Source organism: Levilactobacillus lanxiensis (assembly GCF_016861655.1).
GTDB classification, from domain to species: Bacteria; Bacillota; Bacilli; order Lactobacillales; family Lactobacillaceae; genus Levilactobacillus; species Levilactobacillus lanxiensis.
In genome coordinates this window covers 115,343-173,013 of the sequence record NZ_BOLN01000009.1, presented here as the reverse complement: position 1 = coordinate 173,013, position 57,671 = coordinate 115,343, and the positions used below count along the sequence as shown (strand labels likewise).

Annotated in this window: 44 protein-coding genes and 1 tRNA gene (2 of these 45 running past the window's edge); 14 read left to right on the top strand and 31 right to left on the bottom strand. The window is 51.6% G+C overall.

The features are described 5' to 3' along the window. The 8 genes from JUF22_RS11575 to ykzS all read right to left on the bottom strand — a co-directional run. On the bottom strand, window positions 1-652 hold the start of the coding sequence (locus tag JUF22_RS11575) for an LTA synthase family protein (protein WP_203646395.1). The gene continues 1,406 nt to the left of window position 1, outside the view; the window shows 652 of its 2,058 coding nt (coding positions 1-652); its start codon is at window positions 650-652; its stop codon lies beyond the left edge, outside the window. Window positions 653-880: 228 nt separating this feature from the next. Continuing rightward, window positions 881-1,117, bottom strand: a complete 237-nt coding sequence (locus JUF22_RS11570; RefSeq protein WP_125574787.1) for a YkuJ family protein — start codon at window positions 1,115-1,117, stop codon at window positions 881-883. A 92-nt stretch (window positions 1,118-1,209) separates the two neighbouring features. Further along, on the bottom strand, window positions 1,210-2,229 hold the full coding sequence (locus JUF22_RS11565) for a lysylphosphatidylglycerol synthase transmembrane domain-containing protein (RefSeq protein ID WP_203646394.1): 1,020 nt from the start codon (window positions 2,227-2,229) through the stop codon (window positions 1,210-1,212). 4 nt (window positions 2,230-2,233) lie between these two features. Beyond that, window positions 2,234-3,256 (bottom strand): glycosyltransferase family 4 protein, encoded by a 1,023-nt coding sequence (locus JUF22_RS11560; protein WP_203646388.1) that lies wholly within the window; start codon window positions 3,254-3,256, stop codon window positions 2,234-2,236. Between the two features lie 12 nt (window positions 3,257-3,268). Then, window positions 3,269-4,447 carry a glycosyltransferase family 4 protein gene (locus JUF22_RS11555; RefSeq protein WP_203646386.1) on the bottom strand — a complete coding sequence of 393 codons (1,179 nt, stop codon included), beginning with the start codon at window positions 4,445-4,447 and terminating at the stop codon, window positions 3,269-3,271. A 312-nt stretch (window positions 4,448-4,759) separates the two neighbouring features. Continuing rightward, complete coding sequence (ptsP, locus tag JUF22_RS11550; RefSeq protein WP_203646384.1) at window positions 4,760-6,490, bottom strand: phosphoenolpyruvate--protein phosphotransferase; 1,731 nt, start codon at window positions 6,488-6,490, stop codon at window positions 4,760-4,762. Beyond that, a complete protein-coding gene (locus tag JUF22_RS11545) occupies window positions 6,490-6,756 on the bottom strand; it encodes a phosphocarrier protein HPr (protein ID WP_125583687.1) in 267 nt (88 codons plus the stop codon). The genes ptsP and JUF22_RS11545 overlap by 1 nt, the downstream gene beginning before the upstream one ends. A gap of 167 nt (window positions 6,757-6,923) precedes the next feature. After that, window positions 6,924-7,124 carry a protein YkzS gene (gene ykzS / locus JUF22_RS11540; RefSeq protein ID WP_203646382.1) on the bottom strand — a complete coding sequence of 67 codons (201 nt, stop codon included), beginning with the start codon at window positions 7,122-7,124 and terminating at the stop codon, window positions 6,924-6,926. 1,288 nt (window positions 7,125-8,412) lie between these two features. On the opposite strand from ykzS, the gene JUF22_RS11535 reads away from it, so the two are divergent. Beyond that, complete coding sequence (locus JUF22_RS11535) at window positions 8,413-10,650, top strand: ATP-dependent Clp protease ATP-binding subunit (RefSeq protein WP_203646381.1); 2,238 nt, start codon at window positions 8,413-8,415, stop codon at window positions 10,648-10,650. Between the two features lie 163 nt (window positions 10,651-10,813). Continuing rightward, window positions 10,814-11,914: a MucBP domain-containing protein gene (locus JUF22_RS11530; RefSeq protein WP_203646379.1), complete on the top strand. Its 1,101-nt coding sequence runs from the start codon at window positions 10,814-10,816 to the stop codon at window positions 11,912-11,914. A 517-nt stretch (window positions 11,915-12,431) separates the two neighbouring features. Here JUF22_RS11530 and JUF22_RS11525 read toward each other — a convergent pair. Together JUF22_RS11525 and JUF22_RS11520 are read right to left on the bottom strand one after the other, a co-directional pair. Further along, window positions 12,432-15,038, bottom strand: coding sequence for a cation-translocating P-type ATPase (locus JUF22_RS11525; protein WP_203646371.1), 2,607 nt, complete (start codon window positions 15,036-15,038; stop codon window positions 12,432-12,434). A 532-nt stretch (window positions 15,039-15,570) separates the two neighbouring features. Further along, on the bottom strand, window positions 15,571-17,007 hold the full coding sequence (locus JUF22_RS11520; protein ID WP_203646369.1) for a C69 family dipeptidase: 1,437 nt from the start codon (window positions 17,005-17,007) through the stop codon (window positions 15,571-15,573). Between the two features lie 298 nt (window positions 17,008-17,305). Between JUF22_RS11520 and JUF22_RS11515 the strand changes: the two genes are divergently transcribed. Beyond that, complete coding sequence (locus JUF22_RS11515) at window positions 17,306-18,661, top strand: FAD-dependent oxidoreductase (RefSeq protein ID WP_203646367.1); 1,356 nt, start codon at window positions 17,306-17,308, stop codon at window positions 18,659-18,661. A gap of 85 nt (window positions 18,662-18,746) precedes the next feature. Here JUF22_RS11515 and JUF22_RS11510 read toward each other — a convergent pair whose 3' ends face one another. The 3 genes from JUF22_RS11510 to JUF22_RS11500 form a co-directional block, all read right to left on the bottom strand. Continuing rightward, window positions 18,747-19,868: a zinc-ribbon domain-containing protein gene (locus JUF22_RS11510; RefSeq protein WP_203646365.1), complete on the bottom strand. Its 1,122-nt coding sequence runs from the start codon at window positions 19,866-19,868 to the stop codon at window positions 18,747-18,749. A 176-nt stretch (window positions 19,869-20,044) separates the two neighbouring features. After that, window positions 20,045-22,174, bottom strand: coding sequence for a lectin-like domain-containing protein (locus JUF22_RS11505; RefSeq protein WP_203646363.1), 2,130 nt, complete (start codon window positions 22,172-22,174; stop codon window positions 20,045-20,047). An 823-nt stretch (window positions 22,175-22,997) separates the two neighbouring features. Then, window positions 22,998-24,575 (bottom strand): peptide chain release factor 3, encoded by a 1,578-nt coding sequence (locus tag JUF22_RS11500; protein ID WP_203646362.1) that lies wholly within the window; start codon window positions 24,573-24,575, stop codon window positions 22,998-23,000. A gap of 607 nt (window positions 24,576-25,182) precedes the next feature. Between JUF22_RS11500 and JUF22_RS11495 the strand changes: the two genes are divergently transcribed. Both JUF22_RS11495 and JUF22_RS11490 read left to right on the top strand, forming a co-directional pair. Next, complete coding sequence (locus tag JUF22_RS11495; protein WP_236000775.1) at window positions 25,183-25,716, top strand: hypothetical protein; 534 nt, start codon at window positions 25,183-25,185, stop codon at window positions 25,714-25,716. A 435-nt stretch (window positions 25,717-26,151) separates the two neighbouring features. Continuing rightward, window positions 26,152-26,988: an alpha/beta fold hydrolase gene (locus JUF22_RS11490; RefSeq protein ID WP_236000774.1), complete on the top strand. Its 837-nt coding sequence runs from the start codon at window positions 26,152-26,154 to the stop codon at window positions 26,986-26,988. A gap of 484 nt (window positions 26,989-27,472) precedes the next feature. On the opposite strand, the gene JUF22_RS11485 is transcribed toward JUF22_RS11490, so the two are convergent. From JUF22_RS11485 to ntdP, 5 genes are all read right to left on the bottom strand, one after another. Further along, on the bottom strand, window positions 27,473-29,497 hold the full coding sequence (locus JUF22_RS11485; RefSeq protein ID WP_203646359.1) for a CDP-glycerol glycerophosphotransferase family protein: 2,025 nt from the start codon (window positions 29,495-29,497) through the stop codon (window positions 27,473-27,475). A 14-nt stretch (window positions 29,498-29,511) separates the two neighbouring features. Next, on the bottom strand, window positions 29,512-30,396 hold the full coding sequence (locus JUF22_RS11480) for a hypothetical protein (protein WP_203646357.1): 885 nt from the start codon (window positions 30,394-30,396) through the stop codon (window positions 29,512-29,514). Between the two features lie 67 nt (window positions 30,397-30,463). After that, window positions 30,464-30,880, bottom strand: a complete 417-nt coding sequence (gene tagD, locus JUF22_RS11475; RefSeq protein WP_125765080.1) for a glycerol-3-phosphate cytidylyltransferase — start codon at window positions 30,878-30,880, stop codon at window positions 30,464-30,466. A 153-nt stretch (window positions 30,881-31,033) separates the two neighbouring features. Beyond that, window positions 31,034-32,146, bottom strand: a complete 1,113-nt coding sequence (locus JUF22_RS11470) for an AI-2E family transporter (protein WP_203646355.1) — start codon at window positions 32,144-32,146, stop codon at window positions 31,034-31,036. Between the two features lie 782 nt (window positions 32,147-32,928). Then, window positions 32,929-33,483, bottom strand: a complete 555-nt coding sequence (gene ntdP / locus JUF22_RS11465) for a nucleoside tri-diphosphate phosphatase (RefSeq protein WP_125765082.1) — start codon at window positions 33,481-33,483, stop codon at window positions 32,929-32,931. 638 nt (window positions 33,484-34,121) lie between these two features. On the opposite strand from ntdP, the gene JUF22_RS11460 reads away from it, so the two are divergent. Further along, window positions 34,122-34,367 (top strand): YdeI/OmpD-associated family protein, encoded by a 246-nt coding sequence (locus JUF22_RS11460; RefSeq protein WP_203646353.1) that lies wholly within the window; start codon window positions 34,122-34,124, stop codon window positions 34,365-34,367. 75 nt (window positions 34,368-34,442) lie between these two features. Here JUF22_RS11460 and JUF22_RS11455 read toward each other — a convergent pair whose 3' ends face one another. Both JUF22_RS11455 and recX read right to left on the bottom strand, forming a co-directional pair. Beyond that, window positions 34,443-35,624: a serine hydrolase domain-containing protein gene (locus JUF22_RS11455; protein WP_203646351.1), complete on the bottom strand. Its 1,182-nt coding sequence runs from the start codon at window positions 35,622-35,624 to the stop codon at window positions 34,443-34,445. 43 nt (window positions 35,625-35,667) lie between these two features. Further along, window positions 35,668-36,468: a recombination regulator RecX gene (gene recX / locus JUF22_RS11450; RefSeq protein WP_203646349.1), complete on the bottom strand. Its 801-nt coding sequence runs from the start codon at window positions 36,466-36,468 to the stop codon at window positions 35,668-35,670. Between the two features lie 243 nt (window positions 36,469-36,711). Between recX and JUF22_RS11445 the strand changes: the two genes are divergently transcribed. Next, window positions 36,712-37,170, top strand: coding sequence for a flavodoxin (locus JUF22_RS11445; RefSeq protein WP_203646347.1), 459 nt, complete (start codon window positions 36,712-36,714; stop codon window positions 37,168-37,170). A 334-nt stretch (window positions 37,171-37,504) separates the two neighbouring features. Here JUF22_RS11445 and JUF22_RS11440 read toward each other — a convergent pair whose 3' ends face one another. The 3 genes from JUF22_RS11440 to wecB all read right to left on the bottom strand — a co-directional run bounded on the left by JUF22_RS11440 (window position 37,505) and on the right by wecB (window position 40,850). Next, window positions 37,505-38,428 (bottom strand): YihY/virulence factor BrkB family protein, encoded by a 924-nt coding sequence (locus JUF22_RS11440; RefSeq protein WP_203646345.1) that lies wholly within the window; start codon window positions 38,426-38,428, stop codon window positions 37,505-37,507. Between the two features lie 438 nt (window positions 38,429-38,866). Continuing rightward, complete coding sequence (locus JUF22_RS11435) at window positions 38,867-39,724, bottom strand: nuclease-related domain-containing protein (protein ID WP_203646343.1); 858 nt, start codon at window positions 39,722-39,724, stop codon at window positions 38,867-38,869. Continuing rightward, on the bottom strand, window positions 39,717-40,850 hold the full coding sequence (gene wecB / locus JUF22_RS11430; protein WP_308439813.1) for a non-hydrolyzing UDP-N-acetylglucosamine 2-epimerase: 1,134 nt from the start codon (window positions 40,848-40,850) through the stop codon (window positions 39,717-39,719). Before wecB ends, JUF22_RS11435 begins: the two co-directional genes overlap by 8 nt. Window positions 40,851-41,455: 605 nt before the next feature. Here wecB and JUF22_RS11425 point away from each other — a divergent pair. Together JUF22_RS11425 and JUF22_RS11420 are read left to right on the top strand one after the other, a co-directional pair. Further along, window positions 41,456-42,397 carry a glycosyltransferase family 2 protein gene (locus tag JUF22_RS11425; RefSeq protein WP_203637406.1) on the top strand — a complete coding sequence of 314 codons (942 nt, stop codon included), beginning with the start codon at window positions 41,456-41,458 and terminating at the stop codon, window positions 42,395-42,397. Window positions 42,398-42,460: 63 nt separating this feature from the next. Next, window positions 42,461-42,925: a GNAT family N-acetyltransferase gene (locus JUF22_RS11420; protein ID WP_203646340.1), complete on the top strand. Its 465-nt coding sequence runs from the start codon at window positions 42,461-42,463 to the stop codon at window positions 42,923-42,925. Between the two features lie 74 nt (window positions 42,926-42,999). Here the strand turns inward: JUF22_RS11420 and JUF22_RS11415 are convergent, their stop codons facing one another. The 6 genes from JUF22_RS11415 to JUF22_RS11390 form a co-directional block, all read right to left on the bottom strand. Then, entirely contained in the window at window positions 43,000-44,355 is a 1,356-nt protein-coding gene (locus tag JUF22_RS11415) for a gluconate:H+ symporter (protein WP_125765092.1), read from the bottom strand. Window positions 44,356-44,515: 160 nt separating this feature from the next. Further along, window positions 44,516-44,968, bottom strand: a complete 453-nt coding sequence (locus JUF22_RS11410; protein WP_203646338.1) for a universal stress protein — start codon at window positions 44,966-44,968, stop codon at window positions 44,516-44,518. A 403-nt stretch (window positions 44,969-45,371) separates the two neighbouring features. Continuing rightward, window positions 45,372-45,644, bottom strand: a complete 273-nt coding sequence (locus JUF22_RS11405; RefSeq protein WP_203646336.1) for a hypothetical protein — start codon at window positions 45,642-45,644, stop codon at window positions 45,372-45,374. Between the two features lie 144 nt (window positions 45,645-45,788). Next, a tRNA-Arg gene (locus tag JUF22_RS11400) sits at window positions 45,789-45,861 on the bottom strand. A gap of 53 nt (window positions 45,862-45,914) precedes the next feature. After that, entirely contained in the window at window positions 45,915-47,264 is a 1,350-nt protein-coding gene (locus tag JUF22_RS11395) for a DEAD/DEAH box helicase (RefSeq protein WP_203646334.1), read from the bottom strand. Window positions 47,265-47,276: 12 nt separating this feature from the next. After that, window positions 47,277-48,281 carry a Gfo/Idh/MocA family protein gene (locus tag JUF22_RS11390; protein WP_203646332.1) on the bottom strand — a complete coding sequence of 335 codons (1,005 nt, stop codon included), beginning with the start codon at window positions 48,279-48,281 and terminating at the stop codon, window positions 47,277-47,279. A gap of 668 nt (window positions 48,282-48,949) precedes the next feature. Here JUF22_RS11390 and JUF22_RS11385 point away from each other — a divergent pair. Next, entirely contained in the window at window positions 48,950-49,327 is a 378-nt protein-coding gene (locus JUF22_RS11385) for a DUF4828 domain-containing protein (RefSeq protein WP_203646330.1), read from the top strand. A 54-nt stretch (window positions 49,328-49,381) separates the two neighbouring features. On the opposite strand, the gene JUF22_RS11380 is transcribed toward JUF22_RS11385, so the two are convergent. Beyond that, window positions 49,382-50,137, bottom strand: coding sequence for a GH25 family lysozyme (locus tag JUF22_RS11380; protein WP_203646329.1), 756 nt, complete (start codon window positions 50,135-50,137; stop codon window positions 49,382-49,384). Window positions 50,138-50,821: 684 nt separating this feature from the next. Further along, window positions 50,822-51,646 carry a MurR/RpiR family transcriptional regulator gene (locus JUF22_RS11375; protein ID WP_203637413.1) on the bottom strand — a complete coding sequence of 275 codons (825 nt, stop codon included), beginning with the start codon at window positions 51,644-51,646 and terminating at the stop codon, window positions 50,822-50,824. A 486-nt stretch (window positions 51,647-52,132) separates the two neighbouring features. Here JUF22_RS11375 and gnd point away from each other — a divergent pair, with 486 nt between their 5' ends. The 4 genes from gnd to JUF22_RS11355 form a co-directional block, all read left to right on the top strand. Beyond that, the gene (gene gnd, locus JUF22_RS11370; protein WP_203646327.1) at window positions 52,133-53,038 is read left to right on the top strand and encodes a phosphogluconate dehydrogenase (NAD(+)-dependent, decarboxylating); all 906 of its coding nucleotides are present in this window, start codon (window positions 52,133-52,135) and stop codon (window positions 53,036-53,038) included. 32 nt (window positions 53,039-53,070) lie between these two features. Next, window positions 53,071-54,627, top strand: a complete 1,557-nt coding sequence (gene gntK, locus JUF22_RS11365; protein ID WP_203646325.1) for a gluconokinase — start codon at window positions 53,071-53,073, stop codon at window positions 54,625-54,627. A 165-nt stretch (window positions 54,628-54,792) separates the two neighbouring features. Next, the gene (locus tag JUF22_RS11360; protein ID WP_203646322.1) at window positions 54,793-56,151 is read left to right on the top strand and encodes a gluconate:H+ symporter; all 1,359 of its coding nucleotides are present in this window, start codon (window positions 54,793-54,795) and stop codon (window positions 56,149-56,151) included. A 669-nt stretch (window positions 56,152-56,820) separates the two neighbouring features. Further along, window positions 56,821-57,671: the 5' portion of an APC family permease gene (locus tag JUF22_RS11355; RefSeq protein ID WP_203646321.1), read on the top strand. The gene runs 472 nt beyond the window's last position; 851 of the gene's 1,323 nt are visible here — the first part of the coding sequence; it begins with the start codon at window positions 56,821-56,823; the stop codon falls past the right edge of the window.

Here is a 57,671-nt window from a genome sequence, read left to right as displayed (position 1 = left end):
CACTTTCCTTCTGCGTCTGGTACCCGTTAAAGGCCGCATATTCATTCAGCCCCAGGTACTTGACGATGTAGTTGTTGTCAAATGTCCGCGTCAGCAGGCCAGAACGATCCGCATTGGCCATGCCAAATTCGGCAAACATCAGCCCAAACGACAGTACCGTGATTGATAACGCGTACCGCCGCTTGAATGGCCGCGGGTCGATCCGAATGACGTGGGTCACCAGCAGCACGATTAAAACGATAATATCGATATACACAAAGAAATCATACAGATGGGTAATCTGTGCCATACTCTTCCCCAAGTTGTTCCCAACATCGCTCGACCCCTTCATGATCCCGAAGGAGAGGAAGTCTGAGAATTCTCGGTAATACAGCACGTTCGCAAATATCCAGGTCGATTCCAGGACATTAATGATCATCATTAGCCAATAGGCTAACCGTCCCCGGAAATACAGGGCAATGCCGAAAATCAGTAGCGCCGCTGGCACCGGGTTAATGAACAGCAGAAACTGTTGGACACTCCCCTTTGCCCCCAGCGTGAACTCGGTTTGATAGGCAATGTAAGTCTTTACCCAAAATAGAACGATGGTCAACAGGAAAAAGCCCATGCGGGTGTTTATCCAGTTCATCTTTCGTTTAAAAAAATTCGCCATGAGACAGCCTCCACAAAATAGTTAACATCACTACAGTATAACGAATACTAGCGGGGTTTCAATCTGATTAAGGAACCTTTGAAAAAATTCAAGTTTTGCTCACGTTTCCGTCACAACTCGACGGCGTTCGCGCACCGTTCTGGGACCAACCAGTCGGTCGTCAGCCGTGTAACCGCCACCATATTTTTATTTAAAAAAAACAAAACTATGTTCACCATAGTTTTGTTATTAATTATCCGTCAATAAATCAAACAATTCGATAGCTACTAAATCAATGTTATCAAATTCAAAAGTCGTTTCCGGATTGTGTTCGGTTAACGTGTACGTGTGGGTCAATTGGTTAAATACGACCGTTGCTTGTTCCACGCCTTCTTTTTCAAAACGACGGGGTTGTGGCTCGTCGGTAGCATCCTCCTGCATCGCTTTTAAACGATTGATGATGCCAATCAGTTGAGATTCTTCCATGGTTGGTCCCCTTTCTAGCTTTCACTATGATTTTACCAAACTTAAGCCACTATGGCACGCCCTAATCGCGAAAAACTCAGAGTTTTCACAAATCAGTTCTCTTCGCGCACCTTATCTGGGCGAATCACCATCGCCACCAGACCGGCTAGCATCCCCAAGTAGTAGGTCAGGAGCCGCCATAGAATCATGGCTAGCACCAATTTACTATTCGATGAGATGTAACTACGGAAAATCATTTCAAAGCTGTATTCGGCACCGCCAGACCCTCCTGGAATGGGAAATAGGGAGATCACCATGACAATTAAAATGTGGAGACTCGTGACCATGACGATATTCGCCGTCGTGTAACCCAGCGCCAGCATGATGAAGTACGGAATTAAATAGTAGAACATCAGCTGGAAGAAGGTAATCACAAAGACGCGCAACATGAGCTTCCACTGACCACTGATGCGGACACTTTCGGCATAAAAGGAATCAATCTTCCCGTTCACGTTGGCTGACATCCGCTCGAAGCGTTCGGCCTTCATGAACCACCCCATGGGCTTCATAATCACACCGACCGCCTTCTTAGTGAACGCGTGCCAGAACATCACCATGAGGAGCCCCACGATGACGGCTAGGTGAATGGAAAAGCCAAACACGACCAGCCAAGCCAGCGCGTGAAGTTTGTCCTGAATGTCGTGAAACCCGATGACCAGGGCAAACAAAAAGTTGATGACAATCATGGACTGATAGACCACGAATTTCATCAGGAGGACCGAGCTGGCCTTCCCGGCATCGACCCCCGTTTGCATCAGGGCAATCAGTTGCGCCGGTTGACCACCGGATGAGAATGGCGTAATACCGTTAAACAGCTGTTCCACCATGGGAATCCGGAGCGCATCCTTAAAGGTAAAACCTTCGATGCGATCGGAGATAAACACCTTAACGATCCAGGCTTCCAGCCCCAGGTAGATCACCATGCATAGGATGGCGACCCCAAACCACCAGAAGTTGATATTTACAAAATCATTGATTAAAACTGAAAATTTAATGTCACGGAGAGAAAAAGCAAAAATAGCGATCCCCAGGAGTAACATCAAGGCTAAAACCCATTTATTTCGTCGTGACATTCAGTTACCCCTCTTTTGCTTGCTGCGTATAGAACTCCCGCCAAATTTGCGCCAGATGTTCCTCGGAGTAACGGTCAGCTGCCGCTAAGCTCCGTTGATGCCAGTGTTCCAGCGCTGCTGGGTCCTGAGGTAACTGGTGTAATTGGTCATTCATCGCGTCGTAATCGGCCGCTGGCTGATAGTCCCCCGCGATAATAGCCTGGTACAGGTCGAGATCCCGCAATAAGACCGGGGTCCCGGTACTAAAGGCCTCCAGCACAGACATGGGGAAGAGTTCGTTAAACGATGGCAGTAAGAAAAGGTCCGCCAGGTTATAGTAGTCAACCAGTTTATCCCGGTCAACGATACCTGGGAAGCTCAGATTAGCCGGTGGATCATCTACGACCTTCTTGAGCGCCGCATAGCCATCGGTCATCCGTCCAAAGGAAAAGCCCCCGGCCCAGATGAACTGCAGGTCCGGATTGTTCCGGGCTAATTTGATAAAGTCAAATAGACCCTTGCGCTCCTGAATCTGGCCAATCCCCAAAATTGTAAAGCGCTGCTCATCGTAGTGGTACTGCTGGCGCAAGGCGCGCTTCTTCTCGGCATCGACCGGGTAGAATTCCTTGCGGCTCACAAAGTTGGGAATATATGTGACTTTTTCGGCCGGAATCCCCGCTGCCACTAGCTTGGGGATGAACGTCGGGTTCACCACCACGATGTGATCCATCCGCTTGTAGAAGGCAATCACGTATTTATAAAAAATGGACCGGAATGGTTGGGGAATCTTCAAACTCCCCTCCAGAGTTTCCGGCAGAAAATGAACGTAGCCAATCTTCCGGCCACGATGCGGCATGAACGTTGATAAGTAATAGGAAAAATTAATCGTGTGGTAATGGGTCAGGTCGACCCGCCGATAACTGTTCACGGACACGTCAAACTCCTGGTCCAGCCGCGTCGCCAACAGATTCATGAGTTCGTTGTAAGCACTCCCCACACCCTGACCCTTTACAGAATCAGCCGCAGAAAACATGTTGATTTTTAACATCCAATAACTCCTCTAATCGCTAAAGTCCGGGGTATCCTCGTGAGATTGCTCGTAGCTTGCCTGAGCATCCTGATAGAATTCCAGGATGTGCTGCCCAAAAGTATCCGCAGAAATTTCCGCTAACTTCCGGGCCAGCAAGTCTGGGTCCTGCTCGTCATCCCCATGAAGCAGGTAATCAACCACGTTCTCAACTAATTCGTCTTCGGTGGTAAATGTCACCCCGAGCGTCCGACTCGACAATAGTTCATCGGTATACGGACTCGTCATGACCACAATCTTGGTGCCCGCCGCCAGCGCTTCAATATACGTCAGCCCCTGGGATTCAGAATCCGAGGAGGACAGGAAGACGTTCGCCATATGGTAGTAACGGAACACTTCATCATTGTTGATCTCACCGGTAAAGGTCACGTGATCGTCCAACCCAGCATCCTTGGCCTGGGCCTCGAGATCCTCTTTGGCTGGCCCATCACCCACAATCAGCAACTGGGCATTCGGCACCTGCGCTAAAACCCGTGGCAGGGCCGCAATGCTGGCCTTGATGTTCTTTTCATAGGCTAACCGACTCAGCGAGAGAATCACTGGGGTGTCGGGATCGTACCCCAAATGCCGCCGTAAATTAGCGGTATCCGGCTGTTCATACTGGTGCAGGTTGACCCCGGTCGGAATGACCCGAATCGGTGTCTTGACCCCATAATCGGTTAAGGTGGTCAACACCCGGTCGCTGGGAGCCACCACGCCAGTTAAGTGATAACAAAAGGCCAGCGTCCCCTGTTTGACGTGCACGGGCTTCAGGATCTTCCCGTTCGCCACGTAGTGTAAATAATCCTCATACATCGTGTGGTAGGTGTGCAGACACGGAATCTCTAGGTTCCGTGCCACAAACTTACCGATCCAGCCCATGGAAAATTCCGTCTGGGTATGGACCACGTCTAAATTTAACTCCTTGGCAATTTGGTAGGCCTGAAACAGCCCCCGCACTGCGATTCGGCGGTCAGTGAAGGAGACGAACGGAATGCTTTGGAAACGAAAGACATTGCGTTCATACACGTTCTTCTCAACGTGCGGGTCGGTCGTCGTGAAGATGTAGACCTGGTTACCCTGTTTTTCCAACTGATCCCGCAACGTCTTGATGGACGTCGCGACCCCACTCACTTGAGGGAAATAGGTATCCGTAAATATGCCGATGTTCATTGCCAATCCCCCTTGCGTCTTGTGTTTTGTCTTAAATAACCCCGGGTCCCGTTCACCAGTCCCAACCCATTCGTCACGAACGAATTCGACCGGTCCAGACCGACACCCAGTAGCCTTCATATTGTACAATCATCACAATTATATGGGTTTGCCTAGGTGATTGCAAACAACAACGGGGGTTGCTGAAAATTTATTGCGCGTTCACCACAACAACTCGCGACCACTAGCCGGTTTCTGCCGCAAGGGTCACATTAAAAAAGCACCCGTCAACCGACGACTGTCGGTCACGAGTGCTCATTGTTTACGTTCAGTTTAAGCCTGGGTCAGGTCCGGAACTGCGGCCTGCACCATGGTAATCACGTCCTGACTCGTGTCGGCCGAATTCACCGCGCTTTCCACCAGTCCTTGCAGGTCCTTCGCGTTGAGTTGACTAATCAGCTGACGTGTCTTTAGAATCGACCCGGCACCCATAGAGAACTCATCGAGGCCCATCCCCAATAGCAGGGGAACGGCAATCGGGTCACCCGCCATCTCGCCACACATGGCCACGGGAATCCCCGCAGTGTGGCCGGCCGTAATGATTCGTTGCACCAACCGCAAAATTGCGGGGTGGTAAGGCTGATACAGGTAGGACACATCCTGGTTGGTCCGATCGGCCGCCATCGTGTAGCCAATCAAATCGTTGGTCCCAATGCTCATGAAGTCCACTTCATGGGCAAAGCGGTCCGCCAACAGGGCAGCCGCTGGCACCTCGACCATCATGCCCACTTTGATTTTTCCCAGGGGCACCCGCGCCGTGGTGAGTTTCGACCGCTCGTCATCGTAAATGGCCTTGGCCTGACGAAATTCATCCAACGTCGCAATCATCGGGAACATGATCCGCAGGTTACCGTAGGCCGATGCCCGAAGCAACGCCCGCAGCTGACTGCGAAAAATGGCTTGATGAGCCAGGCTCTGGCGAATCGCCCGGGCCCCCAGGAATGGATTGGCTTCCTGCTTCTGATGCAGGTAAGGCAACGGCTTGTCGCCACCAATATCCAGGGTCCGAATGACCACGGGGCGTGGTGCTAACTTTTCTAACACCTGCCGGTACGTGGCAAACTGTTCGTCTTCCGTGGGGAGCTGTTCCGAATCCATATACAAGAATTCGGTCCGCATCAGTCCCACGGCCTCCGCGCCATTTTGCAAAACGTTCGGGATGTCACTGGCGGTCCCCATGTTGGCGGCCAACGTCACGCCCACCCCATCACGACTCGTCGTGGTGTGATTGCGTAACGTGGCCAACCGCTTCATATTCGTGATACGGTCCAGCATGGCCTGCTTGGCCGTGTCCAATTCTGCTTGGTCGGGATCACTCACAACGCTCCCCGTCGACCCGTTGACGATGACCGAATCGCCATCCATCAACGTCTGGGTCCCCGTCTGCGTTCCCACAACCGCGGGGATGTTCAGTGAGCGCGCCAGAATCGACGAGTGAGACGTCCGGCCGCCCAGATCCGTGACGAAGCCCAAGATGTACTTGGACGCCGCCGAGACCGTATCACTGGGATTCAAATCGTGGGTGACTACGACGACTGGTTCCTTCAGCAACGCCAAATTAGGCAAGGTCACGCCGAGTAAATGGGCCGTCACCCGTTTGACCACATCATGAACGTCAGACGTCCGTTCTTTGATCAGCGTATTATCCGTCGCCAGAAAGCTCTGGGCAAAGTCGTTCATCACGGTTGCGAACGCGACTTCTGCGTTGAGGTGTTCGACTTTAATCTTGGTTTCAGTCGCCGCAATCACTTCCGGGTCTTGGAGCATCGCCCTATGCGCACTAAAAACCTGGGCGCCATCAGCGCCCAGGCTTTTAGTTGCACGCGTTTCAATCGTCTCGACTTCTGAGACGGCTGCTTCAAGGGCCTGATGGAATCGATTTAATTCGTAATCAAGATTAGTGATCGTCCGCTTTTTAACGGTGAGATCTGGCTCAACGAACCGGTAGACCCGGCCGCAAGCCACCCCATCACTGGCGGCAATTCCCTTGAGCATCGCTCTCATTAGTCAGATAAACCCTCTTTTTTCAACGTTTCAGCCACTGCGTTCATGGCATCGGCTTCGTCGTCACCGTCAGTCGTGATGGTGATGCTGGCATTTTGGCCAACACCTAAGGACATAACGCCCATGATAGACTTCAAGTTAACGGACTTGTCTTGGTACTGCAAGCTAACTTCAGAGTTGAACTTGCTAGCAGCCTGAACTAATAAAGTTGCGGGACGTGCGTGGATACCAGTTTCTGCAGTGACACGAAATTCGCGTTTTTCCATAATTGATCGATCTCCTTTAAGCTTAGGTTGATTTCTTTCCAAACACGACTCACCCTGACCTTGCGCATTGGCCAAACAACCATTTTGTGAGTCACGCCTACCTACTAAGAATATCAATCTAGCAGGCAAATTACAAGCATTCATGAACCGCTTACATCAAATAATCACTATTCGCCGTCTTTTTTGCCACCATCATCGTAACGGTAGATTAATTTGCCACCCTTGTGGGCCTGGCCAATCACCCGCTTCCGGGTTTCAAAGGCCATGAAGGCTTTTTGAAAGGCGGGAAATTCTTCGGGGGTGACTTCAAATTCGTCTAGTTCCTGATCTTTTAGTTGGTTCATTAGCGCGGTAAAATCTTTTGCCAAAAGTTTTTTCCTCCTTAACAAGTTCGCTTAACGTGTCAGCGTGCTGACCGTTCCCGGCGGCGGGTTCAAGCTGCCCTGCTGTGGGGAACGGTTCCAGCCTGAGGAGCGGTCTTCCACCTCGCTTTAAAGCCACGAAAATCACGTGTCTTCAAAGTCGTCCCATGCTCTAAACTGAGAAGTTCACTCAGTTAAGACCATCGACACAGCTGGTCAACTTGACCCGCCTCTGGTCACTCACGTTGAAACAGTCACTCAGCCGTGATCAATCTTTTGTAATCGTCACAACAAGTTTGCTTCAACCATTGTGACAGATACTTGGGATATTTCAACAGGTTGTTTCTGCGTTTCTCTTGTATTTACAAGCAGTGCTTAAATTATCGCGCATCTCTAATCCAGAATCAAACGTTCCGTTCCTTCCCACATTAATAGTTCCACAACCACTAAAGTACAAATGCAGTAGAGCACACGGTTGCTGCTAAAAATTTTATGTAGTCTATCAGCCGACAAATCTCAACAACTAATCAGAAACGCGTGACACGATCCCCACCAACTCACTCTATAACCACGTACACGTAATACAATGCAACCACGGCTAATCGTTAAATTTGATGCACCCGTGTCAGTGACCAGAGGTGAGCCAAGCCAGGCAACTGTGTCGGTGTTCTTGGTTGGGTGCACTCCCCTACCTAGAACACGGGACGACCTATGAGACCGCTCTCCAGGCTCATAGGCGAGGCGGAAGACCGCCCCTCAGGCTGGATATTCCCCACAACAGACTGGCTTGAGCTCACCGCCGGGAATGTACATATACCCACCGACCATTAAATTTGGTACCCCCTGTCAGTGACCAGAGGCGAATCAAGGTGCCCGGCTGTGTCGATGGCCTTGGCTGAGGTTCTTTCTCAGCCTAGCCCATGGGGCAACCTTTGAGACCGCCCTATGGCTCAAAGTTGAGGTGGAAGCCCGCCCTTCGGCTGGAACCGACCCCATAGCAGGGCATCTTGAATTCGCCGCCGGGAACGAAAACCCAGCACCAAATTTCACCACGGTTTGGGAAAAATAGGAGAAATCAGGAGTCGATTTTAGCATTCTACTACCGAGAGTGCTAGAATAAAATTGTTCGCTGGAAATGCCATGATTACCGCTGATTTTGTCGCGAAACAAATTACTTGCACGGCAGGTCGAACGCGGTATAATGTGGTCAATGGTCAAGAAAGGTCAAAACTTTTCTCACACAGACCTGCGTGGGTTTCCCACGAGAATTCCAGGCAAGAAAGGAGACGACAAGATGCTATGTCAAAATTGCCACCGCAATGAAGCAACGATTCACCTTTACATGAGTGTAAATGGGCAGCGGCAACAAGTTGACCTATGCCAAAATTGTTATCAACTGCTGAAGCAGCAACAAAACGATTCTGGAAATGGAGGTGGCCGTATGGCACAAGATCCATTCGGCTTTGGTAACCTGGATGATATTTTCCGGGCAATGCAAGGCGGCAACAACGACCAAGCTGACTACCGGCAATCCGGTGCGCAGCAACCTGGTCAACCAACCCAACCTGCTGGTAACCAAGGAAACGGCAATGGCCTACTCAGTCAGTATGGCTTGAACCTGACCAAACTAGCTAAGGATGGCAAGGTTGACCCCGTTATTGGGCGCGACAAAGAGACGGCTCAAGTCATCGAAATTCTCAATCGCCGGACCAAGAACAACCCCGTTTTAATTGGGGAAGCCGGTGTTGGGAAGACGGCCGTCATTGAAGGCCTTGCGGAACGGATTGTTGAAGGCAACGTTCCCCAAAAATTAGCCAACAAACAAATTATTCGATTGGACGTGGTTTCCCTGGTTCAAGGAACTGGGATCCGGGGCCAATTTGAACAACGGATGCAACAATTGATGAAGGAAGTTCAGAGTAATCCGGACATCATCCTCTTTATTGACGAAATCCATGAAATCATGGGTGCCGGCAATGCCGAGGGTGGCATGGACGCTGGTAACGTGTTGAAGCCAGCCTTAGCTCGGGGTGACTTCCAACTCATCGGGGCCACGACTTTAAATGAATACAGAGATATTGAAAAGGACCAAGCCCTCGCCCGTCGGTTCCAACCCGTCACGGTTGATGAACCGAGTGCCGATGAAGCTGTCAAGATTTTACAAGGCATCCAAAAGAAGTACGAAGATTACCACCACGTACACTACACGGACGACGCCATCGAGGCTGCCGTTCGCCTGTCTGACCGTTACATCCAAGACCGGTTCTTACCGGACAAGGCCATTGACCTGTTGGATGAAGCCGGTTCACGGAAGAACTTAACGATCAACGTGGCTGATCCTAAGGCAATTGATGAAAAAATCAAGAGCTCCGAGGAACAGAAGCAGGCTGCTTTGAAGCAGGAAGACTACGAAAAGGCCGCCTACTACCGTGATCAAGTCACGAAGTTAGAGAAGTCCAAGGAAAACGCCAAGACCGCTGATCAAAATCAGTCGGCCACGGTTACTGTCAAGGACATGCAGGACATCGTCGAAGAAAAGACGTCCATCCCCGTGGGTGAGTTAGCAGCCAAGGAACAACATCAACTGCAAAGCCTCTCCCCTGATTTGGAAAAGCACGTCATTGGTCAAAACGAAGCCGTCGACAAGGTTGCGCGGGCTATCCGCCGGAACCGTATTGGGTTGAACGGCACGGGCCGGCCAATCGGGTCCTTCCTCTTCGTCGGTCCAACTGGTGTTGGGAAGACGGAATTAGCTAAGCAATTAGCCAATGAACTCTTCGGCTCCCAGGAGGCCATGATTCGGTTCGACATGTCTGAGTACATGGAACCACATTCCATTTCGAAATTGATTGGGTCCCCACCTGGCTATGTCGGCTATGAAGAAGCCGGTCAGCTGACGGAACAAGTTCGTCGGCACCCGTACACCTTGATCTTACTGGACGAAATTGAGAAGGCCCACCCCGACGTCATGAACATGTTCTTACAAATTCTTGACGACGGCCGGTTGACCGATTCTCAAGGTCGGACCGTTTCCTTCAAGGATACGTTGATCATCATGACCAGTAACGCCGGGACCGGCGATGCTGAAGCCAACGTTGGTTTCGGTGCCGCTGCCGAGGGCAAGACCCACTCCGTTCTGGGCAATCTGACCGCTTACTTCAAGCCAGAATTCTTGAACCGATTCGATGACATCATTGAATTCAACTCGCTCAGCAAGGAAAACTTGATGCACATTGTTGACTTAATGATTGGTGACGTCAACCAGATGCTTGCGGGCCAAGGCCTCCACATCCACGTCACGACACCCGTCGAAGAACAACTCGTCACGAAGGGCTACAACCCAGCAATGGGCGCTCGGCCATTACGGCGAGTCATTCAAGAAGAAATCGAAGACCGGATTGCGGACTTCTACCTGGATCACGCGGACGTTAAGAACCTCGTGGCCAAGATTGAAGATGGCAAGATTGTCTTAGCCGCTGACACGGACACTGCCCAACCGGCAGCAGCCGAACCAACGACTGATAAAAAGTAACTGCATTTTTAACGGCGCCTCGCGACTTGCGAGGCGTCGTTTTTTGTTGCCTAAACAATCTCTGGAAGCGTTTTGCAAAAGGACCTGCAATGCACCCGCAGAATGCGGTATACTGTAAGCTATAGACTAATATTTTAATGGAAACTTCAGGAGGTGAAAGGACATGGCTTTTTTTGACTGGTTACGACGAGTGATTGAACCGAATCAGGCACCCAAACGGCGACCACGCCACGCCCAAACGCGACGGCGACCTGAGCCCACGCCGATTCCGCAAGAAGCACCCGAACCCCGTGCCACGTCCCTGCCCTTAGCCCCAACACCCGTCTCACCGGCACCACCAACGACACCCAAACCGGTTGCGAAGGCTTCTCAGGTAGCGGCAACCCTGGTGGTCCGATTAGTGGATAACCAAAATCAGCCGCTGCAACCTGCCTTGGTCCTCACCGGCGTCCTCAACCAGCCGGTCAACTTCCGCTTTCCTAAAATTGCGGGATACGCTCTCCGTGATGTACACGGGTTCACCCAAGACTACATTTCAGAATACGGCTTGACCACCCTGGTCTACGTCCGACACTGGGGACAACCCATCATTAGCTACCTGGTCGATTACGATACCGGCCGGTTGCTGGAACTCCCCGGAATTCTTCGCGGGAGATTGGGCACGGCCTTCTCGATGACCCCACCTTCCGTTGAAAACTACCACATCTTTCAGGCTCAGGGCCAACAACGGGGCACCTTTAGCCAGCACCCCGGGCAGGTCGTTTACTACTACCGGCGAGATTCCTGGCAAATGGTCCAGCGGGTCCACCAGTTTGTCTTTCTGCAGGCCGACCATCAGGTTTTCGATGGCCCCAACGGCCAGGCTTACGGGTATCAGTTCCCCACGGATTCGCTGTGGCGCTTATTCATGATTATCACCCTGACCAACGGCGACGTTTGGTATAACCTCGGTGGTGAGCAGTGGTTGTCGGCCAAGGAAACCGTGCGGCGTGAACACCAGTTCATCGACCTCGGTTTACCCGAGCCCGACCAGTGGCACCCCGAACCCTTTGAACGGATTGGCACGGTTGACTACGTGCCGGGCAAGGCCGTATCCATTTACCACGAACCTTATGGCGAAACGGCTGGCCAGCTCGACCACGGGGAGGCGCTGGATATTCGTGGCCGCATCGTGGATGATCAGCAGCTGGTCTGGTACCAGATTGGGCCGGACGCTTACATTAATGCGCGCTACGTCCGCCTCGCCCTTGTCGCTTACGCTTAGAACTGGGTTGTGATTTCGTTTCGTTCCCGGCGGCGGATTCAACCTGCCCTGCTGTGGGGTCGGTTCCAGCCTGATTCTCAGGCTTCCACCTCGACTTTGAGCCTGAGAATCGGTCTCAAAGGTCGTCCCATGGGCTAAGCTGAGTGGGAAACCTCAGCTAAGTCCATCGACACAGCTGGTCAAGTTGATCCGCCTCTGGTCACTGAGACTGATTATGCCAAGTTCGATTGCGCTGGTTCCTGTGTTTGATAGATAACCATCACAATTACTAAACGCTGAATTATATAAAACCAAACAAATAACGGTCATCTCTTCATTTTTCTTGAAGAGGTGACCGTTATTTTTGTCTCTAACCGATTCATACGTTGCGGCGTATGCTTTGGCTTTAGCTTATTTGCCGAATGTGTCTTACCATGACCCCCACACGCTTCCAAACGTCTCGTTTACTCCTCCAAGCAATCGTCAGTTATTGGTAGTGTGAGCGTCTTGGCGCGACCCATTCAGTTACGGTGTTGCCCTAGTCAATTTCTGCGACCCACGTGTTCGTGGACCGTCGTTGCCAACGCTTGGCAATTTCTAACACAATCGTTGGGATAAACATGCCTGGAATCACAATCAACCAGGCGACGGCCGGTAAGCTTACCAGGCCAAACATGCTCTGCAGGCCCGGAATCGTCGCGCTGGCAATCACCAACGCGATGGCCAGGAGCATCGCCCCGTTTAACACGGGATTACGCATGAGGCTTTGCCGCGTCAGTGGTTGCCGGTCCTTGATGGCGTAAATATCAACCATCGAACCAACCGCCAGCACCAGGAAGACCATCGTCATCCCCATTGTAGCTTGACCCGCGGAGAGGCCGAACCGGCCAATCGCGTAGATGCCTAGCGTCAGGAAGGTAAACGTGACCGCCCGGGTTGCCAATCGACTGCCTAAGCCTCTCGCAAAGAGACTTTCGTCGTTGGCCACCGGTGGCTGTTCCATGGCTTCCTTTTCGCCCGGTTCGCGGGAAATGTAGAACCCAGGAATCCCATCGGCTAACACGTTGATCAGCAGGAGTTGTTCCGCCAAGAGCGGCGCACCCCAACCCATCAAGACGGCGCCCACCATCAGGAAGATTTGGGCAAAGTTGACACCCACCAAAAATTCGACGGCCTTTAAAATGTTCTGGTATACCGTCCGGCCTTCCCGGACCGCGGAGATAATCGTGGCAAAGTTGTCATCCGTCAGGACCATGTCGGCGGCCCCCTTAGAGACTTCCGTACCGGTAATCCCCATGGCGATGCCGACATCGGCGGCCTTCAGGGCGGGGGCATCGTTGACCCCATCCCCGGTCATGGCCACGGTCTTGCCGGCATTTTGCCACGCCTGCACGATCCGAATCTTATCCGTCGGCGATACCCGCGCATAGACCGCGATATCTTGAATCTGCGCGGCGAGTTCGTCATCCGTCAGCGTCCGGAGCTCGTCGCCTGACATCACCAGTTGGCCCGGCGTCAGCAAGCCGATTTCCTTAGCAATGGCTTCAGCTGTTACCATGTGGTCCCCAGTGATCATCACCGGCTTGATTCCCGCACGTTTGGCTTCCCGAATCGCCGGAATCACTTCTGGCCGTGGCGGGTCAATGATACCCACCAGCCCCGCAAACGTTAAGTCCTTCGTCAGTTCCGTCCAGTCGTGCGTTGGCGTCGCTGGCATCACCTTGTAGCCCACCGACAGGACCCGTAAGGCCTGCTGGCCAAATTGGTCGTGAACGGCCTTGGCTTGGGCGAGAGCTTGTGGTTGCCAAGCCACCGGTAACCGGTCGAAGGCGCCCTTCACGATAACGAGCTGTTGACCATCCGCTAACCGGTGGACCGTCGCCATCGTCTTTTTCGTGGAGTCAAAAGGATCTTCCGCCAACCGCGGTGCTTGTTTTTCAAACTGTTGCCGGCTCTTGTCGTGCCCCTTTAACCAGCGTACAATCGCCAGTTCCGTGGGGTCACCCATCGTCTGTTCCTGACCCGCGACCTCTTGAATCTCGGCGTTGGTTGCCAGGCCCAGGTAACGCATCATCTTTTCACCAGCCGGCGTTAACGTGTCCGCCGCCATGGCGTTCTTCGTGTTGGGCGTCCAGTAACGGGTAATCGTCATCTGATTTTGCGTCAGCGTCCCCGTCTTGTCGGAGGCAATCACGTCGACGCCACCAATCGTTTCCACCGCATTCACCCGGCGCATGATGGCGTTACGCTTAGCCATCCGCTTAACACCGTGTGCCAAACTAATGGTCACGATGATCGGCAACGTTTCCGGCACGGCCGCCACAGCCAGGGAAATCCCAATCATCAGGCTGTCAGCCAGCCCCTGATTTTGCATCCAAATGCTGAGGGCAAAGATGACCATACCGCCTAAAACGGCAAAGGTCGTCAGCCACGCGGACAGTTTGTTCAGCCGGCCCTGCAGTGGTGTTGCCCGCTTCTTGGTCTTGTTCAACAGCCCTGCGATTTGGCCCAGTTCCGTTGCCATCCCCGTCGTCACGACTTGAACGATGGCCGTTCCTGCCGTGACGGCGGTTCCGGAAAAGACTTGTTGCGCTTCCGTTGCGCCATCTGGGTCCACGAGTTTTTCCTTCGTGACCGGCACACTTTCACCGGTTAAGACGGCTTCGTCTACGGCTAAATTGGTGCTCTGGAGCACGATGCCATCGGCTGGCACCTGGTCACCGGCTTTTAGCAGGACCAAGTCCCCCGGCACCACGTCTTTGGCCTGAATCGTCTGGGCGATATCATCGCGCCGAACCGTCGTCGTGGGCAGGCTCATAGATTGTAACGCTGCCAACGCCTTTTCCGCCGAGGCTTCCTGGTACAGCCCGATGATCACGTTGATCACCAGGATGGACCCAATCACAATCGTCTTCGTCCAACCGCCGCCCTGAAAGAGCGCCATGTAACTGGCTAAGCCGACGGCAAATAATAGCACAAGTGAGGAAACGTCGCTCAGGTGGCGAGCCACCTGTTGCCACAGCGCAGGTTTCTTTGCGGCGATTAATTCGTTCGCCCCGGTCGCAGCCAGTTGGTCTTGGGCCTGTTTCGCCGTTAACCCCTGCTGCGCCGTTAAGTTGATTTTTTTCATCTCTTTTCTCTTCATCATGAAATCCTCCGTTAATTAAATGAATCATTGCATCGATTACTATAATCTTATTATGACGAAAAGATTTGTGTAGACTTTGAGAGAAATGTGAAGATTTATAGAGTCTTGACGTTTTATACCGTAGACTTGTTTCGGGGTCACATTCAGAAACTGTCAATCAAACGATTTCCAGCTTATGAGCAAATAAATAGAGAGTGTCTTCCCAGACGGATTGTCCAGGAAGACACTCTCTATAGATAGCTTTTTTAATCAGTCTAGCTAAACCTGTGAACCAAAATCAGGCCAACTGACAGGACCTGTGACGAGACAGACGCGCTATGTCAGTGACCAGAGGCGGGCCAAGACGGCCAGCTGTGTCGATGGTCTTAACTGAGCGATTTTCTCAGTTTAGAGCATGGGACAACCTTTGAGACCGCACTACGGCTCAAAGTTGAGGTGGAAGCCCGCCCTTCGGCTGGAACCGACCCCACAGCAGGCCGTCTTGAGCCCGCCGCCGGGAACGAACGACAAGCGCAAGCCCTGAACCGTCTTACAGGTTCTTGTCCATGTTGAAGGTCAGGTGGGACAGCGTCAGCCCCTTTTCAATCAAGTCATTGGTCAACTGCGTCGTGACCTGCCGCATGTCGGCGACGACCTGGTGGTTTTGGTCCGTCAGGTAGGCGGTCAACGCATCACCCGTGAGGTCTTTGGCGCCAGCCAAGGCCGTGGCCACGTGGGTCCGTAAGTCTTGCTTGGCAGCCGTCACGTAGTCCGTATCCTGTTCAATGAACTGAACGTAATGCGATTCCACAATCATGGACATCTTGCGGTACATCCAGTAAGCACTGACGTCATCCAAGTGGACTGGCGTCTGGCTGTACGACGGATCCGTATCAGTAGCGTTGGCAAAGAATGGCACGTAAGGACTAAAGGCTGGTACCCCAAAGTTCAACCAGAAAATGGCTGAGCGGTCGGCCGGTACATCGTTTCGTAACTGGAGCACGTGGGAATTTTGCGTCCGGTTCATGGCAATTGGCCGGAATTTCAGCTTGTCCGCACCGTCGCCAGGGCCCAGTGGATCGTATTGCGTTTCGTTATAGTGGGAACTCAAAATGTATTCCACGTCTTCCACACTGATCTTGTGGCTGGTCCGGCAGATGAATGGCAGGTCGCTGGATTGGGGATCCTGTTCGATTTCAGGATTCAATACGTGTTGGCCGAACCAGACCCGTGGCGTGTTGTAATGCCGGTCTTTTTCGGTGCTCGTCCCAAAGATGTGCCGGAAATTCCAGCCATCTTGGTCTGGGTTCAAATGGTTGGTCGTGACAAATTCTTGAATCCCTTCGGAGTACATAAAGTTGTCTGGATCATCGAAGGTCACCTGTTGAATGGCCACTTGGTTCGCGGTCACCGCGTAGGCATCGTCCGGAATCCGTTGGGCAACCCAGTGGTGTCCCGTGACGATTTCCATGTACCAAACCTCATCATGATCGGAGAAGAGCACGCCGTTACCTTCTGGTGAGCCGTATTCCTTGATCAGGTTGCCCAGGTAACGCACCCCATCGCGCGCGGAGTTGATGTAAGGGAGCACCATCGTTTGTAGGGAATCCTCGGCCAGACCATTGGCCACCAGTGGATCGAAAGCTAACGCGGCCGGATTGCCGTAAACACTTTCGGTGGCACTCATCGCCACGTTCTTTTCGTTGAACCCACTTTCGGCGTAGACCCCTTCCTTGTCGACTTCGACGTTAGGCGTTGCCATGTAGCGGTAACCGTCGCTAGGAATTGGTGCTGTGAAGCCATTCTGGTTGGAGACCCAGGTCCGCTTAGGTTGATCATGCTCTGCGGGATGAACGTAGAACCGTTGCGGGGTTAAGGGTAAAAAGGTATCGTCGTTTCTAGCAATCAGCGTGGACCCATCGACCGTGGCGGCTTTACCGACCAAAACGGAGGTGCAGGCTGAGAGATGCTTGGCTACTTTTGACATTAAATTAGTCACTCCTTCAAATAAGTCCTGTCCGTGAGTTGCCGACGCGGCGTGGTTCCCCACCCGTGTTAGTAACTGAACTTACAGGTAAATCTACGCTCTTTAGTTTACCGCTTTTCGCTAAGCAAGACTAGTTTCGGGTTCAATCCGTGCTGTCAACAAAATGGTAACACTTTCAAAAAAGTGTTGACATTCGAAATAAATTGTCTAAAATAGAGTTGTAATCAATTGAAAAGGATTTCACATGGACGTATTTGTGAAATACCCTTCAAAAAATCTTGTTTTGGGAGGCACCACCATGAAAGTCACAGTTGTTGGTTGTACACATGCAGGAACCTTTGCCATTAAGCAAATTTTAGCGGAACACCCCGATGCAGACGTCACCGTTTACGAAAAGAATGATAATATTTCCTTCTTATCCTGCGGCATCGCCCTGTACCTCGGCGGCAAGGTAGCGGACCCCCAAGGCCTGTTCTACTCCAGCCCCGAAGAATTAAAGAGCTTAGGCGCTAACGTACAGATGGGCCACAACGTTTTAGCCATCGACGCCGACCAAAAGACGGTCACGGTTGAAGACCTGGCGACTCATGCCCAAACCACTGAAAGCTACGACAAGCTGGTTATGACGTCTGGTTCATGGCCCATCATCCCTAAGATTGAGGGAATCGACGGCGACCATGTGAAGCTTTGCAAGAACTGGAATCACGCCCAAACCTTAATCGAAGAGGCGAAGCACGCCAAGCACATCACGGTCATCGGTGCCGGCTACATTGGTGCCGAACTGGCCGAAGCCTACTCCACCACTGGCCACAACGTTACCCTGATTGATGCCATGGATCGCGTGATGCCTAAGTACTTTGACCAAGAATTTACCGACGTCATCGAACAGGACTACCGCGACAACCACGTGCAGTTAGCCTTGGGCGAAACGGTCCAAAGCTTTACGGATACCGGCGACGGTGTGACCATCAAGACCGACAAAGGCAGCTACGACACCAATTTAGCTATCCTCTGCATCGGCTTTCGGCCCAACACCGCCCTGCTCAAGGGTCAAGTTGACATGGCTCAAAACGGCGCGATTATCACGGATGATTACATGCGATCATCCAACCCCGACATTTTTGCTGCCGGTGATAGTGCAGCAGTTCACTATAACCCCACGCACCAAAACGCCTACATCCCCCTGGCAACCAACGCGGTTCGTCAAGGTATCTTAGTCGGCAAGAACCTGGTTAACCCCACCGTTAAGTACATGGGAACACAATCTTCCTCTGGCTTAGCTCTTTACGGTCGGACCATCGTTTCTACCGGGTTGACCTTAGCCGCTGCCAAGCAACAGGGCATCAACGCCGAACAAGTCATCGTTAAGGATAACTACCGGCCAGAATTCATGCCATCGACGGAACCCGTGCTGATGTCCCTGGTTTACGACCCAGACAGCAAGCGGATTCTCGGCGGCGCCCTGATGAGCAAGTACGACGTCTCACAATCGGCGAACACCCTGTCCGTCTGCATCCAAAATGAAAACACGATTGATGACCTGGCCATGGTCGACATGCTGTTCCAACCCAACTTTGACCGGCCATTCAACTACCTGAACATCCTGGCCCAAGCAGCTCAGACCCAGGTAACCAGCTTAGAAACCACTAAATAACCCCGCGTCCCCCTTTAAAAAAGTTGTGGAAGCAAAAAAGTTTCGCCATCCTAATCGATTGGCGAAACTTTTTATTTCCTCATCATTAAGGTTTCCGCGGCTTAAACGCAGAAATCAGGGCGAAGATGGTCAGTACGGCACAACCACCCAGAGAAACCCAAGCGCTGAGACCGAAACCCGCATCGCCAAACGTCCCAGAATAGCCGCCACTGATACCGTTGTAGATGTAGCCAAAGACCGTTCCAAAAATCACATCGACCACAATGGCCACGATAACATTGATGATTCGGGTCGTCCGGCTGGGGAGGACACCCAAGATCAGCGCCACGATTGGTGCCGCCGTCAAGGCCACGAGCCATCCCATAGCACTGGAGTCTTGACCAAAGAAGTCCGAAGCCGAACTCCCTAGCTTGAGCAAATTGGCCAGGGTCAATCCGGCTGAGTAGTTAATAAACGAGGCGGACGCTTGCAGGTAAGGACCCACGTAGACTGCCCCCAGAGCGGCCAAGGCGCCTAAGACCACCATGACCTCGGTCACGCCCATGCCCAGGTGGCCCTTGGCAATTGGTGCGGTCGTGGCCGATTGAACCGTTGGGCCAGCGGCGGGTTGTTGCGTGGCATCTGGTGACGCTGATTGTTGCGGCATAGCCTGCTTAATGGCCGAAGCCGTCTTAGCCTGCAGATCACTCTGCTTGGCCTTAAGGTTCTGGTTCACGTTTGACCGGTAATCCTGGTCACGGTAATACCGGTTGACCTTTCGTTCGAAGCTAGTGGCGTCGGTCCCGTAACTGCCGGCAATCAGGTAAATCAAGACCAATAATAGCAAAATCGTCCACCAAGCAACGTGAGCCGCCGCAAACGTGAAGAGCAGGAACAGGAGGAACACACCGATTCCAGTCGTCACTAGGTTATTGCGAATCCACAACCCGACATGCTCCAGGTTCTCCCGGTTCAAAATCAAATTCCGGTTGCCGTTGTGATGCGCGGTTGCCGTGTGAGCCGGCCGTTGTCCCGTCGTCGAGTCGTCATGCGTCGTGTGTGACTGACTAGTGGGCGTCACGGGTGCCTGTGGTTGGGCCGACTGCTTGGAACCAACCGATTGTGCCGCTTGGGTGAGTGACTGCCCACATTGCGGACAGAACTTGCCGTGCTCGACGTTTTCCCGACCGCACTTCGGGCAAAACTGTAAAGTTTGCGTATTTTCCATCTAACATCTACCCCTTTTATATGTAAAGATTAATGGTGCCTTTCCAGTATAGACCACGTCTAGCTGGTTTAGCCACCTTTTATTTTCTCACCGGGATATTTTGCTAGGTTAAGGGATTTTTCGCCATAAAAATAAGCGCCACGACTGCTGTCGTCACGCTAGATGTGGGTCCTTCACTATTCGGGCACGTTATTCAATGACCAGGTAACCGTTCCACTGTACTTCCCTTGCAGGGCCGCCGAGTTCACTTCAAGCAGTAACCCATTGTCCTCGTCCCAGTCATCGATCACGTTCGTCAGGTCATCGTTGCCCGTTGCCTCTCCCTGACTTACCGCAATCGGCGTGTCACTGATAGGCGTGCGGTCATCCCCGTCGTAGTAACTCAGGGAGCCCGCCAACTTCTGACCGTCTTCACGCGTGAAGTCCGTGCTCGTCACCTGTAAGGCCCACTTCGCACCGGCTTCTCGCGTATCTAAAATTTCAACTTGCCAATCCAGGGTTCGTTTGACCTTCTGCTGAGTCCCGGTCAGCGTCGTGTTCTCAAATGAGCTCTTCTCGGCAACCGTGTTAAAGACCAGCTGCCGGTTGACGGTGATCGTATAAGTCACGGCGTTAGACACGTTGCCGTAGGGATCTTCAACCGTGGTCACCAACGTATTCTTGCCGCTCTGCAGGTCCGCGGCCGCCACGGTCACATCAAACCGCCCACTGGACGGGTCCGTGCCGTCCGGAATCTTAAAGTCGGCTTGGGCCTTGCCGTTGAGCGTTGAATGAATCGTCATGTCCCGGTTCGCCAGGTCGACGCCTTCCGGTACCACCACCAAACCCTTCATGGTCGCATCTTCCCCGGGTTCCACTTGACCGCTACTGCCGGACAGGGATGCCGCCATCAGTTCCAGCGTGGGGTTCAGCGTAAAGACCGGGGTCTCCGCCGACACCACCCCGTTGACGGCACTGAAGCCACTCGCCGTCGCGTCCACGGTGACCGGTGCCGTTAAATTGGCTGCCTTTCCCATCAAGGTCACGTGAGCTGTCCGATTGCTGGCCGACAGGGCCTGGGTCAATTTAACCGTTAATTGGTTCTCCGTTAATTGGCTAACATCCACCACCGTTGACGTGCCGTCGGCGTAGGTGATTTTCCCGGCCGTCACGTCCAGGTATTCCGGTACTTGTAAATGGGCCTGCACGTCTTGCCAGGACTGCTTACCGGTCAGATAGTCCAGTTGGTAATCCAACTTAAAGCTATCCTGCCCCTTCATCACGTCGCCGTCACCAATCTCTTTGCCGGTCGTCGTGTCTGTCAGGGTCGCCGTTGCCTGCGCATCGACCAGCCCGGGCACCTCTTCCATCACGACCAGGTTATTTTCGTAGCTATCTCCCGTCGCCCCGGTGAAACCCCACCGCACTTGCCCCGTCCCCTTGGGGTCGATTTCGGTCAGGTCGAGGTTGGCCGACTCGCTGACGCCGCTCTGACCCTTCCCGGTAACCGGGTCTTTGTCATTAAAGGTGTAGGTCATCTGCTGTGACTTGGCCTGCCAGTCCAACGTTAAATGATGCCACGAGCCGTTGGACAACAGGGTGTAATCCCCCTTCAACACGCCGGCGTGGTCCTGGGTCGCATAGTAGCCGACACTGTAGATGGGAATCAACGTGGACGTCCGCACCATTTGGTAGCTGTCCACCGCTGCGGGATAGTTGTTGGCAATGTGCGGGCCCGCAATCCCAACGTCAAAGGAATCCGCATCCCCAGTGTTGCCATAATTCGTGGACGTGTTTAGATGCGTGTCGAACTCCAGCGCCCAACTATTTTGAATCGCCGTCGCTGCAAGCTTGTCTGGCGTGGTCTGCTTTTTATCGGTATCCACACCCCACACGCCCAACGTTTCGCCGGAAATATTCTTCCCAAACGTTGGCGTAGCCGCTAAGCCCTTGTCATCGTTCTGGAGCACAAAGGCCATCCCATCGGCGGCCTTCTTGCCGGTGTTCCCAAAGTACAGCCACATGGATGCGGACTGATTGCGCGTCAAATCAAAGACGTTGTCCGTCGTTGACCAAAGCGCCCCAAATTGCTTCTTACCGTTATTGATCTTCGCCGCCTGCGTCCCCGACACATTCGGATTCGTTGCGCTCACCACGGATGCCTGGTTATTACTCGTCGTCCCCGGTGTAAAAATGTTATCAAGCGAAATCCCCTGCGGTGCCGTCTTCAAAGCCTGGTCGTAATCCGCATCGGCACAGCCGCTAACCCCACCCACGCCGAGCAAACTCAGCCCTAAGAACAAACCTAACCAACTTCTAAACTTCATCGCAATCGCTCCTCTCCATCCCCCAAACGATTATGGGGCACCATCAATTTTCAAGATTATTATTTCGTTTATAGTGTAACAGAACTGGATTTATGACGGGGCTTACACGCAAAATCCGAAGGGAAACCTTCGAAAAATGACGGGATAGTTGTGGGGATGTTGAATTACTGGGAATCGTGGCGGTTTTAGACTAGACCGATTAGCGGCCACATTCCGTGTAACCAGCTACCAACCGAACTGTTAAAGATGCACAAAAAACTCACCTACTTCACAATCGAAATGGCTGAGCTTCATTTGTATTTGATCTTAATGGCATAAGCCACTAGCAACCACTACCCAACGGGCTAAACTCGTGTCAGCCGCAGAGCTGGGAAAACTGGGCCAGTTGTGGCTGACCAGAGGCGAGCCAAGGTGACCAGCTGTGTCGGTGGTCTTGGCTGGGGTATACAAAAATCCCAACCACCTCAGAATATGAAATGATTGGGATTCGCTAGTATTTGATGTTAAATGGCGCAAGCCGCCAGTAACCACTACCGCACGGGCTAAACCCGCGTCAGCCGCAGGGCTGGGAAAACTGGGGCCGGTCGTGGAAGTGACCAGAGGCGAGCCAAGGCGACCAGCTGTGTCGATGGTCTTGGCTGGGGTATTTTCCCAGCCTAGCCCATGGGACAACCTTTGAGACCGCTCTTCGGCTCAAAGTTGAGGTGGAAGCCCGCCCTTCGGCTGGAACCGGCCCCACAGCAGGGCGCCTTGAGCACGCCGTCGGGAACGGACGCGACCAGGCCCAGTTTTCACCGGCCCGGAGGCGCTGACAACAGCCCGTTTAGAGCTTAGAAGTCAGTTCGACGTCAGGGTACTTGTCCTTAAACCAACGTTCAGCGAAGTGGTTTTCAAACAAGAACAGTGGCTCACCATGGCTGTCCTTGACCAGCAGGTTCCGGGATGAAGACATCCGTTCGTCTAATTGGTCAGGGTTGATCCAACGAGCAGTCTTCTTGCCCATAGGTTCCATGATAACTTCAGAATTATATTCATTTTGCATCCGGAATTGGAAGACTTCAAACTGCAGCTGACCCACGGCACCCAGGATGTAATCCCCAGTGGAGTAAGACGTGTACAGTTGAACGGCCCCTTCTTGCACCAGTTGATTGATTCCCTTATGGAAGGACTTTTGCTTCATCACGTTCTTCGCAGATACCCGGACGAACAATTCTGGCGTAAATTGTGGCAGCTTTTCAAATTTAATCTTGTTCTTCCCGGTGTAAATGGCGTCACCGATTTGGAAGTTCCCGGTATCGTACAGCCCGATAATGTCCCCAGCCACGGCTGTTTCCACGTTCTCACGCGTATCAGCCATGAACTCGGTCACGTTGGACAGCCGTAATTTCTTCCCGGTCCGTTCCTGAATGACGTCCATGCCCCGGTCAAATTCACCCGAGCAGATTCGCACGAAGGCGATTCGGTCCCGGTGATGCGGGTTCATGTTGGCTTGAATTTTAAAGACAAAACCAGAAAATTCGGAGTCAGTTGGGGCCACGTCGGTATCCTGTTCAGTATGGTGACTGGCAGGCTTCGGCGCGTATTCCAGGTACGTTTCCAGGAACGTCTTGACCCCAAAATCGGCTAAGGCAGACCCGAAGAACACGGGCGTTTGGTCCCCACTGGCGATTTTAGCTTCGTCAAATTGGTTCCCGGCTTCACCGATCAGCTCCATGTTATCACGGGCATCCTGGTACCAGCCGTCCTCTTCCAAGTCATTGTGTTCAACCAACTCACCATTAGGCTGTAACGGCAGGTATTGGTGCGCTTCGTCTTCGGGCCGGAACAGGGCAACGCGGTTGTGATACCGGTCGTATAACCCTTTGAGTTCCTTCCCCATCCCAATTGGCCAGTTCATCGGGTAACCTTCGATGCCCAAGACATCTTCCAGTTCGGCAATGAGGTCCATTGGATCCCGGCCATCCCGGTCAAGCTTGTTCATAAAGGTAAAAATGGGAATGCCCCGCATTTTACAAATTTGGAACAGCTTCTTGGTTTGGGGTTCGATCCCTTTGGCAGAGTCGATCACCATGACGGCAGAGTCGACGGCCATCAGGGTCCGGTAGGTATCTTCAGAGAAATCCTCATGCCCAGGGGTATCCAAAATGTTGATCCGCTTGCCTTGGTAATCAAATTGCATGACGGAACTCGTTACGGAAATCCCCCGCTTTTGTTCAATTTCCATCCAGTCGGACTTGGCAAAGTTGCCACTCTTCCGGGCCTTAACGGTACCGGCCTCACGCACGACGCCCCCAAACAGCAGTAACTGTTCAGTAATCGTCGTCTTCCCGGCATCGGGGTGAGAGATGATGGCAAACGTCCGGCGCTTATCAACCGCTGACGCTAAAGTTTTTTCACTCATTAGTTTTCCTCACAAAAGTTATTTTATATTTTAAGTTATCGTTTTTTAAATTAAACGTCACAGCTAGTAATTTTAACACATTTAAGCCGACAATTCACGGTTTGTTAGTCGGCTGCGTTCCCGGCGGTGGGCTCAAGATGTCCTGCTATGGGGACCGGATCCAGCCTGAGGAGCGGTCTTCCACCTCGCCTTTGAGCCCTAAGACCGGTCTCAAAGGTCGTCCCATGCTCTAAGCTGAGAAAATCACTCAGCCAAGAGCATCGACACAGCTGGCCATCTTGGCCCACCTCTGGTCACTCAGACTGATCATAACATCCTTTCCCCCTGTCCAAATCACAGCCTAGCCTATGATTCCAACCAACATCCACAATACAAGCAATTCACTTAACCACTCGCCATTAGGAACGTCTATCGTGACAAATACGTCCGCACCCGATAACTTATCGCCTAAAATAGTCGCGCTTTAACTTAACTCCCCCTTAGCGTGTGGTATCATAGAAGATATGCCTTTAATGTTTTAATGGACGGCCTGTTTAACCGTCCACAACTAATTTTAGAACGAACTTATTTAGAAACGGGTGAAACTATGTCGGCGTCTACTGAAGCCATGCTTATTAAAATTGTCTTTGCCGTGGGAGCCCTGGTGGTTCTGGGAGGTTTGGTCGGCTTATTAGTCGCACGTAACAAACGCCAGCCATTGCGGCCGACCATGTCCGTGATTCTCTGCGGGGCCGGACTGGCCGTGATTGCCCTGCTCTTGAACAATCTGTTGTTCCTGAGCTACGACCACGTGCAATTAAAGAAAAATCAATATTACGAGGTCACCAGCCTGACCGCTAACATGAAGCAGTCGTTGGCCAGTAGCCGGACAGCCAATCAACCGGTTAGTCCGCAATCCAAGAAAGCCAGCAAAAACGTGACCTACCTGGTTAAAAATTTAAAGCAATCCAAGTCTGCGAAAAAAGCGGCTCAAAGTGCCCAACAACAGTTGGTTCACACGAAGCGGCCCGATTTAAAGCTGGTTCACCGCCAGTACCGGATTATTTTGCAACACTACTTTGACAGCACGGGCATCACGGCGGAGCAGGCCAATCGCTTGACCGCCCACGCCTACCACCAAGCCACCAGCTACGGCAAATAAGGCGATAGCAGTGCCTGCCGGGCGGTCAAAAATAGACCGGAACGCGGTGGTCAGGACGCCCAGAGCCAAATAACGGTCTCTGCGCTCGCTTTGAACCTCTGAGAATCGAGTTTCAAAGTCGCCATTTAAGTAGCGAACCGCTACTTAAATCCCACGGCTGAGTCTATTTTTGACCACCCTCTCGGCTCCTATCGTCTTAGCCCGTAACTATGTAGCTTTTGTGCCCGCCAGCCCTAATCTTCAGGATTCACTAACTTATTTTCCAACATAACTCTAAGCTGAATGCCCTCACCTAGCCGTGACCGCATTCAGCTTTTTCATTTCAAATAGAATTCCAAAAGTAACAATCGTTGATTTTTGTTACCACATGCGGTACACTCACCTTAATTACAAATCGAAAATCTGTTACTAAACCAAACGGGGGACCTGCTCATCATGACTTCATACATTGACACACCAACCAAAACACTCGTCACACCGGAAAATAAAACCTTTGCTTACCGCGTAATCGGCACACCTGCCACCGTCCCGGTCATTGGCTTGATTCACCTGTCAGGTAATCTCGACAACTGGGATCCGACCGTCGTGGATGGCCTGGCCAAGGAACATCAACTGATTCTCCCCGACTATCAAGGCGTTGGCGGTTCCGGCGGTAAAGCTGCCCTGACCATTCAAGGCATGGCTCAGGAAATTCGCGAATTTATCCATGCCCTTGGTCTCAAACAAGTTGACCTGTTTGGCTTCTCAATGGGTGGTTTCGTGGCGCAAGAAGTCATCAACCAGGAACCAACCTTGATTCGGCGGGCCCTGTTGACGGGAACTGGCCCTCGAGGTGGGCAAGGCATTGGCGACGTGACCAAAATTTCTGACCGTTCCCTGGCCAAGGCCATTTTCACCTTCAAGGATGTGAAAACCTACCTCTTCTTCACCCGGACGACCAACGGCAAGCAACAAGCTGCCAAGTTCCTAAAGCGCATCAAGGCCCGGCAAACCGGCCGCGACCGGTCAATCGGCTGGAGCGCCTACCGAACCCAACTAAAGGCCATCAACAAGTGGAGCACCGAATCAGCCATTGACTTCTCCCAGCTGGACTTGCCGGTACTAGTTGCCAACGGTGATCACGATGCCATGGTCCCAACCAAGCCAAACAGCTACAACCTGGCTAAGGCCTTCAAAAATAGCGAACTCGTCATCTACCCAGACGCAGGTCACGCCGGTGTCTTCCAATTCAACGAAGAATTTGTCAAAAAGGCCAACCAATTCTTACGTTAAACAATGACTTAGCTAGCAAGTCAACAAAGACCAATTTCGACCAAACTAAAAAGCTGAATGCCCTCAACCATAATTGGTGAGTGCATTCAGCTTTATTTGTGTCATTTTAAAATTCACAACTGACTACAAGAAGCCAGTAGCCACAACTATCATCAAAGAACCGCCAGCTGGTGGGTTAAACGCGTGTCAGCCGCAGGGCTGGAAAACTGGGCCCAGCCAGGTCGTTGTTAGTGACCAGAGGCGAGCCAAGATGACCAGCTGTGTCGATGGCCTTAGCCGAGGTTTCTCACTCGGCTTAGCCCATGGGACAACCTTTGAGACCGCTTCTCAGGCTCAAAGTTGAGGTGGAAGACCGCCCCGCAGTCTGGAACCGGCCCCACAGCAGGGCGTCTTGAGCTCGCCGCCGGGAACGGAAAACCACCGCGACCAGGCCCAGTTTTCACCAGCCCGGAGGCGCGGACAACGGCAGTTTAACCCGCCAAAGCTAGACGTTCTTTTCGATTTGTTGGACGACGTAGTTGACGATTTTCAGGGAACTGAGCCCATCATCAATCGCACAGAACCGCCGGTAGAAGTCCATAAACTTCTGGTTACCACTCATATCCGGCGTCTTCAGCTTGTCAGAAACTAAGTCCAACAGCTGATGCTCGTTATGGGCAATTTCACCCGGCAAGTCCTTTTCGTAGTCGAGGTAGAAGCCCCGCAATTCGTCCTTGTACATGTGGTAATCGTACGGGTAGAACAGGATTGGCCGCTTGAGGTAAGCGAAGTCAAAGAAGACTGACGAGTAATCGGTGATCAACATATCTGAGATCAGGTACAGCTCGGAGATGTCTGGGTGGTTGGAGAGGTCAAAGACGACACCCTCGTAACCACTGATATCCAGGGCATTTGAAATCAAATAGTGCATCCGCAGAACCAGAACGGCATCCTGGCCGAAGCGCTTGCGGAAGTCATCCAGGGAGAATGGTAGCTCGAAGGTGTACTTCCCCTTCTCAGCAAACTGGTTGTCCCGGTAAGTTGGCGCGTAGAGCACGACCTTCTTATCCAGTGGAATCCCCAGCCGTTCCTTCAAAGCGGTTACGTCCTCGGGGGTACTGTTGATCAGTTCATCGTTCCGTGGATAACCGACCTTTAAGATTTGATTGTTAAACCCAAAGGCTGACCGGAAAATCCGCGTCGAGTAGTCGTTAGGTGAGACCAACGCATCCCAGCGGTTGGCTTCACGAACGAAGTTGGCGTGATACTTGGCCGTCGTCGTGCCGGGCATCGAGACATTTTCAATGTCCAGGCCCAACTTCTTCAACGGCGTCCCGTGCCAGGTTTGGATGTAGGTCACGTAGTTTGGCTTACGCACCCATGACGGGAACCGCGCGTTACTGATCCAGAAGCTGGCCTTTTCTAACGTCCGCACCCACTTGGACGTCCGCCGAATAACAAAGGGAATCCCATTTTCCTTACAGAACTTCTTCTGTTCCCGGTCGATTGACCAGACAAAGTTGAAGCCTGGATAGAGTTGCACGAACAACCGGTAAATGGCGTATGGGGAGTCACTGACCTGCCGCCCACCAAAGCTTTCGAAGATGATGGTTGGTTGATCGAATGCCCGGTGACCGCGCTTGAATAACCGGCGCATGTAAGCCAGGTTGACCTTGTCCATTAACATAGAGAACAACTTGGTGACGCCACCGACTTTGCTGGAGGCATTCGCCACGCGTTGTGGCAACGTTGGCGCGGCCATTTCCCGCACGCGAATCCCGTTGTCAAAGCGTTTTTCAACGACAACTAAGCGATGCCCTGGCGTCACAGCCTGAGTCACTTGACCGGCCAACGACTTGGCCAAAACGACCCGTTGTTCCAGGTCTTGCCCGGCCACCGTTGAGCGAATGAACAGCTGTTGCTTGGAATCCTGGGCCAGGTCCGTCAACGGAATCGACGCCGTGAACAGTCCGTGCAGGCTCATGTGGGCAATTGGCCATTCCGCAGAGCTGTCCTGTTGCTCATTTTTTAAGACCAGGCGTTGGTTCTCGATGGGCTGCCCGTTGATTCGGCTTTGCCCGATAACCTGCAACTGATCATCCTGCAAGTTAATCGCACTAATCGTGAATTCAGTCTCCGCCTGTTGGGTATGCATGTTAAACAGCGCCATCCCCTCGGCATCACTATTCACTTGGTAATAGCTGGTCAGGGTAAATTGGTGCCGGTCACTCAGGTATTCACTTTCAACCTGGACCAGGCCCCGCGTATTTTGCTGGCGAATGTTTAAATACATTTCCCAGCTAAATTCACTTTGGCCCTCTGCCGCAAATTGCAACGCATTGGCGTCCACCCGGATCTGCACGACCTCGGCGCTGACCACCTTGCTGATGGGCACGGTGATTGATGCCTGGGTGTTCTTTTCCAAGAAGGTTACCGCCAGATCATCGAAGGGTTCCGGCACGTCGATCAATTCAAGTTCCAGTTCTTGTAAATTCTTTTTATGATGTAATCCAGATAAAATCGCACGCACGATGGAAAAACTCCTTAGTAATTAAAAATCAGCTGGTTCGGCATCTGTGGGGATAACTCGGCGTTAACGGCCAAGTCCACGTATAGCTGGGTGTCCGGCGTCAACAAGTGACTCAACACGGCTTGATAGAAGGTGTACAAATTATCAAAGCGCCGGTAGTTCGAGTACGCCAGGACCCCATAATACGTTTCGGTGGTCGACACGATTGAAGTGTGGTCAATCGTTGCGGCCTCGGCCTTACTCCGTTGTCGCTTGGTCATGTTGGCGGTTGCCGCGTTTTGCTTGGCATCTGCAAATTCCGTGGCTAACATCGCTGACGAGTTGCTCAGGTTAAAGACCTGATCAACTGGCCGTTCATGCCGGACGAACCGCAGGACAGCTTCTCCCTTGGCGTTTAAAATGTAGCTGGTCTGGGCAACCTCATCGGCAATCTTTTCGATGCCCACAACGTTCCCGTCCAACCCATAAGTATCGATTTGTTTCAGTTGGTCTGCTTGATATTGCCGCAAGACCATTGGCGTTTCGTCGTTCAATTGGCGTAATTCCGCCACCAAATGACCCGCGTCTAAGTAACGTTTCACTTGTTCTTCATTATCGGCAAAGAGTCGTTCGTCAAAGTCCGTCAGTACCGGCTCGTTGCGTTCTCCACTGGTCAGTTTCAACCCTTGTTCATCCTGATACAGGTCGGCTAACGTGATCAAATTCACGTTTTGCACATCGGGGTTCTTTTGCGCCAAGCGGTTCAGGTAATCTCGGACCTGCCAAGTCGCTTCAAAATCAACTAGCGCGACCAAGACACTGACAGGTACCCCTTTCCGCACAGCCTGCAGCAACTGCTGTGAGAAGTTTGGTTTGTGCATCCCGTTTAAGGACGTCACTAGAAAAATAATCCGTTGCATTCGTTTGCCTCCGTCTACGCTCTCTAAGAAAAAATCCCTAGTCAACGACTAAGGATTATCACCAACACTACTCTTTTTCCTGCCAGTCTTTTTCGTCTGAAAGGCCTAAGTCGTGCTTAATTTTAGTCGTGGAGATGCCTTCCGTCCGTGGTAAGTAAATAACTTCACAGTAGTCCTTCAAGAAGTCAAACTTACCTTTCCAGTCGTCACCCATGACGAAGATATCGATGTCATTTTCTTGAACGTCGCGAATCTTTTGGTCCCAAGTGGTTTCAGGAATCACGTGGTCCACGTACTTAATGGCTTCCAAGATGTACTTCCGGTCTTCGTATGACGTGTAAGCCCGCTTGCCCTTTTCGGCGTTAAATTCGTCGGAGGACACGCAAACCGTTAAGTCATCGCCTAAGGCCGCAGCCCGCTTTAATAACCGAATGTGACCCTTGTGCAACAGATCAAACGTTCCGTACGTAATTACTTTTTTCATGTAGATTCTCCTACTTTATCTGGTTAATTTCCCTCGATAGTCCCTGAGGGGGTCGCTAAAAAATTCCAATAACAATCTAAATAGTAGCATATTCAGCGGTGACGTCAACTTCAAACCGCAAACGTTACGCTTTTCTTGAGAAAATTTACCCCACTAAAGGGCTTTGCGCTCGGAATGCTCCAGGCGCCAAATACTGTAAAGATACTGAACAATCGTCTTAACCACGGCATAGAATGGGATGGCTAAGATCATGCCCAGCAGTCCGGCAATATTTCCCGCAGCCAACAAAATAATGATGATGGTCAACGGATGAATTTGTAAACTCTTGCCAATAATGTTGGGGTAAACCAGGTTGCCATCGATCTGTTGGACGACGACCACCACGATGATCACGTAGATCACCAAGCTGGTACTGCTGGTAAATGCCACGATCAACGCTGGTAAAATCCCAATGTACGGGCCCACGTAAGGAATCAAATTGCACAAACCGGCGAAGAATCCCAGCAACAACGCATATTTTTCACCCACGAAGAAGTACCCAATGGCCGTGAAGCTCCCAACGAAGACGCATTCAATGATCTGACCGCCCACGTAACGGGCAATCGTCGTGTTCATCCGGCTCAGAAGCTCCGCCGTCTGGTCGCCATGCTTGGTCGGCAACCACTTGCGAATGGCCGGCATCAGTTTGTCGCCATCCTTAAGCATGTAGAACAGCATGACAGGCACTGTAACGGCCGTTACGGTCACCGTGGTCACTGTTCCAATAACGGAGCCAATCCCGCTGGTAAGGCCGCTCATGAAGCTCTGAGCGTATTTGGAGAGGGCCGACTGTACTTGACTCAGGTATTTTGAGAAATCGATGTTCTTAAACGCCGGCTGATCAATCAGCTTACGAAGAACGCCCTCGGTCGACTTGGCAAAGTCAGGAATGTTGCTGACCAGGGTGGTGACCTGCGTCACGAGCCGTGGAATCAACCACATGCCACCCGCAACCAGAATCAGGACCAGGAGCAGAAATACCAGTGCCACGGCCCCGGTCCGGTTAATGTGAAATTTCTTCCACCGGACCTTTTCCAGAATTTTGACCAGAGGGTTCAATAGGTAAAAGAGAATCCCCGATAAAAGTAGTGGCGCAAAGATGGTTGATAGAAAAATACCAATTGGTGAAAACAAGAAGCTAATCTGTGTGCAGGCCCAAATCAGTGCTGCCACAATCAACAGTTCTAAGGACCAAAACATGATTTTTGAATTCGCGACCCATTTCATCCCGGTTGCCCCTTCCCTAACATTACGATTTTAAACTAGTGTTCCATGCGCCTCCGGGCTGGTGAAAATGGCCCTCGTCGCGTTCGTTCCCGGCGGCGCGCTCAAGGTACCCTGCTGTGGGGCCGGTTCCAGCCAAAGGACGGGCTTCCACCTCAACTTTGAGCCTGAGGTGCGGTCTCAAAGGTTGTCCCATGAACTAGGCTGGCAAAGAACGCCAGCCAAGGTCATCGACACAGCCGGGCACCTTGGCGCGCCTCTGGTCACTGCCACGACTGGCCCATTTTCACCAGCCCTGCGGCTCACACTTGTTTAAACCGCAATGATTATGTAGTTTTTCTTTTTGTTGTTACTGTTTATGTCTAAGCGTCGATAGCTTCAGTCATGTGTGATCAACCGAATGGCCAGCGCTTGAACAAGAACACTGTGTTACGTTCTTTTGCCATGCTCACTGATACATTTGTATTGACTTAAACCAAATTTAACCTACGGACTAGATATACGACGTCCTGAACACATTTGGCTACGGGGCTAAACCCACGTCAGCCGTGGGAGTTGCCTAAGCGGGTTTCCCGCTTAGGCAACTGCTATCTTTGAGACGTGACCTTCGGCTCAAAGTAAGTCCGGAGACCGCCTTTCGGCTCCGGGCGGCGCCCACAGCGTTCCGGCCTATTTTCACCGACCCGGAGGCGCAATCAACGCGCAATTCGCCCCGTATCCCAATTTAGAAAAAAGGAGCGAGCCACGAATGGACTTGCTCCTGGTGGTACGGAAGACAACTCTTACTAATCATTCGAGCGCCGCAGCAGCTCCTGATACCGTTGATACCAGAGATCGACATAGGCTTGGGAAAAGGGGCCCTTATGATGATTAATCCAATCGACTAAGGTCAACACGTTGGCCTTTAAAATGCGGTCAGTCTCTTCGCCGTAATGCCACCGTTGGCTGAAATCCTCGTACTCGTCAACGTCGAGCAGGCGTTTTTCACCATCTGGAAAGACCTTCACGTCGAGATCATAATCAATGTATTTGAGCGCTTCTTTGTCCATCACATACGGGGAAGCCAAATTACAGTAATACGACACCCCGTTGTCCCGAATCATCGCAACAATGTTGAACCAGTAATGCTTGTGAAAATAAACGATTGCGGGCTCTCGTGTCACCCACCGCCGCCCATCGTCTTCAGTGACCAACGTGTGGTCGTTGACGCCGATGAGGGCGTTCTCGCTTGTTTTGAGTACCATAGTGTCGCGCCAAGTTCGATGCAAACTTCCGTCGTGCTTGTAGCTTTTGATCGTAATGAAGTCGCCTTCCTTAGGTCCTCTAGCTTCGCGCGTCATGTATAAACCCTACTTTCCAAAAGTAACGGGTAACTATAAAAATTCACTCAACATTATACCAGATTTGGCGCTCCTTGAATAGGTTCAGACCGATTATGCGCCACAAAACCTGTTGAATTGCGCCTATCCCCAGTAAAATTAACTTAATCAACTGGATTAGGGCTAACCGCACCGCCTCCGGGCTGGTGAAAACTGGGCCTGGTCGCGTCCGTTCCCGGCGGCGAGCTCAAGGTGCCCTGCTGTGGGGCCGGTTCCAGCCTAAGGGACGGGCTTCCACCTCGACTTTGAGCCAAAGATCGGTCTCAAAGGTCGTCCCATGGACTAGGCTGGAAAAGAACTCCAGCCAAGACCATCGACACAGCCAGGCACCTTGGCTCGCCTCTGGTCACTTCCACGACCGGCCCAGTTTCCCCAGCCCTGCGGCTGACACTAGTTCAACCCAGCCACATTGTTTTCTCGTCGGTTCTTATTCTGTTTTATCACTCACTAAAACAGCCAGTTGTGTCAGGTAGACTCTGATTATATTTTTCACCAGCCATATCGACTAACGCCACCAACCCTCCCTCTCACCAAACAACGCTATACTAATGCCAATCAGAAACTAGCACCACCCAACTCACACGAATGAGGTGAACACTTTGGCTCAAGCTCCCCTAAGTACCTTTGAACCGATGATTCCACAAGTCGCTGAACTGCTGGCAGATGATGCCCAGTTAACTGACTTCTTTCAGTCGTTGACCGTGGGCTATCAGCGCGAGTGGGCGCGCTACATCTTCGGTGCCAAAGCCGAAGACACGAAGCAACGCCACCTCGCCGACATGCGCAAGATTCTTGCCGCTGGCTACAAATCTAAACGAGCGTACGGTAGTCGTCCTAAATCCTGATGGTTACTTACGCTACGTCAAAAGGACCTAACTTCCCACATTTTGGGTAGCCAGGTCCTTTTTGCTTACATTCATTTAATGATTCAATTGCCCCGCCTCTAAGAGGTTCCAAATCTGAATAGCTGGCGTTTGGGACAGTTGGTTCGCCCGGTAGTAGTTACTTAGGAGAATCACCCCGTCCTCGCCGTCCTTGCTGACGAGGGCCGTGGCCTCGTACCCGTAGGCTAAGCCGTGAACGCGAATGTACCCGGGGTAAACGTAGGCGCCTCCCCCGTACATCGAGGCCGTTCCCGGCGCCAGCAAGACGTTGACGTCGCTGGCCGGATACAGCTTACCCAGTAACATGTTCCGCTCACCGACGAAGAGGTCGTGGGCTGACATGTAGACCTGGCCCGTCCCAAACTGATAGAACATGGATGCCCGGGATTCGGGATACTTGGCGTCGTAATTGGTATCGACGTCCGCCTGGCTATTGTTTTGATATCCCTGGGAAAAGGCGCGGCGGTGGGCCATCTTGAACACGAACCCTGTGTGCGTCAGGTTCCACGGTTCAATAATGTTTTCCGTGAAGTATTGGCGGTAGCTTTCCCCAGTGACTTGCTGAATGATTCCTGCCAGTAGCATAAAGTTGACCGGTGAATAGTTCCATTTGCCAATATCTCGCGGTTGACTAATGATGTTGGACAAAATGAATTTGATCATGCCATTTTCCGAATTCAGGGTATCCGGAAAGGCTTCCAGCGTCAGCCCACTCCTCATGTCCAGCATGTCACGTAACGTGATGCGCTTGGATCCTTTGATTTGCGGATAATACTTGGACAGTGGATCCGTCAGTGAGAGTTTCTGTGCCGCAGCTAATTTCATGATCAGACCGGCCGTAAACGACTTCTGCACGGACGCCAGCTGATACACACTGTTGACGCCGTTCTTTTTCTGCTCGCTGGCATCCGCGTAACCCATCCCCTGCTGGTAGATGACCTTGTCGCCATGCATCACGAGGGCCGTCCCCACGAACCGGTTCGCCCGTAAAATGGCGTCGATTTCTCGCGTGGCCGCCGTCTGCTTGGGTGCCGTCTTTTTCTTGGCCGGCTTCTTTGGTTGTGGCTTGGGCTTCGGCTTAACCACCGAAGAACTACTGCTAACGGCTGCGGGCTGCGGATGCGTTTCCGCCAGCCCGTTGAACCACCACGCGAGGCCACCCCCAATTCCCAAAACCATGCCAAATGCCACCAAGGCCCCTAAAGTCTTCTTGTGCATCTCAACATCCCCTTACTCCGCTTGCTTAGTTGTTGCCTAAAATCTACTCGGCCGATTCCCCTAAATCAGCCAGCCACTGACTAATGTCGTCGAGCTGAAAGCCTTTGCGATACAAGACCTGTTTGGTTTTATACTTGCGTTCCGATGGGCTCAACGTCCGGTAACGGTGCCAGACCTTTTCACCCTGCTTGACCAACAACTCATGTTGCTGGTCAACGTCTGGCGTTAGGTCCAGCGATTCCAGCATCTGCCCAATCTCATCGTTGTTAAAGCCGCGGCTCATCAGCCCCTGACGAATCTTCTGTTGCTGGGTACCAAAGGCTTGGCGATGATACCGTTTCGCCAGCTTCTGGGCCACGGCCGTCCCCACGGTCAAGCGGTCCTCTGGTGTATACAAGAGTAAGGCATCGTCGATCAGCTTTTCGCCGACCCCTTTTTGTCGTAAATGTTGGCGAATCACGCGGGGACCCTTGTCACCCGTGTGCATCATGGTCCGCACGTAGCTCGCCGCGTAATGAGCATCGTCTAGTAAATGCAGTTCACGTAATTTTTTAAACGTCGCGTCAATCGTGGGTTCCGGAATCTCCAAGGTGACCAGCTTGTCGTGCACTTCTTTTTCCGTGCGCAGCTGATTCGACAGATAATCCAGCGCCCGGTTGTAAGCCTTGGACACGTTATCGGCATCCACCAGCTGAGCTTTTAACTCCTGGTCAACTTCCATGCCCTTGAACAGGCGAAAATCGATCAGTACGCTTTCACTCACCGGAAATGCGTAAGCACCGTCAATGTAAACATTATACCGGCCGCTACGCTTTTGGGCCTCAATCATGGTAATGACGGCCATTAACCCTCACATCCTTCTCTCAATTTCAGAAACATTTTGCTGTTCTTGGCATTATTTTACCAGTTCACCGGGGGGTGTGGGAAGCAGAGCGACAGATTTGTTAGTCAATCATCTTTTCGCGGCAATCACGGTTGGCCGCCACAACGATTCCTAGTCACCATCGCAGTGACCTGCTATAATTGGGACAACTTGCTGGCGGTCCCAATCGACCGACCAGCCAATCAAAACTAAGGAGTGAGCGCTTTGGTAACAGCACAAGTGGTCTTTGCCACCATCACCGGCAATAACGAAGACGTTGCGGACATCGTCACGGAAAAATTGGAAGACCTGGGATGTCAGGTCACCGAAACTGAAATTTCGCAGACGGACGCCGCCGAATTTGAAAACGTCGACATCTGTGTGGTCTGTGCCTACACCTACGACGAGGGCTCCCTCCCCGACGAGGGCATGGACTTCTATGAGGACCTCCAAGCCATCGACCTGACCGATAAAATTTACGGCGTGGCTGGTTCCGGCGACACCTTCTATGGCGAATACTACAACACCACGGTGGATCACTTTGATGCCACCTTCCAGAAGACTGGCGCCATTCGCGGTGCAGCTCCCGTTAAAATTAACTTGGCACCGGATCAGGCGGCTATCGACCAGCTCGACGCCATGGCCCAACAGCTCGTGGACACCTACCACGCTAAACACGCCTAAAACTGACTAGCACTTTCGTTCCCGGCGGCGGGCTCAACCTGCCCTGCTGTGGGGTCGCTTCCAGCCAAAGGACGGGCTTCCACCTCAACTTTGAGCCTGGGGTGCGGTCTCAAAGGTTGTCCCATGCTCTAAGCTGAGAAAAAACACTCAGCTAAGACCATCGACACAGCTGGTCACCTTGGCCCGCCTCTGGTCACTGACGTTGGCAGTATTTTAGGCAGCTTAGGTGGCTATTCACGAATTTGATAGTCACTCTATAATCGCCTTACCCATAACTATTTAACGCACAAATAAAGCCTCCCACCGACAAATTTGTTGGTAGGAGGCTCTTTGTTTATTTCTCACGTTTATTTTTTAAATGATATTTGCGATACCTTAACAGGTTGGGGATGGCCAACGCCTTTTGTTCCTCGATGGCCCCCACGATTAACTCCTGGATGGCCGCGTTCAACACGGCGCCAAACATCAGGATCAATCCGGTGAAGTCCAGCCAGAACATCAAGAAAATGAACGTCCCAATCGTTTTGTAGCTATCGATGTTGTGCACGAAGTATTTTACATAGATGGAGAACGCCTGCGAGAGGAGTAACCAACCCACCGTGGCGACCAAGGCCCCGGGCCAGACGAACCGCCATTTTAACTTGGCGTTGGGCACGAAGTAAAAGAGAATCATCAACACAACGAAGACCACGAAAAACGTAAAGGGCCATTTCAACGCGTTAACGTACGCCAGAATCGCCCGTGGCAGGTGCAGCAACGGTGTCAGCTTTTCCAACACGATTTGCCCAAAACTAAAGAAGATCATGAGGGCAAACAGGAAGGCAATCAGCACGACCATCCAAAAGAACGCCACCACTCGGTTGACGAACGCGTTTTGATTTTTCGCGACGCCATAGGCCCGGTTGACCGTTCGTTGGAACGCCGCAACCGCCCGGGAGGATGACCAGATGGACACGATAACCCCGATGGACAGCACGCCCCCGCTTCGATTATTCAGGAACGAGTGAATAATAGGCTCCAGCATGTCAAAAATGCTTTCGGGCACCATCGGCTCAATGCTATCCAGCACCGTCGACGTTTGAATATTTAAATAAGGTAAGATACTGGCTAGCACCAGCAAGGCTGGGAACAGCGACAGCAACGTATAATAGGCCAAAACGACGGCGGAATCGGACACGTTGGCCATCGTGTAGTGCTTCATGATGGTTCCGTAAACGTGCTTGAGTTGCGCGCCCCGTTTGCGCCACTGAATGGTCAAGGTGTTCGAACCTCCTTTTTTCTAGAAGATGGGTTAGTTGGTATCCTTCGTTCCCGGCGGTGGATTCAAACTGCCCTGCTGTGGGGTCGCTTCCAGCCTGAGGAGCGGTCTTCCAGCTCGACTTTGAGCCCTGAAAACCGGTCTCAAAGGTCGTCCCGTGCTCTAAACTGGGAAAATCACCCAGTCAAGACCACCGACACAGCTGGTCAGGTTGGCCCGCCTCTGGTCACTCACGGCCACCAAGCCATCTTCTATTTGTGCCTTGAATTGTTTTCTGCTGGCAATCCAGTTGTCATTAACTGTGTCGCTCACAAAATCAATCACTATCGCTAATCATAACTGGTCCTAGTAATTGTGACCGCGACTTATTAGTTTATCAATTTCCCGGTTAACTCGCAATAGCCTCTTTGTCCCCACTCTAGCTAAAGATCATCGCCACTAGAATGAACCGTAATCTTCGGCAAACTTCAGCGTCCCAATCATCTTTTCCAGTGTCTTGCGGCTGAAGCGCACGCGCTTGGCCTGGCGGAAGGATTCGATGAACGTGGCTAAGTCGTCATAATTGGCGACCGCCGTACAATTATATGCGTCGTGAGCATTCAGCTTGGTCTTATTCCCCACGACCAACGAATTGGTACGGTCATAACGATCGTAGTAATTATAATAGACTAACGGTTTCACGAAGTCGATGATCCGGTCGTTTTTATTCTCTAATTGCTTATGCATGGTAATTTCACTATTAATGTAGCGCACTAACAATTTCGATGAGAGTTCGGCCTGGGTTGCCGGGTTGCTAATGCCCGTATGCAACGTGATTGACCGCTGGCCACGGCCCTCTTGTTCCAGGCTCATGGTGTAGCCCTGCGTGAGCGATTCATTTTCTTCCGATAAATTCGGTAAGAAGAATCGGTCCAAGCGATTGGTCAGCGCCGCCGCGGTATCCTGGTCCTTCTCGCGGCTCTTGAGATTGACCGCTGAGAAGTCGTCCAGACTCGACGAAAAAATTTCTTCGGAGAGGTCATGAAAAATCATCCCCCGCCAATACTTACTTTCCACGTTAATGACACCAAACGAGGTCACCAGTAAATTGTCAATTTGCATGACCCGCCAGGAATCACCCTCGTTCATTTCCTGGGTCACGGGGTTCTTGACCTTGTTGGCAAAGTGCACGTTGCGCAAGATTTTATAATCAAAACGTTCGTTGTGCTTCTTCGCGGCCTGATGAATATCCCGCATAATTTCTGACAACTGTTCCGTGGTCTTTATTTCGGCCCGGTCATAAGCCGTCTCAGCCATTTGCATTTCCTCCATTGATAGTCGTTTCAATTGCGGCCAAAATTCTTTCTGACGCGTGACCATCGCCGTATGGGTTCTTGGCCTGCGCCATTTGATCGTACGCCGCCTGGTCAGATAGCAAGTTTTCCATCGCTGCCGTGACCTTAGCTGGATCGGTGCCGACCAACTTCAACGTTCCGTTCGTGACCCCTTCCGGCCGTTCCGTGGTGTCCCGCAAAACTAAGACCGGCTTGTTCAACGAGGGGGCTTCTTCCTGCACGCCACCGGAGTCCGTCATGATAAAGTAGCTCCGGGCTGCCATGTTATGGAAATCCACGACGTCCAGGGGATCAATCAAATGAATGCGATCCATGCCGCCTAACTCTTCGTGAGCCGCCGCCTGAACGACCGGACTCAAGTGGACCGGGTAAACGACTTCCACGTCCGGGTGGGCTTCGACGACCCGCCGAACGGCCTTGAAGACGGCATGCATGGGCGCCCCTTGATTTTCCCGCCGGTGCATCGTCAGTAAGATCATCCGATGATCCGGAGCGACCTGGGTCAAGACGTCATGCTGGTAATTGGCATCCACCGTCTGCTTGAGCGCATCGATGGCGGTGTTCCCGGTCACATAGATGTGGTCGTCTGGATGAGCCTGCTTCAATAGGTTCTGTCGAGATAATTCCGTGGGCGCAAAGTACAAGTCACTTAAAATATCCGTCAACTGACGGTTCATTTCCTCGGGATAGGGAGAATACTTGTCCCAGGTCCGCAACCCAGCCTCCACGTGCCCCAGTAACGTCTGGTGATAAAAGGCACTCACACTGGCCGCAAAGGTCGTGGTCGTGTCCCCGTGGACCAGCACGATGTCTGGATGAGCCTCGGTCATGACGTGATCCAAATGGGTCAAGACCCGCGTGGTAATGTCACTGAGCGTTTGCTTGGGCTTCATGATATTTAAATCATAGTCAGGTTTAATTTTAAAAATTTCAAGCACTTGATCCAGCATTTCTCGGTGTTGGGCCGTGACCACGGTAATCGGCGTAAATTCTGCCGGCCGCTGCTGCATCGCTAAAATAATTGGGGCCATCTTAATGGCTTCTGGACGGGTACCAAACACCGTCATAACTTTAATCGGTTTTGTCACAAACATTTCCCTCCAAAGTGGTGTTGATTAGGTCAATTATAGCAGAAGCGTGTCGGGCATGTTATTAATTCCGGTTTTTCCTCCCAAATGCTACACTGAGCGAGAACTGGTTCTTGCACTCACCTTACCGGGCGGGAAAAATGGACTGGAACGCTGGGGCGGCCGTCCGAAGCCAAAGAGCGGTCTTCGGACTTGCTTTGAACCTCAAAAGGCGAGTTTCAAAGACACCAGTTCTCTAAGCAACACAGCCCGCTGCTAAGAGAACTCCCACGGCTGAGTCCATTTTTCCCGCCCTCACGGCTGACTGTAGAACCAGTTCTCACTCACCGCTCACGTCCGACTCTACTTGCGTCCATCAGTTCTATTTTCAAACTCAGCTAATCAGTTCGAATCACCCACTAAGTTACGTATCCGAAAAATTGTTTTCAACGCCACTTAATTTGCCCCACTGACCATTAAACCCAATTCACTTCACATCTGTAAGCGGTTCACCTAACTTTCACGTGTGTCGTTGCGGCGTTGTCACCCACTTTTAAGCGAATTGTCATGGTCAGCCCCGGCCTTTTGAGGTAAGATAGTAACGTTGTGTGAAAGGAATGTCTACGATGAAAAAGTTAAGTCTGGTCGTTCCTTGCTATAACGAGGAGGAGTCTATTCCCTTATTTTACCGAACCGTTAGCAAGGTGATCGATTCAATGAACACCCCTACCCCGACGGTTGAGCCGGAGTACATTTTTGTGGATGATGGGTCAAGTGACCACACCCTTAAGGAAATGAAAGAATTACACCAAAACCATCCCGAAACGGTCCATTATCGGTCGTTCTCGCGGAACTTTGGGAAGGAGTCAGCTCTCGCAGCCGGGCTACAAGCCACCACTGGTGACATGGTCGCTGTGATGGACGTTGACTTACAAGACCCACCCGAATTATTACCGCAAATGGTCGACCTCATTGAAAATGACGACTACGACTGTGTCGGGACAATTCAAAAGGAACGCCGCGGTCAAAGCAAGTTACGGGCCTTTCTGTCCAGCAGCTTCTACCGCGTAATCAATAAGATTTCGGACGTTCGCATCGAGCCCAACGCCCGGGATTACCGGTTAATGACCCGGCAGTTCGTGGATACGGTCACGTCATTGCCCGAGTTCAACCGGTTCTCCAAGGGCATCTTCAGTTGGGTCGGGTTCAAGACGACCTACCTGACCTACGAGAGTCAACCCCGCGCGGCCGGCACCACGCACTGGAACTTACGCCAATTGTTTGCCTACTCCATTGAAGGCATCATTGACTTCTCCAATGCCCCGTTGCGCCTGGCTACCTGGGTCGGCAGTATTTCCTTTTTCCTGTCGATCATTGGAATCATCTTCGTCATCGTTCGCGCGTTAACCGTGGGCGGTGCCGTTGCCGGCTGGCCATCCCTGGTCGCTATCATGCTGTTTATTGGTGGGATTCAATTGTTCTGCCTCGGCATTTTAGGCCAATACATCAATAAAATTTACCTTGAAACGAAACACCGGCCAAAGTACATTGTCCGGGAAGAAGAATAAACTTGGAGGCTTGGCACACGTTGTCGGGCCTTTTTGTCATCCCAGAAAGGTGGTCACTCCCCCATGCTGATTCGTCCATATCGCGCCACAGATTTCGCAGAAATTCACCAGTTATTCAAACAAACCATTCAAACGGTCAATGCGAAAGACTACACGCCGTCACAGCTAGCCGCTTGGATTGGTCCCGACGATGCCCCGACTCGAGCGCGCTGGCAAACGTCTCTGGCGGCCCACACAACCCGTGTTGCCTGTCAGTCGGGACAAGTGGTGGGCTTTGCCGACATGACCGCCACAGGATATTTAGACCGATTATATGTTCATGCCCGGTATCAACACCAAGGCATTGCCCACGCCCTAATCACCACCCTGGAACATGCGGTTTCCGCTGATCGGTACACCACTGCCGCATCCATCACCGCCCGCCCCTTCTTTGAACACGAAGGTTATCGCGTTATCCGACAACAACAGGTGGAACGGGCCGGCATTCACCTAATCAATTACATTATGGAAAAAGCCAGTAAAAGTTAAAAAATGCGCGTAAAAAATCCCCGTAGCCACGTTAACCATGGCTGCGAGGATTTTAATCATAGCAATAACCTGTATTAGTGAATAATCATATTCATTAAGAGCACCATTAACAATCCAACCACGGAGATAACCGTTTCCAGTGTCGTCCAGACTTGGAACGTTTGCTTAACGCTCAGGTCAAAGTACTCGGAGAACATCCAGAAACCAGCATCGTTCACGTGGGAAGCTGCTAAGGAACCGGCCCCGATGGCTAAGGCAATCATGACTGGATCAGCACCCAGAGAGTGCATCAATGGCATAATCAGCCCGGAAGCTGTCATCCCGGAAACCGTGGCAGAACCCAGGGAAATCCGTAAGATAACGGTAATCAACCAAGCCAACAGGATTGGTGAGAACGTGGAGTTCATCATCAATTGTTGCACGGCCTTACCGACCCCACCGTCAATCAGAACTTGCTTGAAGGCTGAACCCCCAGCAATCACCATCAGTAACATGGCGATTGACTTGATGGCGTCTTCCAGCGTGCCGCTGATTTCCTTCATGGAGCGCCCACGATGGAAACCCATGGACCAGATGGCAAAGAGTAAGGCGACGACCATGGCGATGACGGGGTTCCCCAACATCGTGATGACCGCGTCCAAACCATGCGGATTCTTCGGTGCCGTTCCGCCATTGACCGCCATTTGATAAATCGTTGCCAAAATCATGAAGACAACTGGGAATAATGAGGTGAAGACGGACAGACCGAAGCCTGGCGTTTCATCCAAATCAAATTCCTTCACTTCACCAAAGGCTGGTAAAGACTTTTTAACGACAAACAATTCTGGATTAAACCGACGGATCACGCGGGTCCAAACTGGCCCAGCAATGATCACACAGGGAATGGCCACAATGATTCCGACCATTAACATTTCCCCCACGTTAGCCCCTAAAGCCGTCGCAACGGCGGTTGGAGATGGTTGTGGTGGTAAGAACCCTTGGGTCGCGGACAGTGCGGCCGCCATGGATATCCCCAGATAGAGGAATGGGACGTCGGCTTCCAACGCAACCGCAAAGACGATTGGCGTTACCAGCACTAACCCAACTTCAAATAACAGGGAAATCCCAATCAGGAAGGATGCCACCACAATGGCAACTTGGAGACGTTTCTTCCCAAAAATTTTGATCAACGTCCGGGCAATTCGGTAAGAACCCCCAGCGTCAGACACTAACCGCCCAATCATCGCGCCAAACCCAAAAACGATAATCAGTTCGCCCATTGAGCTCCCAATACCGTTTTTGATGGAATCCGCAATACTTGCGGGGTTCATGCCTAAGCCAAGCGCTACCAAAATAGACGTAGCGATTAATGAAACGAAGGTGTTTAACTTTACTCGAATGATTAAAAAGAGTAACAGTAAAATACCCAATAATAAAATCACGAACTGCATATTTCTCTCTCTTTTCTTATGCTCGATTCTGATAAAACCAGCCTGCCGCAGCCAGAATTATCTTGTCGCATAAGAACCATTGTATGAAAAATATTTTCAAGTTGCAAGGGGGTAACTGAATATTATTTACAGTTCATTTGTGAAAACAGTCGTGAAAACGCTATCTGACAATCATTACGGAAACTGGAGAATATTTTGCCATGTAGGCCGCTTGACTCCCAAAGTATTTCCGCACACCAGATTGTGAAAGTGACCCCACAACTAGCAGGTCTGGTTCAACTTCTGGGATAATTTTTTTCACAATCGTTTCCCCCGGGTCCCCTTCACCAATGATAATTTTCACCTTGGTGATGCCAAACCGGCGCGCCAATTTTTCATATTCCTGTAAATGCGTTTGTAAATCACTGCGTTGCCCGTGCACGTAGTCCTTGCTGAGAGCTTGGTAGATATTCATGTTGTCAGATTCCAGTACGGAACAAATCACTAACTCAGCGTCGTCAAACTTCGCCCGGTTCATCGCGTAACGAAAGGCCAGTTGCGCGTCCGGTGAGTCATCCACCCCAACTAAAATTCGGGTAAACTTCTTTGGGTCCATTGATCCGGTAGTGTCCATTGAAAATTCCTCCTCACTTTTCTTAGCTACGTCCATTATAGCGGAAAACGGTTCCATTGGGGAGCCTTTAGGTTGGTGAAAATGGGTGGACTCAGCTTGCCGTTCCCGACGGCGGATTCAAGGTGCCCTGCTGTGGGGGACACTTCCAGCCAAAGGACGGGCTTCCAGTTCGCCTTGAAGCCGAAGCCCTCGTCTCCAAGGTCGCCCCCTGCTGTAGGCCGGGAAAGAACCCCGGCCAACACCAGCGACACAGCCGGTCACCTTGATCCGCCTTTGGTCACTCACACGGGTTCACCCATTTTCAACAGCTATGATCCCCCTCCTCGTTATATCATCCATAACTATAAAAAAATGGGCACCACCAGTCAGTAGTACCCGTCCAAACCTAGCTTTTTATTTTTTGTTACTTAACCCGGTCGCGCTTTCGTAGCCAATGATTCAACCACAAAAAGAAATAGATAATCGCAACCAACAAGCTCCACGCAATCAGTGCCGTGACGACCATGATACCTAGGGTCGCGAACGAATGGCCCGTTTGCCACCAATCTACGACCAGTTCCCAGATTCTGATGCCTGAATGGTGGTGCAGTAAGAAACTCAGTGGCGCGAAGATCAGGTCCAAGACGACGCCCAGTGCAATGAACCCCCAGGCCTCTTTCATGGCTCTTTTGAACATGTGACCCCTCCTCCAAGTTTACGTGAGAACCCAGCATCCCCATAGCCTGTCCCACGCTTACCTTTTAGTTTAGCATACCCCTCACTGTAAACAAAAGGCGCTCCGGATTGGTTTCCAGAACGCTCTCGATTGATTCATTTTTAATGGCCCCACCCGGACTCGAACCGGGATCATTCGCTTAGGAGGCGAGTGCCCTATCCAGTTGTGCTATAGGGCCATATTAAAAGATCCGTTATTAATTTTCACACGGATCTTTGTAATTGTAAAGCGTTACTTCTCTTCGTCGTGGTCGCGCCACTTCTTGCGCATCCCTTTATTCTTGGTGTGCCGGTTCTTGTGCTTCTTTTTCTTGCTAGGGTTAGGCGTCTCTGCCTTGACCGTCGGCTTCGCCCCACCACTGGTTTTCACCTTGGCAGTTGCCTTGGACCCATCTTTAGCTTTGGCTGTGGCGGTTGGCTTTGCCGTAGCCTGTCGTTCGGCCTTAGCCGTTTCATTTGCTTGCACGGCGGCCGCTGTTGGCCGTTCCGTCCCTAAGGCCCGTCCGTTAAAGTAGAGGGGAACCAACTCGTAGTCTGTTTCCTTCAGCAGGCGTTTCAAATCACGTAAATCGTGGTCGTCCCCTAAACTGATCACCTGACCCGGTTCGCCCATCCGGCCAGTTCGACCGACCCGGTGCACGTATTCGTTGACCTTATCTGGTAAATCATAGTTGATGACGGCTGGTAGCTTAGGAATGTCTAATCCCCGGGCCGCAACGTCCGTCGTCAATAACAACCGAATCCGCCCTTGACGGAAATCTTGTAAGGCCTTTTCCCGTTGGACTTGTCGTAAGTCACTGGTCAACCCCGCTGCGGAAACGTGGTCATGGTAGAAACGCGTTGCCGTCTTGCGAAGCGTACTGGACTGCTTGAAGAAAACCAGTGCCCGGAAATTCGGGATGGCCAGCAGCCGCTTCAACATTTGGTCACGCTTGTTCATGCCGACCTGTAACAACCCGTGGCGAACTTCACCCTGCGTGTTGTCTTGGTCCCGGACGTCCACCCGTTCAACTTCTTGGCCGAACCACTTGTCCAGCTCATGCAAAATTGGCGTGTCGGTTGCGGAGAAGAATCCTAGCTGCACATCAGCTGGCATTGATTGCGCAATTTCACGGACAGTGTCTAACGTGTCCCCCGTTAACAGGTCATCGGCTTCATCGACGATCATCAGGGAAATCAAATGCAACTTGAGTTTGCGATCATTGACCAGGTTTAACACCCGGCCCGGGGTGCCGACGATAATTTCTGGTCGCTTCTTCAAGCGCTCCGTTTGGCGTTTCACGTTGGCCCCACCGGTTAAGGCGGCGACCTTTAAGTCGAGCAACTTGGCCCAGTCACGCATGACCCGGCTGGTCTGAATGGCCAACTCTTGGGAGGGTTCCAGGACAATCAGTTGAATCCCATCCCCTGGCAACAGGTTCGCCAGTGCGGGCAACGTGAAGGCGACCGTCTTACCGGACCCCGTGGGTGCTAATCCCAAAACGTTTTGGTCCCCGACCATTTTGTCATAAACGGCCGTTTGAATCGCGGTTGGTGCCTCGTATCCTAAATCTTTAAAATGTTGTTCAAATTGTTTTAACATGCTGTTTCCTTTCTAGTCGTTCTCATCAGCTGGGAAACGCAGGTTGGCGCTGACCCGTAAGCTGTAAAGCACCTGGTTCACGGTCGTGCTCCACTGTAACCAGCGACGATAATCCGCTTGGTTCTGGGGGTCAGCTGGGGCATCGAGCACCCGGGCAAAATCAGTCACTTCTGGCAGCATGGGGTTGGCCAAAGCTGGTTGGCTGAGGTCCGTCACGTTCCCCGCTGCATCGCGCTCGGACACGTGCGTCAGCTCACCCGCACTGTCCAGTGAGACCGTTTCTTTCAAGCCATAAATTTCGGATGGCGCGTAGGAATTACTGGTCTTCCCAAACGAAACGGTGATGTCAAAGCCGACATAGCGCAGGACAGCCAGCCCCTTGCCATCGGCCCCGGTCGCAATCAACGTTGGGTAATATTGGACGTGCTCCGGCTGACCGAAGAGCGCCACGGCAAGATAAATGGGATAAACACCCAAGTCCTGCAGCGCACCGGCAGAAAATTGCCGGCTGAACACGTTGGGCACGTCACCGACCAACACCAGGTCGTAACGTGACGAATATTTCATGTAGGTCAACGCCGCCCCTTGGATCGTGGGCAAACCTAGTAAGGCCTTCGACAACGCCTGGAAATTAGGCGTGTGCACGTGCCGGGCCGCCTCAAAGAATTTCACGTCGGGATGTTGGGCCAAAGCCGCTTGTACCGCCACCATTTCCTGGCGATTACTGAAGGCTGGCTTTTCCACGACGATTGAAATATCATGGGCAATCGCGGCCATGGCCTGATCAAAATGCAGACTGTTGGGTGAGGCAATGTAGACGGCATCCAAATCGGCCTGCGTCAGCATTTCCTCGTAATCCGTGTAACTGGTCTGCGCCTGGTTCTTGGCTGCGAACGCATCGGCGGTGTCTTGGTGCCGGGAATAAACCCCAGCCAGTTCATACCGGCCGCTCAGCGCCAACGCCTCTACGAATTGTTGCGTAATCCAATTGGTCCCTACCGTCCCCATACGAATCATGCGAATCCCTCCAAAATTGTTTGAATTATTTTGATTTTTGTTAAATTGTGATTAGCTTTTCGTTCCCGGCGGCGGGCTCAAACCGGCCTGCTATGGGACCCGGTTCCAGCCTATGGAGCAGGCTTCCACCTCGACTTTGAGCCTGAGGAACGGTCTCAAAGGTCGGCCCATGGTCTAACCTGAGAAAATCACTCAGCTAAGACCATCGACACAGCTGGCCGGTTTGGCCCGCCTCTGGTCACTAACACTGATGCCTGACTATACCATTTCTGTAATTGAAACACAGGTATCGTGCCAAGTATTTCTTCATTTTGTTTGTAACTGGCCACGATTCGAGAACAAACATCATTCTGAACTTTTCTTTCAAATGACATCAGCCGATTCTCAATCAATAGTCATGATGACACCTGTCCAATCACCACAAAACACGCTTACCTTCAAGTTTACCATGCCAGTGCGTGAAAGCCCGTGACCAGCACTCGGTGAATACTGAGCATGCCGCTCGTATTTGCTCTGCCCAGTTAAGCGCTAATCCCATTTTAACAGTCCCGGTGGTCCGGCGATAGCTTTCGGATTAATTTTCTAAAATCTGAGGGAAATAGTACAGGTTTCCTGCCCAAAAATGTTATATTGTAGAAAGAAACTTAAATTCAAGGGAGGGATTACCGGTGAAAGGTCGAGACATTGCCTTATTTGGAATTTCACTGGTTGCCGGATTGACTGGCGGCTTTTCGTTGCGCAAGAAGAAAGACCCACAACCAAGCACATCGCCACTCTTTTACGTTGGCACGTGGCAGTTCATTGACCCCCACAACCAGCGTCGCCACCGGCTCGAAATTAGTCCTAATCTTGACGTGCAGATTGATGATCACCAGCTTCAAGTCCGGGTTCAGGACCTCAATGAACAGCAATTGACGTTCCAGGATAAATTCGGTTATCACTTAACCATTCACGCCAACGAACGCCAACCAATTTCGTTTTTTGATGAAGCAGATGATTGTACCTACATGATGAAACCTATTTCGCCAACCAAAGATGACGCCTAATCATAACTAAGGACCTGGGATACTTGACCCCAGGTCCTTTTAATTTCTCTAAATTTAAGGGGCGTACTTCGCCCACACCCGTCGATTTCCGTTGAACACAGACCGCGCCACGGGCTGGTCCTGACCGTTCTGGGTCACACTGCCATCCGCATCATATTCGATCAATTTGACCTGCGAATCGTGCCCCGCTAACTTGCCCCCGGCAATCCAATAGTCCTCACTGGGTAAGACCGGACGAACAAATTGGGTCAACACCTGTTTATTGGCGAAAATAATGACCCCTTGATGGTACCATTTCAGGCGACTGACCAGCGTTTTGAGCTTCTGCCCCTGAGCCGCCATGTCCGTATTACTACTATTATATTTACCGTAATAACTGACCGCCACCATAATTGGTAAGGTCCCGGTATCCTGACCGACCGTTTCGTGGAAATGCCGGTACTGGCGAGCGGCCGAGCTGGTAAAGCTGAACGTGTGCGCAACCCCCACCTTGAGGTCTGCCCCCTGGGACCGCGAATAGTTATCACTGAAATCGTCATCGGTATAGGTCGCACCGGATGTCGCCTGCAGGTAAACGAAGTCGGTATGCTTGGAAAGCTGTTGGAAATCCAGGTAGCCACTGTCCTGGTTAATCGTCATCCCCCGTACTGGGTAGTTCTCCAGCTGCTGCTTCTGGTGGGCCTGCCACTGACTCCAACCGACAACGGCGATGACCACCGCCAGCAGGAGGCCGAGACCCCACCACCAACGCCGATGATGCCGACGGCGGTACGTATTTTCATAAATTGGTTTGTACTCAGTTCGTTTCACCGTCAGTCACCGTTTCTCCTTTAGCCGTCGCACCATCTGCCTGGCGCTAGTAGCCACTAAATTTAACTTTTATTATACCATGCCGGCCGCCAGAACCTAACCCGCGGCGTGATGTCACTGGTTTTAATTTGGTCGTTGTTGGCGCCTCCGGGGGTGTGAGAATGGGACCGGAACGCTGTGGGCGAACGCCCGGAGCCAAAGAGCGGTCTCCGCGCTTACTTTGAGCCACCCAGGTGTCTCAAAGATATCAATGTTCTAACCGGCACAGACCGTCGCTAAGAACATTCCCACGGCTAAGCCCATTCTCACGCCCCCTGCGGCTAACACTGTCTTTTAACCCAGCGTCACGCCGCGTAACCATCCCAATAGTCGCTAGTCAACTGACTGTGAGCAAGTCAACCGATTGTCAGCCGTGAGGGCGGCGAAAATAAACTCAGCCGTGGGAATTATCTTAACGGTTGATTCCGACCGTTTAGATAATTGGCGACTCTGAGACTCGCATTTCGAGGCTCAAAGCGAGTCTGAAGACCGCTCTTCGGCTTCAGGCGTCCGCCCACAGCGTTCCGGTTTATTTTCGCCGCCCGGTAAGGCACGGACAAAGACCAATTGGCTTCTTCACTTTTAGTTGATTGGTGGACGTCAAAGGGGCCGGGAAAATCTCCCGGCCCCTTTGCATTTAGCTAATTAATCTTCATGCCGGGTCTGTTCGATGACATCGCGGACCTTGGTCAGTGTTTGATCGGTTCGTGAAGAGATTCGCAACACGGTCATCATAAACAGGCTATCGAGAATGGCCAACTGGGAAAGTAACGAGTACATCCCCTCCGAGCGGTAATTCACTTCATCCGTCAATGATAGGAAGGAAACGTCCGCGGCTTGCGCCAAGGGTGACCCACTATAACTGGTGATGGCAATCATCGTGACGTCATTACGCTCTAGCTCTTCAGCAATTTTCAACGTCTCATGATTCCGACCAGAATGGGAGATGATGATGGCCACGTCATCTTTCCCCAGCTTAGCGGCCTGCATCAGCTGAATATCGTAATCCGGATAGTACGCCACGTTCAGTGAGGTCCGCAAAAATTTGTGAAAACCATCTAATGCGGCGATTGAGGACCCGCCGAGGCCAAAGAACGTGACCGACTTGGCATGGATCAATTTGAGCACCGCCCGGGCCAGCTCGTGTTCACTCAGTGCCTCGTTCGTGGCTTCTAATGAGTGAATCGTGTAGTGGAAGGTTTTATTCGCAATGGTCGACAGGGAATCCCCCTCGCCCAGTTCTGGAAAGGAACTAATCTGGGGCGTGTCTTCAATAGCCAAATGGGCCAAAGCCATGGTGAACTCCCGGTAGTTGGCATAGTCCATGCGTTTCACAAATCGTGAGATGGTGGCCGTGGAAACCCCGGTGGCACTGGCCAACTCCTTGATGGTCATCTCACTCACAACACTAGCGTTGTCCAATGCCAGTGTCGCAACCTTCTTTTCCGTTGGAGATAGTTGATCGTACATTCCCCGAATCTTACCAATGGTTGAGCGCGCGATGATCGCCGACCCCTTTCTTCGATACCCTTATTTTAAAACTTGTTTTATCTATTAATAGACGGTCTAATCTATAAGCCGGTTACCCACTTAGGTATCCAGTGCCCAGACGATTGACCCGTTGACTTGTGCCGACAAGTAAGGTCAGTCACCCAACAAAGAACCGCCATCCCCTGCCGGTTGCCAATCCGTGTCTCATCCCGGTATGCTGACAGCGACGTTGAACTTTTTAGGCAATTTTGCGAATCACAAAATTTTTTTGGTAAAAAAGTTTCACTGTCGCGAATCGCCGAAATCCCGCGGTGTAAAGCGATTACCATTTTAAAATCCGCCGCGTGGCGATAACTTATTTCACTTTTTGTAAACATTTTACATCAAAAGCCTTGAAATGTGAAACTTTTTTACATATAATAGCGTTGTCAGAAAAATTTCGCATCATGCAAAGGAGATTATTTCATGAAACTCGGATTAATTGGTTTAGGTAAAATGGGTCTTAGCCTCGCAGAAAACGCTATGGATCACAACCACGAAATCGTTGGTTTTGATTTAAACAAGGATTTTGTCGACAAGGCAGTTGCTGCAGGTGCTGAAGGCGCCGACAGCTTAGAAGACATGGTTTCCAAGTTACCTTCACCTAAGATTGTTTGGGTTATGGTTCCAGCCGGCAAGCCAACCGACTCCACGATTGAATCATTAAGCACGTTGCTCAACAAGGGCGACATCTTGATTGATGGTGGGAACTCTTACTACAAGGATTCTCTTCGTCACAACGAACTCTTGAAGGCCAAAGGCATTGACTTCTTTGACTGTGGGACTTCAGGTGGTATGGAAGGCGCACGTTCACACGGTAACTTCATGATCGGTGGGGACAACAAGGCTGCTTTCGAAACGATCCGTCCATTATACGACGACATCGCTGAAAAAGACGGTTACCTTTACACCGGCCCAGCTGCTTCAGGTCACTACTTGAAGATGGTCCACAATGGTATCGAATACGGCCAAATGCAAGCCATCGCTGAAGGTTTCGAAGTTCTCGAAGCTTCCAAGTTCGACTACGACAACGAAGCCGTTGCTAAGGTTTGGAGCCATGGTTCTGTTATCCGGGGCTGGCTCATGGAATTGGCTGAAGAACAATTTGCCAAGGATCCTGAACTTAAGAACATCGCCGGCCGCATGCATGCTTCTGGTGAAGGCCAATGGACTGTTCAAGAAGGTTTGGACAGCCATGTACCTACGCCAGTTATCGCTTTGTCATTAATGATGCGTTACCGTTCTATGCAAGATGACACCTTCACTGGTAAAGTTGTTTCAGCTTTACGTAACGGTTTTGGTGGCCACGCCATGGACAAGGCTGGCAAATAATTTTTAATTAGCGACACGAAAGGAAGAGCTCTATGGACTACATGATTGGGGTCGATATTGGTACGACCAGTGTCAAGACCGTATTGTATGATACTGCGGGTAAGATGCAAGGTTATTCAAACAACCTGTATCCCCTCTATCAAGATGTGCCCGATATGGCTGAAGAAGATCCAGATGAGATTTTCTCTGCCATGATCGATGGGTTAACCACTGTTATGCGGAAGGCAGATTTGAAGGACGGCAAGTTACAAGGTGTCTCCTTCTCCGCTGCTATGCACAGTCTGATTCTCTTAGATGAAGACCACAAGCCGCTGACTCGGGCAATTACCTGGGCTGATAACCGGGCAGTTAAGTATGCAGATGAATTACGCGAAAACGGTGTGGGTAAGCAACTTTACGAAAAGACCGGGACGCCAATTCACCCTATGACACCGCTCAGTAAATTAATTTGGTTGCGCAATGACCAACCGGACTTGTTCAACCAAGCCCGTTGGTTCGTCGGCATCAAGGAATACGTCTTATACAAGTTATTCGGCGTGCTCCAAGAAGACTACTCTATTGCCAATGCCACTGGTCTCTTTAACATCTTTAAGATGGACTGGGACGACCAAGCCTTGGAAGTTGCTGGGATTACCCGTGACCAATTACCTAAATTGGTCGACACAACTGACCAAATCACTGGCATGAAAGCTGATTACGCTGGTGTTATTGGTATGGACCCACAAACTCCCTTTATCATGGGTGCTTCCGATGGTCCCCTCGCCAACTTAGGCGTTAACGCCATCAAGCCTGGTGTTGTGGCTGTTACCATCGGGACGTCCGGTGCCGTTCGGGTCGTCACTGATAAGCCGAAGATTGACCCTAAGGGCCGGGTCTTCTGCTACTACCTTTCTAAGGATCACTGGGTTGTCGGTGGACCAGTCAACAACGGGGGGATTGTCTTCCGTTGGGTCCGTGACCAACTCTTTGCTCCAGAAAAGTTGACCGCTGAACAAATGCACGTCGACTCCTACGACCTCTTAACTGAAATCGCAGCGAAGGTCCCTGCTGGTTCCGATGGCCTGATTTTCCATCCATTCTTGGGTGGCGAACGGGCCCCTATCTGGGACGCTAACGCACGTGGCTCCTTCTTCGGTTTAACACGGACCCACTCACGGGCCCACATGGTTCGGGCAGCCCTCGAAGGGATTGTCTACAACCTGTACACCGTGATGCTGGCCCTCGAAGAAGTTGTTGGCAAGCCATCTAGCATTCAAGCTACCGGTGGTTTCGCCCGTTCAGCTCTCTGGCGGCAAATGCTCGCTGATATTTTTGAACAAGACGTTACCATCCCAGAAAGTCCTGAAGGGACTGCCCTGGGTGCCGCAACGCTTGGGATGTATGCCTTAGGGATGATCGATGACCTCTCCGCTGTGAAGAACTTCATCGGTGTTTCTAACGTGCACCACCCTAACCCAGAAACGTATGACGCTTACCGGGCCTTGGTTCCGATTTACATTCGCCTTAGTCGGCAATTACAATCAGAATACAAGAATATCGCCGAGTACCAACGGACTCACGTTCACCAACAAGATACCAAGAAAAAGTAATTGGTCTAGTCTTTTCAGAAAACTAACCAACGAAATTTAAAATTTTTGAAACTTTATGGTATACAAATTGGATTTTATAACGTACAATATGTGTACTTACATTGAAAAGCCAACGTGTCATGCGTTGGCTTTTCAAAATTCATTCAATGAAAGGGCTTACTTCCTATGGAACTACTAGCTTTGCTTATCGGGGTCATCTTCTTATTGGTCCTCATTATTCGTTTCAAGATCAACACCTTTGTTTCCCTGATTTTAACTTCTGTCTTAACAGCCATTCTGTTAGGCATGAACCTCACGACAATCGCCACGACGATTGAATCTGGGATTGGGAGCCAACTTGGCGAACTCTCCTTGGTCTTTGGTTTCGGGGCCATGCTGGGTCGGTTAGTTGCCGACGCCGGTGGTGCTTACGTGATTGCCACGACACTGATCGACAAATTTGGTAAGAAACGCCTCCAATTAGCTATTATGCTTGCTTCATTTATTCTGGGTATCGCGCTATTCTTCGAAGTTGGGATGGTTCTGTTAATTCCTATCGTCTTTGCCATCGCCGTTGAAGCTGATGTGCCAATCCTTTACTTAGGGATTTCCATGGCAGCCGCTTTGTCCGTTACCCACGGGTTCTTACCACCTCACCCAGCACCAGTTGCCATTGCGCAAGTCTTGGGTGCCAATGATGGTAAGGTCCTCCTGTTCGGTTTAGTTGTTGCGATTCCTGCAGCCATCGTTGCCGGGCCAATGTTCACCAAGTTAGCTCAGAAATTTGCACCAGAAGCCTTTGCTCGTAAAGGGAACTTATCTTCCTTGGGTGAAGTTAAGACCTTCAAGCCTTCCGAAGCACCTAGCTTTGGCCTGTCCGTTCTGACTTCCCTCTTCCCAGTTATCCTGATGGCCATCACGACCATCTACAAGATGACGGTCGACGGTGGGGCAACCCCTACCAAGAACGCCTCCATGTTGGACCAAATCGTTGCCTTGATCGGTGACCCAGCCATCGCGATGTTAATCTCCCTGATGGTTGCAATGTTCACCATGGGTTGGGGTCGGAAACGTAAGACCTCAGACATCATGGCAACCTTGGAAAACGCTGTTAAGTCCATCGCTATGCTGCTGTTAGTTATCGGTGGTGGTGGGGCCTTCAAGCAAGTCCTCATCGATGGTGGTGTTGGTAAAGAAGTTGCCAAACTCTTCATCGACTCTAACATGTCCCCACTGATCTTAGGTTGGTTAGTCGCCGTTGTCCTCCGTGTGGCTTTAGGTTCCGCAACGGTTTCTGCTTTGACCGCTGCTGGTATCGTTGCCCCATTGATGGCCCAATCCGGTGTTGACCCTGCTCTCATGGTTCTGGCCATTGGTGCTGGTTCCTTAGCTGCTTCTCACGTGAACGATGCCGGGTTCTGGATGTTCCGTGAATACTTCGATTTGACTGTTAAGCAAACGTTGAGCATTTGGACCGTGCTGGAAACTGTGATTTCCATCGTGGGTATCCTGATTGTTCTGTTGCTGAACATGGCGTTCCACTAGAATTTTTCTGACAATTAATTCGAGCGTCACTTGGTCCGCTGCCCCCCTGGGGTGGCGGACCTTTTTGTTTGGGCTAAAGACGTCGCCTCCGGGATGGTGAAAATATACTGGTTCTTTCGTTCCCGGCGGTGCGCTCAAGATGCCCTGCTATGGGGCCGGTTCCAGCCGAAGAACGGGCTTCCACCTCAACTTTGAGCCTGAGGTTCGGTCTCAAAGGTTGTCCCGTGGGCTAGGCTGGGAAAGCACCCCAGCCAAGACCACCGACACAGCTGGGCACCTTGGCTCACCTCTGGTCACTTCCATAACTGGTGGATTTTCACCATCCCTGCGGCTGACACGTGTTTAGCCCGTACCAACGGTGTTGGGGTTGGGGTAATATATGCAGTTTTACCGGTACGAGAAGCCCGAACTTACTCCCAATATAGCTACTAACAATCCAATTCCACCCCAAAACATATCCGCCTAATCATGTTGTTCACCACAACGACTTACCCCTTAAATATCCCCGCAAAAATATAACTGCTTAAATACCCCCTCCCTGCTCGTCTAATCACTTTCTCACCGTCATGACATCCTTTCACATATCTCTGGTTCAACCGCACACAACGCTAAATTTAAGTGCTATAATGGTAAAATCAGTCATCTGAGAGAAGAGAGGAGTCTAAAACTTTGGCAAAGGAGTTACGCCGAGAAATCGGCACGTTTACTGCCCTGGCAACCGTGATGGGAACCGTGATCGGTGGTGGGGTATTCTTCAAGACCGCTAGCGTGGTGGCTGCCAACCACTCCGCTAACATGACGCTGGCTGCTTGGATTTTGGGTGGGATTTTGACCATCTGTGCGGGTCTGACGAGTGCTGAGCTCGCCGCCGCGATTCCCCGTACCGGGGGTGCCATGCGTTACCTGGAGTACGCTTACGGCAAGCCCATCGGTTTCTTAATGGGGTGGGCCCAGTTACTGGTCTATTACCCCGCCAACATCGCGGCCCTCTCGATTATTTTCGGGACGCAATGGGTTGCCCTGTTCCATCTAAGCAGTGCCTGGCAGTTACCGGTCGCCATTCTGTGTGGCCTGAGTATCACTGGCCTGAACTTTTTAGGCGCTAAGGTCGGCGGGTCCGTTCAGTCGATTGCCCTAATTTTTAAATTGATTCCCATTATCGTCATCGTCGGGTTTGGCCTGTTTGCGCCGGCCAACGCCCCGATTCACCTCTGGCCGATTACCACCGGCGACCACCTCAACTGGGGCAGCGCCTTTAGCTCCAGCCTGTTGGCCACGATGTTTGCCTATGACGGCTGGATCAGCATTGGGAATATCGCCGGGGAAATGAAGCATCCCGAGCGTGACCTGCCGCGGGCCATCATCATTGGCCTGGCCGGCATCACCCTGATTTACACGCTGGTCAACCTGGTGTTCTTGAAGACGTTACCCATCGACCTGATTGCGGGCAACCAAAACGCCGCGGCCGACGCGTCCATGCGGCTGTTCGGTCAATTTGGCGGGAAACTGGTCACGATTGG

Bases quoted from the DNA above. Each gene is read 5' to 3' on its own strand.
- JUF22_RS11570 (WP_125574787.1), bottom strand. From the start codon at position 1,117: ATGGAAGAATCTCAACTGATTGGCATCATCAATCGTTTAAAAGCGATG.
- JUF22_RS11565 (WP_203646394.1), bottom strand. From the start codon at position 2,229: ATGTCACGACGAAATAAATGGGTTTTAGCCTTGATGTTACTCCTGGGG.
- JUF22_RS11560 (WP_203646388.1), bottom strand. From the start codon at position 3,256: ATGTTAAAAATCAACATGTTTTCTGCGGCTGATTCTGTAAAGGGTCAG.
- JUF22_RS11555 (WP_203646386.1), bottom strand. From the start codon at position 4,447: ATGAACATCGGCATATTTACGGATACCTATTTCCCTCAAGTGAGTGGG.
- ptsP (WP_203646384.1), bottom strand. From the start codon at position 6,490: ATGAGAGCGATGCTCAAGGGAATTGCCGCCAGTGATGGGGTGGCTTGC.
- JUF22_RS11545 (WP_125583687.1), bottom strand. From the start codon at position 6,756: ATGGAAAAACGCGAATTTCGTGTCACTGCAGAAACTGGTATCCACGCA.
- JUF22_RS11535 (WP_203646381.1), top strand. From the start codon at position 8,413: ATGCTATGTCAAAATTGCCACCGCAATGAAGCAACGATTCACCTTTAC.
- JUF22_RS11530 (WP_203646379.1), top strand. From the start codon at position 10,814: ATGGCTTTTTTTGACTGGTTACGACGAGTGATTGAACCGAATCAGGCA.
- JUF22_RS11525 (WP_203646371.1), bottom strand. From the start codon at position 15,038: ATGAAGAGAAAAGAGATGAAAAAAATCAACTTAACGGCGCAGCAGGGG.
- JUF22_RS11520 (WP_203646369.1), bottom strand. From the start codon at position 17,007: ATGTCAAAAGTAGCCAAGCATCTCTCAGCCTGCACCTCCGTTTTGGTC.
- JUF22_RS11515 (WP_203646367.1), top strand. From the start codon at position 17,306: ATGAAAGTCACAGTTGTTGGTTGTACACATGCAGGAACCTTTGCCATT.
- JUF22_RS11510 (WP_203646365.1), bottom strand. From the start codon at position 19,868: ATGGAAAATACGCAAACTTTACAGTTTTGCCCGAAGTGCGGTCGGGAA.
- JUF22_RS11505 (WP_203646363.1), bottom strand. From the start codon at position 22,174: ATGAAGTTTAGAAGTTGGTTAGGTTTGTTCTTAGGGCTGAGTTTGCTC.
- JUF22_RS11500 (WP_203646362.1), bottom strand. From the start codon at position 24,575: ATGAGTGAAAAAACTTTAGCGTCAGCGGTTGATAAGCGCCGGACGTTT.
- JUF22_RS11495 (WP_236000775.1), top strand. From the start codon at position 25,183: ATGCTTATTAAAATTGTCTTTGCCGTGGGAGCCCTGGTGGTTCTGGGA.
- JUF22_RS11490 (WP_236000774.1), top strand. From the start codon at position 26,152: ATGACTTCATACATTGACACACCAACCAAAACACTCGTCACACCGGAA.
- JUF22_RS11480 (WP_203646357.1), bottom strand. From the start codon at position 30,396: ATGCAACGGATTATTTTTCTAGTGACGTCCTTAAACGGGATGCACAAA.
- tagD (WP_125765080.1), bottom strand. From the start codon at position 30,880: ATGAAAAAAGTAATTACGTACGGAACGTTTGATCTGTTGCACAAGGGT.
- JUF22_RS11470 (WP_203646355.1), bottom strand. From the start codon at position 32,146: ATGAAATGGGTCGCGAATTCAAAAATCATGTTTTGGTCCTTAGAACTG.
- ntdP (WP_125765082.1), bottom strand. From the start codon at position 33,483: ATGACGCGCGAAGCTAGAGGACCTAAGGAAGGCGACTTCATTACGATC.
- JUF22_RS11455 (WP_203646351.1), bottom strand. From the start codon at position 35,624: ATGCACAAGAAGACTTTAGGGGCCTTGGTGGCATTTGGCATGGTTTTG.
- recX (WP_203646349.1), bottom strand. From the start codon at position 36,468: ATGGCCGTCATTACCATGATTGAGGCCCAAAAGCGTAGCGGCCGGTAT.
- JUF22_RS11435 (WP_203646343.1), bottom strand. From the start codon at position 39,724: ATGGCTGAGACGGCTTATGACCGGGCCGAAATAAAGACCACGGAACAG.
- JUF22_RS11425 (WP_203637406.1), top strand. From the start codon at position 41,456: ATGAAAAAGTTAAGTCTGGTCGTTCCTTGCTATAACGAGGAGGAGTCT.
- JUF22_RS11420 (WP_203646340.1), top strand. From the start codon at position 42,461: ATGCTGATTCGTCCATATCGCGCCACAGATTTCGCAGAAATTCACCAG.
- JUF22_RS11415 (WP_125765092.1), bottom strand. From the start codon at position 44,355: ATGCAGTTCGTGATTTTATTATTGGGTATTTTACTGTTACTCTTTTTA.
- JUF22_RS11410 (WP_203646338.1), bottom strand. From the start codon at position 44,968: ATGGACACTACCGGATCAATGGACCCAAAGAAGTTTACCCGAATTTTA.
- JUF22_RS11405 (WP_203646336.1), bottom strand. From the start codon at position 45,644: ATGTTCAAAAGAGCCATGAAAGAGGCCTGGGGGTTCATTGCACTGGGC.
- JUF22_RS11395 (WP_203646334.1), bottom strand. From the start codon at position 47,264: ATGTTAAAACAATTTGAACAACATTTTAAAGATTTAGGATACGAGGCA.
- JUF22_RS11390 (WP_203646332.1), bottom strand. From the start codon at position 48,281: ATGATTCGTATGGGGACGGTAGGGACCAATTGGATTACGCAACAATTC.
- JUF22_RS11375 (WP_203637413.1), bottom strand. From the start codon at position 51,646: ATGTACGATCAACTATCTCCAACGGAAAAGAAGGTTGCGACACTGGCA.
- gnd (WP_203646327.1), top strand. From the start codon at position 52,133: ATGAAACTCGGATTAATTGGTTTAGGTAAAATGGGTCTTAGCCTCGCA.
- gntK (WP_203646325.1), top strand. From the start codon at position 53,071: ATGGACTACATGATTGGGGTCGATATTGGTACGACCAGTGTCAAGACC.
- JUF22_RS11360 (WP_203646322.1), top strand. From the start codon at position 54,793: ATGGAACTACTAGCTTTGCTTATCGGGGTCATCTTCTTATTGGTCCTC.